Source organism: Mesorhizobium sp. P2_F5 (assembly GCF_056403715.1).
On the sequence record NZ_JBFUEY010000029.1, the window covers coordinates 1 to 56,815 of the forward strand.

General features: G+C 61.1%; 45 protein-coding genes. 19 read left to right on the forward strand and 26 right to left on the reverse strand.

The genetic code is table 11. The features are described 5' to 3' along the window. Window positions 1-327 precede the first annotated feature (327 nt). From secG to AC1DYO_RS28405, 4 genes are all read left to right on the forward strand, one after another. Window positions 328-822, forward strand: coding sequence for a preprotein translocase subunit SecG (gene secG, locus AC1DYO_RS28390; protein WP_477267709.1), 495 nt, complete (start codon window positions 328-330; stop codon window positions 820-822). Between the two features lie 202 nt (window positions 823-1,024). Further along, window positions 1,025-2,143, forward strand: a complete 1,119-nt coding sequence (locus AC1DYO_RS28395) for a L,D-transpeptidase (RefSeq protein ID WP_477267743.1) — start codon at window positions 1,025-1,027, stop codon at window positions 2,141-2,143. Between the two features lie 155 nt (window positions 2,144-2,298). After that, window positions 2,299-3,936: a CTP synthase gene (locus AC1DYO_RS28400; RefSeq protein ID WP_112561656.1), complete on the forward strand. Its 1,638-nt coding sequence runs from the start codon at window positions 2,299-2,301 to the stop codon at window positions 3,934-3,936. 24 nt (window positions 3,937-3,960) lie between these two features. Beyond that, complete coding sequence (locus AC1DYO_RS28405) at window positions 3,961-4,500, forward strand: DUF1697 domain-containing protein (RefSeq protein WP_477267710.1); 540 nt, start codon at window positions 3,961-3,963, stop codon at window positions 4,498-4,500. Between the two features lie 101 nt (window positions 4,501-4,601). Here AC1DYO_RS28405 and AC1DYO_RS28410 read toward each other — a convergent pair whose 3' ends face one another. The 5 genes from AC1DYO_RS28410 to AC1DYO_RS28430 form a co-directional block, all read right to left on the reverse strand. After that, complete coding sequence (locus tag AC1DYO_RS28410; protein ID WP_477267711.1) at window positions 4,602-6,059, reverse strand: NCS1 family nucleobase:cation symporter-1; 1,458 nt, start codon at window positions 6,057-6,059, stop codon at window positions 4,602-4,604. 200 nt (window positions 6,060-6,259) lie between these two features. Next, window positions 6,260-7,030, reverse strand: a complete 771-nt coding sequence (gene otsB, locus AC1DYO_RS28415; protein ID WP_477267712.1) for a trehalose-phosphatase — start codon at window positions 7,028-7,030, stop codon at window positions 6,260-6,262. Further along, on the reverse strand, window positions 7,027-8,811 hold the full coding sequence (locus AC1DYO_RS28420) for an alpha,alpha-trehalose-phosphate synthase (UDP-forming) (RefSeq protein ID WP_477267713.1): 1,785 nt from the start codon (window positions 8,809-8,811) through the stop codon (window positions 7,027-7,029). The genes otsB and AC1DYO_RS28420 overlap by 4 nt, the downstream gene beginning before the upstream one ends. Window positions 8,812-8,945: 134 nt before the next feature. Beyond that, window positions 8,946-11,108: an amylo-alpha-1,6-glucosidase gene (locus AC1DYO_RS28425; protein WP_477267714.1), complete on the reverse strand. Its 2,163-nt coding sequence runs from the start codon at window positions 11,106-11,108 to the stop codon at window positions 8,946-8,948. A gap of 43 nt (window positions 11,109-11,151) precedes the next feature. After that, entirely contained in the window at window positions 11,152-12,213 is a 1,062-nt protein-coding gene (locus AC1DYO_RS28430) for a glycosyltransferase family 4 protein (protein ID WP_477267715.1), read from the reverse strand. Between AC1DYO_RS28430 and AC1DYO_RS28435 the strand changes: the two genes are divergently transcribed. Continuing rightward, window positions 12,212-12,709, forward strand: coding sequence for a DUF982 domain-containing protein (locus AC1DYO_RS28435; RefSeq protein ID WP_477267716.1), 498 nt, complete (start codon window positions 12,212-12,214; stop codon window positions 12,707-12,709). The genes AC1DYO_RS28430 and AC1DYO_RS28435 overlap by 2 nt on opposite strands. 178 nt (window positions 12,710-12,887) lie before the next feature. Beyond that, window positions 12,888-13,046, forward strand: coding sequence for a hypothetical protein (locus AC1DYO_RS28440; RefSeq protein ID WP_181057026.1), 159 nt, complete (start codon window positions 12,888-12,890; stop codon window positions 13,044-13,046). A gap of 41 nt (window positions 13,047-13,087) precedes the next feature. Here the strand turns inward: AC1DYO_RS28440 and AC1DYO_RS28445 are convergent, their stop codons facing one another. Together AC1DYO_RS28445 and AC1DYO_RS28450 are read right to left on the reverse strand one after the other, a co-directional pair. Next, window positions 13,088-14,134 (reverse strand): LacI family DNA-binding transcriptional regulator, encoded by a 1,047-nt coding sequence (locus tag AC1DYO_RS28445; protein WP_477267717.1) that lies wholly within the window; start codon window positions 14,132-14,134, stop codon window positions 13,088-13,090. 81 nt (window positions 14,135-14,215) lie between these two features. After that, complete coding sequence (locus AC1DYO_RS28450) at window positions 14,216-15,430, reverse strand: hypothetical protein (protein ID WP_477267718.1); 1,215 nt, start codon at window positions 15,428-15,430, stop codon at window positions 14,216-14,218. Between the two features lie 140 nt (window positions 15,431-15,570). Here AC1DYO_RS28450 and AC1DYO_RS28455 point away from each other — a divergent pair, with 140 nt between their 5' ends. The 7 genes from AC1DYO_RS28455 to grrM all read left to right on the forward strand — a co-directional run bounded on the left by AC1DYO_RS28455 (window position 15,571) and on the right by grrM (window position 23,645). Then, window positions 15,571-16,497 carry a carbohydrate ABC transporter permease gene (locus tag AC1DYO_RS28455; protein WP_477267719.1) on the forward strand — a complete coding sequence of 309 codons (927 nt, stop codon included), beginning with the start codon at window positions 15,571-15,573 and terminating at the stop codon, window positions 16,495-16,497. 67 nt (window positions 16,498-16,564) lie between these two features. Then, on the forward strand, window positions 16,565-17,386 hold the full coding sequence (locus tag AC1DYO_RS28460) for a carbohydrate ABC transporter permease (RefSeq protein WP_477267744.1): 822 nt from the start codon (window positions 16,565-16,567) through the stop codon (window positions 17,384-17,386). A gap of 43 nt (window positions 17,387-17,429) precedes the next feature. Continuing rightward, window positions 17,430-18,512 carry an ABC transporter ATP-binding protein gene (locus tag AC1DYO_RS28465; protein WP_477267720.1) on the forward strand — a complete coding sequence of 361 codons (1,083 nt, stop codon included), beginning with the start codon at window positions 17,430-17,432 and terminating at the stop codon, window positions 18,510-18,512. 34 nt (window positions 18,513-18,546) lie between these two features. Continuing rightward, window positions 18,547-19,833 (forward strand): ABC transporter substrate-binding protein, encoded by a 1,287-nt coding sequence (locus AC1DYO_RS28470; protein WP_477267721.1) that lies wholly within the window; start codon window positions 18,547-18,549, stop codon window positions 19,831-19,833. A gap of 80 nt (window positions 19,834-19,913) precedes the next feature. Further along, entirely contained in the window at window positions 19,914-21,779 is a 1,866-nt protein-coding gene (locus tag AC1DYO_RS28475; RefSeq protein ID WP_477267722.1) for a DUF2264 domain-containing protein, read from the forward strand. A 329-nt stretch (window positions 21,780-22,108) separates the two neighbouring features. Then, on the forward strand, window positions 22,109-22,447 hold the full coding sequence (locus tag AC1DYO_RS28480) for a hypothetical protein (protein ID WP_477267723.1): 339 nt from the start codon (window positions 22,109-22,111) through the stop codon (window positions 22,445-22,447). A 37-nt stretch (window positions 22,448-22,484) separates the two neighbouring features. Continuing rightward, window positions 22,485-23,645, forward strand: a complete 1,161-nt coding sequence (gene grrM, locus AC1DYO_RS28485) for a cyclophane-forming radical SAM/SPASM peptide maturase GrrM/OscB (RefSeq protein ID WP_477267724.1) — start codon at window positions 22,485-22,487, stop codon at window positions 23,643-23,645. A 66-nt stretch (window positions 23,646-23,711) separates the two neighbouring features. Here the strand turns inward: grrM and AC1DYO_RS28490 are convergent, their stop codons facing one another. The 11 genes from AC1DYO_RS28490 to AC1DYO_RS28540 all read right to left on the reverse strand — a co-directional run bounded on the left by AC1DYO_RS28490 (window position 23,712) and on the right by AC1DYO_RS28540 (window position 39,165). Continuing rightward, entirely contained in the window at window positions 23,712-27,080 is a 3,369-nt protein-coding gene (locus tag AC1DYO_RS28490; RefSeq protein ID WP_477267725.1) for an nSTAND1 domain-containing NTPase, read from the reverse strand. Next, a complete protein-coding gene (locus tag AC1DYO_RS28495) occupies window positions 27,077-28,843 on the reverse strand; it encodes a hypothetical protein (protein ID WP_477267726.1) in 1,767 nt (588 codons plus the stop codon). The genes AC1DYO_RS28490 and AC1DYO_RS28495 overlap by 4 nt, the downstream gene beginning before the upstream one ends. Window positions 28,844-28,847: 4 nt before the next feature. Next, the gene (locus tag AC1DYO_RS28500) at window positions 28,848-29,996 is read right to left on the reverse strand and encodes a trypsin-like serine peptidase (RefSeq protein ID WP_477267727.1); all 1,149 of its coding nucleotides are present in this window, start codon (window positions 29,994-29,996) and stop codon (window positions 28,848-28,850) included. A 1,318-nt stretch (window positions 29,997-31,314) separates the two neighbouring features. Next, window positions 31,315-31,587: a helix-turn-helix domain-containing protein gene (locus AC1DYO_RS28505; RefSeq protein WP_436249329.1), complete on the reverse strand. Its 273-nt coding sequence runs from the start codon at window positions 31,585-31,587 to the stop codon at window positions 31,315-31,317. A 110-nt stretch (window positions 31,588-31,697) separates the two neighbouring features. Continuing rightward, window positions 31,698-32,234 carry an NADH-quinone oxidoreductase subunit B family protein gene (locus AC1DYO_RS28510; protein ID WP_436249330.1) on the reverse strand — a complete coding sequence of 179 codons (537 nt, stop codon included), beginning with the start codon at window positions 32,232-32,234 and terminating at the stop codon, window positions 31,698-31,700. Window positions 32,235-32,246: 12 nt separating this feature from the next. Beyond that, window positions 32,247-33,761: a hydrogenase large subunit gene (locus AC1DYO_RS28515; RefSeq protein WP_436249980.1), complete on the reverse strand. Its 1,515-nt coding sequence runs from the start codon at window positions 33,759-33,761 to the stop codon at window positions 32,247-32,249. Window positions 33,762-33,781: 20 nt separating this feature from the next. Continuing rightward, on the reverse strand, window positions 33,782-35,233 hold the full coding sequence (locus AC1DYO_RS28520) for a hydrogenase 4 subunit F (RefSeq protein ID WP_477267728.1): 1,452 nt from the start codon (window positions 35,231-35,233) through the stop codon (window positions 33,782-33,784). Beyond that, window positions 35,230-35,892: a hypothetical protein gene (locus tag AC1DYO_RS28525; protein WP_006200993.1), complete on the reverse strand. Its 663-nt coding sequence runs from the start codon at window positions 35,890-35,892 to the stop codon at window positions 35,230-35,232. Before AC1DYO_RS28525 ends, AC1DYO_RS28520 begins: the two co-directional genes overlap by 4 nt. Beyond that, the gene (locus AC1DYO_RS28530) at window positions 35,892-36,848 is read right to left on the reverse strand and encodes a respiratory chain complex I subunit 1 family protein (RefSeq protein ID WP_477267729.1); all 957 of its coding nucleotides are present in this window, start codon (window positions 36,846-36,848) and stop codon (window positions 35,892-35,894) included. Before AC1DYO_RS28530 ends, AC1DYO_RS28525 begins: the two co-directional genes overlap by 1 nt. After that, window positions 36,839-38,857 (reverse strand): hydrogenase 4 subunit B, encoded by a 2,019-nt coding sequence (hyfB, locus tag AC1DYO_RS28535; protein ID WP_477267730.1) that lies wholly within the window; start codon window positions 38,855-38,857, stop codon window positions 36,839-36,841. The genes AC1DYO_RS28530 and hyfB overlap by 10 nt, the downstream gene beginning before the upstream one ends. Beyond that, window positions 38,854-39,165, reverse strand: a complete 312-nt coding sequence (locus tag AC1DYO_RS28540) for a helix-turn-helix domain-containing protein (RefSeq protein WP_477267731.1) — start codon at window positions 39,163-39,165, stop codon at window positions 38,854-38,856. The genes hyfB and AC1DYO_RS28540 overlap by 4 nt, the downstream gene beginning before the upstream one ends. 253 nt (window positions 39,166-39,418) lie before the next feature. Here AC1DYO_RS28540 and AC1DYO_RS28545 point away from each other — a divergent pair, with 253 nt between their 5' ends. The 6 genes from AC1DYO_RS28545 to AC1DYO_RS28570 all read left to right on the forward strand — a co-directional run bounded on the left by AC1DYO_RS28545 (window position 39,419) and on the right by AC1DYO_RS28570 (window position 49,435). Beyond that, entirely contained in the window at window positions 39,419-40,156 is a 738-nt protein-coding gene (locus AC1DYO_RS28545) for a spermidine synthase (RefSeq protein ID WP_477267732.1), read from the forward strand. Window positions 40,157-40,503: 347 nt separating this feature from the next. Beyond that, window positions 40,504-41,340: a universal stress protein gene (locus AC1DYO_RS28550; protein ID WP_477267733.1), complete on the forward strand. Its 837-nt coding sequence runs from the start codon at window positions 40,504-40,506 to the stop codon at window positions 41,338-41,340. A gap of 11 nt (window positions 41,341-41,351) precedes the next feature. Beyond that, window positions 41,352-42,959: an MBL fold metallo-hydrolase gene (locus tag AC1DYO_RS28555; RefSeq protein ID WP_477267734.1), complete on the forward strand. Its 1,608-nt coding sequence runs from the start codon at window positions 41,352-41,354 to the stop codon at window positions 42,957-42,959. Window positions 42,960-43,019: 60 nt separating this feature from the next. After that, window positions 43,020-45,581 carry a cation-translocating P-type ATPase gene (locus tag AC1DYO_RS28560; RefSeq protein ID WP_477267735.1) on the forward strand — a complete coding sequence of 854 codons (2,562 nt, stop codon included), beginning with the start codon at window positions 43,020-43,022 and terminating at the stop codon, window positions 45,579-45,581. Between the two features lie 173 nt (window positions 45,582-45,754). Next, window positions 45,755-48,178: a phosphoketolase family protein gene (locus AC1DYO_RS28565; RefSeq protein WP_477267736.1), complete on the forward strand. Its 2,424-nt coding sequence runs from the start codon at window positions 45,755-45,757 to the stop codon at window positions 48,176-48,178. 51 nt (window positions 48,179-48,229) lie between these two features. Continuing rightward, the gene (locus AC1DYO_RS28570; RefSeq protein WP_477267737.1) at window positions 48,230-49,435 is read left to right on the forward strand and encodes an acetate/propionate family kinase; all 1,206 of its coding nucleotides are present in this window, start codon (window positions 48,230-48,232) and stop codon (window positions 49,433-49,435) included. Here AC1DYO_RS28570 and AC1DYO_RS28575 read toward each other — a convergent pair whose 3' ends face one another. The 8 genes from AC1DYO_RS28575 to AC1DYO_RS28610 all read right to left on the reverse strand — a co-directional run bounded on the left by AC1DYO_RS28575 (window position 49,436) and on the right by AC1DYO_RS28610 (window position 56,799). Then, on the reverse strand, window positions 49,436-49,951 hold the full coding sequence (locus AC1DYO_RS28575; RefSeq protein WP_477267745.1) for an N-acetyltransferase family protein: 516 nt from the start codon (window positions 49,949-49,951) through the stop codon (window positions 49,436-49,438). A gap of 70 nt (window positions 49,952-50,021) precedes the next feature. Further along, window positions 50,022-50,669 (reverse strand): helix-turn-helix domain-containing protein, encoded by a 648-nt coding sequence (locus AC1DYO_RS28580; RefSeq protein WP_477267738.1) that lies wholly within the window; start codon window positions 50,667-50,669, stop codon window positions 50,022-50,024. Window positions 50,670-51,239: 570 nt separating this feature from the next. Further along, window positions 51,240-51,416 (reverse strand): hypothetical protein, encoded by a 177-nt coding sequence (locus AC1DYO_RS28585; protein WP_023829819.1) that lies wholly within the window; start codon window positions 51,414-51,416, stop codon window positions 51,240-51,242. A 59-nt stretch (window positions 51,417-51,475) separates the two neighbouring features. After that, entirely contained in the window at window positions 51,476-52,366 is an 891-nt protein-coding gene (locus AC1DYO_RS28590; protein ID WP_477267739.1) for a universal stress protein, read from the reverse strand. Window positions 52,367-52,497: 131 nt separating this feature from the next. Next, a complete protein-coding gene (gene arcC / locus AC1DYO_RS28595) occupies window positions 52,498-53,418 on the reverse strand; it encodes a carbamate kinase (protein WP_477267740.1) in 921 nt (306 codons plus the stop codon). Between the two features lies 1 nt (window position 53,419). Then, complete coding sequence (gene argF / locus AC1DYO_RS28600; RefSeq protein WP_477267741.1) at window positions 53,420-54,421, reverse strand: ornithine carbamoyltransferase; 1,002 nt, start codon at window positions 54,419-54,421, stop codon at window positions 53,420-53,422. Between the two features lie 17 nt (window positions 54,422-54,438). Beyond that, window positions 54,439-55,653: an arginine deiminase gene (locus AC1DYO_RS28605; protein WP_477267742.1), complete on the reverse strand. Its 1,215-nt coding sequence runs from the start codon at window positions 55,651-55,653 to the stop codon at window positions 54,439-54,441. A 12-nt stretch (window positions 55,654-55,665) separates the two neighbouring features. Next, a complete protein-coding gene (locus AC1DYO_RS28610; protein WP_477267746.1) occupies window positions 55,666-56,799 on the reverse strand; it encodes an amino acid permease in 1,134 nt (377 codons plus the stop codon). Between the last annotated feature and the right edge of the window lie 16 nt (window positions 56,800-56,815).

Genomic DNA, 56,815 nt, shown 5'->3' on the forward strand with positions numbered 1-56,815 from the left:
CAAGCTGGCAGGAGCACAAAGATCGATGACACCGGCCTGATCATTGTGACACAACCGCGGCTCGATCGGACGCACTCTGTCATCCACGCCAGAATCCCTGCCGACCCAGATCGCCTCGGCGGGTCCCATTACAGAGTCAGGCTCCTAGCCGGCGTTCCGTCGTCGACTTGATCAAAAGCCGCGCTGCGGCCGAAATCGTTGCAAAGTGCGCATTGCTTCCCATATTCCGGCCACGGGCTTGGAAATGCCGTTAAAGCATTGTATGGAGCCGCCTCCAAATCACCGGCCCTGATCGCCAGGGAGCGGCAGGGCTTGCCAGGATAAAATATGGAAACCGTACTGATCGTCATCCACCTCATGGTCGTGCTCGCCCTTGTCGGCGTGGTGCTGCTGCAGCGCTCCGAAGGCGGTGGTCTCGGCATTGGCGGCGGTTCCGGCTTCATGACCGCGCGCGGCGCCGCCAATGCGCTGACGCGGGCGACGGCGATCCTGGCCGCGGCTTTCTTCGTCACCTCCCTGACACTCTCGATCGTTGCCCGCTACGGCGAAAAGCCGATCGACATTCTCGACCGCGTACCGGCCGACAGCGGCAACGGCGTGCTCAACCAGTTGCCCGGCACGACGGCGCCGACGCCACCTGCCGGCACCACCGTACCGGCTGCGCCTTCGGGCAATGGCGCCGCCACGACGCCTCCGGCGACCACTCCCGCCACCACAGCCCCGGCGACTGCTCCGGTCCCAGCTCCGGCGACCGATTCGGCAACGCCGCCGGCTGCCAACGGCGTCACCTTGCCGGTCACGCCGCAGGTTCCGAACCAGTAGTCGGATAGGGTCAGATGCCGCGATCTGTTGTTGTTTCAACACAGTCGCGGCAAATGGCGCATGATCACGAAGATTCGACCACGCGTTCCGCTTGAGGCCCATCCGGCACTTCGATTATAGATTGCGCGCGGCACTTTCTGCGCCCTTGGGGGGCGCCGGGCGACGCCGTGGGCAACAAGCATTGAACGATCGGATCTTCGCCATGCAGCTTCGCAGCTTCATTTTCATGGGGTTTTGTGCCGTACTCGGCATGAGCTCCGCGGCCTTCGCCGGCACTCCGGCAGTGACTTCACCGCAGGCGGTTGGCAAAACCGCTGTCATCAACGTCGCCGCCAAAAGCGATGCGGCGCAGTTGAAGCTTCTCAAGAAGAAGAAAAACCCGAGCTCGGATGATCTGGCTCAGATCAGCAAGCTCGAAGACAAGATCGCGGCCGACAAGGCGGCTGCCGGCGCCAAGGCGCTCGAGGCCCGCAAGCTGGCCATGCGCGATGCGGCGAAAGCCAAGGCCGACGCCCAGCGCCAGGCATTCCTGGCCAGCAAGGGCAAGCCGGTCGCGGTCGCCGACGCCAAGCCGGGCAAGAAGACCACCAAAATCATCGTGCCAGTTGATCCGATTGCGCCGATCGAGCCGATCGAGTCGGCCGAACCGCTTCCGGCCGAAGCGATGAACGTCGCGCTGACCGGCAACAATGGCGAATTGCGCAGCGAGGCCCCTGGCCAGAAGCCGCAGAGCGGCGGGCTTTTCGCCGGCCTGTTCGGCGGCACATCTTCTGCCTCCTCGATTGCCTATCTCCCCGAAACGCGGGCGCTCGACCAGGCTCTGGAGAAGCGGCAAGCCAAGAAGCAGTTCAAGGTGAAGCCTGAGTTCGTGCCGCAGGAAGTCGAATTCTCCGGCTACAGCGCCGGCACGATCGTCATCGATACCAGCGCGCGCCGCCTCTACCTCGTTGAATCGGCTTTCACCGCCCGCCGCTACGCCATTGCCGTCGGCCGCGAAGGCCTGCAGTTCAAGGGCACGGTTGCCGTTGGCGACAAGCAGGAATGGCCGCGCTGGATCCCGACGCTCGACATGCAGAAGCGCGAGCCCAAGCACTATGGCCAGTACAAGGACGGCATGCCTGGCGGTGGTCAGAACCCGCTCGGCGCCCGCGCCATCTATCTCTATGACGGCAAGAAGGATACGCATCTGCGCATCCACGGCACCATCGCGCCGCAGTCGATCGGAACCAGCGCCTCCAATGGCTGCTTCCGCATGATCAACGAGCACGTCATGGACCTCTACAGCCGCGTCAGGGTTGGCACCAAGGTCGTCATCATCTGACGTCCTCCTAATCCTGCCGAAGGGGCCGGCTTCCGCCGGCCCTTTTGTTTTGACTAAGAACAACAGTCTCGAACCTCGGGACTATCGCGCCTTCTTTGGAAAAAGCCTCGGCGGCGGTTTTTTCTCTGGCGGAATCAATTCGGCCGCGTTAAGCGATGACTCCCATGGCGCGATATGTATTCATCACAGGCGGCGTGGTTTCCTCACTTGGAAAAGGCATTGCCGCAGCGGCCCTTGGGGCTCTCTTGCAGGCGCGAGGCTATCGCGCACGCATCAAAAAGCTCGACCCCTACCTCAATGTCGATCCCGGAACGATGTCGCCTTACCAGCATGGCGAGGTCTTCGTCACCGATGACGGCGCCGAGACCGATCTCGATCTTGGCCACTATGAGCGCTTCACCGGCCGCTCGGCCAATCAGCAAGACAACATCACCACCGGCCGCATCTATAAGAACATCATCGAGCGCGAGCGGCGCGGCGACTATCTCGGCGCCACCGTGCAGGTCATTCCGCACGTCACCGACGAGATCAAGCATTTCGTCCTCGACGGCAATGACGACTATGATTTCGTGCTGTGCGAGATCGGCGGCACGGTCGGCGACATCGAGGCGATGCCGTTCCTGGAAGCCATCCGCCAGCTCGGCAACGACCTGCCGCGCAACAACGCCGTCTATGTGCATCTCACCTTGATGCCTTACATCCCGACGGCCGGCGAGTTGAAGACCAAGCCGACCCAGCATTCGGTCAAGGAACTGCGCGGCATCGGCATTGCGCCCGACATCCTGCTCGTGCGCGCCGATCGCGCCATCCCCAAGGAAGAGCGCAGAAAACTGTCGCTGTTCTGCAATGTGCGCGAGAGTGCGGTCATCCAGGCGCTCGACGTGCCGCACATCTATGACGTGCCGATGGCCTACCACAAGGAAGGCCTTGATTCGGAAGTGCTGGCCGCCTTCGGCATCGATCCGGCGCCGAAGCCGCGCATGGAGCCCTGGCAGGCGGTGTCCAACCGCATCCACAATCCGGAAGGCGAGGTCACCATTGCCGTCGTCGGCAAATATACCGGCCTCAAGGACGCCTACAAATCGCTGATCGAGGCGCTGTCGCATGGCGGCATGGCCAACCGCGTCAAGGTCAAGCTCGACTGGATCGAAAGCGAGATCTTCGAGAAGGAAGACCCGACGCCGTGGCTGGAAAAGGTGCATGGCATCCTGGTTCCGGGCGGCTTCGGCGAGCGTGGCTCGGAAGGCAAGATCCTGGCGGCCAAATTCGCGCGTGAGCGCAAGGTGCCGTATTTCGGCATCTGCTTCGGCATGCAGATGGCCTGCATCGAGGCGGCGCGCTCGCTGGCCGGCGTCGAGCATGCCTCGTCGACCGAATTCGGCCCGACCGACGAGCCGGTCGTCGGCCTGATGACCGAATGGCTGAAAGGCAACATGCTGGAGAAGCGCCGGGAGACCGGCGACCTCGGCGGCACCATGCGGCTCGGCGCCTATCAGGCCGAGCTCACCAAGGGCTCGAAGATCGCCGAGATCTACGGCGACACCCAGATTTCCGAGCGCCACCGCCACCGCTACGAGGTCAATGTCGACTACAAGGAGCGGCTGGAAGATTGCGGCCTGGTGTTTGCCGGCATGTCGCCCGACGGCGTGCTGCCGGAAACGGTCGAATATCCTGACCATCCCTGGTTCATCGGCGTGCAATATCATCCGGAGTTGAAGAGCCGGCCGCTTGAGCCGCATCCACTGTTCGCCAGTTTCATCTCGGCTGCGGTGGACCAGTCGCGGCTGGTCTAGGCTGCCGGCGGGGGTTCGCAGCTGATGCAAACCTATGTCGCGCTGCTCTACAGCATCATCCTCGGCGAAGGCCGCCGGGTCGTCATGGCCGACCTCAAGGCGATGGCCGAAAGCCTCGGGCTGAACAATCCCCGCACACTGGTCGCGACCGGCAATCTGGTCTTCGAGGCGCGGGCGAGCGATATCGCCAAGCTGGAACAGCGGCTCGAAACGGCCTTCGAAAAAACCTTCGGCCGCCATGTCGTCATCATCGTGCGCACTGCCGAGGACTGGCTGAAGCTCGCCGCCGGCAATCCGTTCCCGGCCGAGTCGGCTGAAACCGGCGATCAGGTGGCGGTGCGCATCATGCGCAAGCCTGCGCCTGCCGATGCAGCCGCGGCGCTCCAGGCCTATGCCGCCGAAGACGAGAAGGCGGCTTCGGTCGGCGGTGACATCTGGGTCGTCTTTTCGCGCGAGCGGCCAAGCTCGCGGCTGTTAGCGGCAATGAACCACAAGCGCATGGGCATCGGCACCGCGCGCAACTGGAACACGGTGCGCAAGCTGGCTGAGATGGTGGAGCAGTAGGCAGTAGGCAGTAGGCAGTAGGCAGTAGGCAGTAGGCAGTAGGCAGTAGGCAGTAGGCAGTAGGTCTCTATTCCCTGGCACCTACTGCCTACTCCCTCATTTCATGCCTTTGCCGTCTTCGCCCCAGCGCCGAGCGCCATGGTGCGCAGCACGTAGTAGATGGCGCCTGCGATCGCGACGCCGAAGAACCAGCCATAGACGCCCCACCAGGACGGCAGCCAGTTGGTGAAGTTGGGCAGGATCGACGAGAAGATTGCGCCGATGCCGGCGGCGATGAAGGCGTTGACGTGCCAGCCGCCCTGGAAGCGGAACTCGCCGTCCTCGCGATACAGCGCCTCGACATCGACCTCGCCTTTGCGGATCAGATAGTAGTCGACCATCATCACGCCGAAGATCGGCCCCATCGTCGCGCCGATGATGTTGACGAAGGAGGCGGCGCTGCCATCCCATGGCGCGAAGGGGTAGAGCACCAGCGCGATCAGCGCCGCGATGTAGCCGCCCTTCTTGAAGTCGATCTGGCGCGGGAAGACGTTGGAGAAGTCGAAGGCTGGCGAGACGAAGTTCGCCACCACGTTGATTCCGAGCGTCGCCACGGCGAAGGTTAGCGCGGCAAGTGCTGCCAGGAACCAGCTGTCGAACTTGGCCGAGATCTGGTCGGGGTGCAGCAGCACTTCGTGATAGACGTCGTAGGCGGCGATGGTGGTGACGCCGGCGACCAGCGAGAACAGGATGAGGTTGACCGGCAGACCCCAGATGTTGCCCTTGCGCAGCGACGCTTGGTCCGGCGCATAGCGGGCGAAATCGCAGAAATTGAGATAGAGCGCCGAGAAATAGGTGACCCAGATGGCGGCGACCGCAAACAGCGCCGTCCATGAGCCAGGCGTGCCCGGCACGCCGGCGTCCTTGGTCTTCTCCAGCAATACGTCCATCGGAATGTCGCTGGTGAAGGCGAAGGTTCCGGCTTTGACGCAGAGATAGATCGCCAGGATCAGCATCATCACCCACACCGCCGGACCAGCCCAATCCTGGAAGCGGCGCACTGTTTCCATGCCGCGCTGGATGATCAAGAGCTGCAGCGCCCAGATGACGACGAAGCAGATCACTTCCAGGCCGCTATGGCCGAGGAAATGCGTGTTGGCGTTGAAATCGGCGAACCATTGCGAACGGATCAACAGCGCCACGATCGCGCCGGAGGCGGCCGCCGTCTGCGCGCCGTACCAGAAGCAGGCGACGATGGCGCGCACCAGGGCCGGAATGTTGGCGCCCCAGATGCCGAAGGAGGCGCGCGCCAGAACGGGGTAGGGCACGCCGGTCTTCACGCCGGCATAGCCGACCATGTTCATCAGCACGTAGATGATCAGTGAGCCGATGCCGATGGCAATGATGAAATTGACGAAGCCGCCGCAAAACAGGAACAGGCTGGCAGCGAGGTAATAGCCCCACAGGCTGTGAACGTCCGACGTCCAGACGTTGAAGATCGAGAATGGCCCCCAGTTCCGCACCTTCGCCGGAGCGAGGTCCTCATTGTAAAGGCCAGGCGATGCGCCTTGTATTGTCACGGTGAATTCCTCCCCTTTTGCCGAACGCACCTCCATGCGTTGGCTGCGCAGGTTAGGCCTGACGCAGGGGAACCGGCAAGCAATCCATTTGCCGGCTTTGGCCTGAAAGATATTCAACGAGAATCGCGCTTATCGATCGGCCTTTGTCGGAGACGGGGCGCAATCGCGGCGGCCTTGATTCGAGCCGCTGGCGACCGCGATCAGGATGCTTTGCGGGCGAGGGCCGGTGACGCGTCAAAATTGGCGGCAAGCCAAGCTATGGCGCGGGTGACGTCATCGAGCCGGTATTGAGCGAGGGTAGAGCCGCGCGGCCTGACCCGGATCGAGATGCCGCCGGCTTCGTTGATCGCCTCGAAACCGTTTTCGTCAGCGGTATCGTCGCCGAGGAAAACCGGCCGCCTCCCGGCAAAGGGCTGGATGGCCATGAAGCGCCGCACGGCAGCGCCCTTGGCCGCCTCGAGCGGCATGAGTTCGACACCGGCATTGCCTGGAATGACCCGGTATCCCTTGGGAAGTTCGGCCAATGCCTGCTCGACAAGCTGGGTGGCCCTGGCTAGCAGATGCGGCGTCGCCCGCGTATGGATGGCGAGGATCGGACCCTTGCGCTCGATATGAACCAGGCCGTCATCCAGCTCGGCTTCGATGGCGTCGGCCAGGGCAGCAATATCGGCGGGCGCATCCGCGGCGACGACCGGACCGTCCGGCGTCAGCCGGTGTTGCAGCCCATAGAGGCCGGCAACACGCAGTTTCAGCGGATGAAACAGGCGGTCGGCGACGTCAACCGAGCGGCCGGTGATGAAGGCAACGGCGCCGTCCAGCCGTTCGTCGATGGCGCCGAGCAGAGTGCGCAATTCGTTGCTGACGGAAACGGCGTCGGGATGAGCGGCGTGTTCCAGCAAGGTGCCGTCAATGTCGAGGAAAAGTGCCCATTGTCCTGCAGGCAGGTTGGGTGCGGTTGGCAGGCTTGTCATGACGCCACCTTGTGCTTGCGCTCGGCTAGCGAGACGATGTTGGTGTCGGTGTTTGCAGGCCACTCGCCGGCTCCTGTCGCTCGGTCGAGATCGCTGCGTTTGCGCAGCCGCGCCGCGTCCAGCAGCATGCTGCCGGCCCACCGATAGACATTGTTGTCGCGCACGTTCTCGCGCATGCGTCGCATGCGCTCGCGCTGTTCTTCCGCCGGCATGGTCAGGGCCTGCAGCAGCGCCTCGCTCATCATCGCCGCGTCGTAAGGGTTGACGATCAGCGCCTCCAGCAATTCGCGCGACGCGCCGGCGAAGGTGCTGAGCAAAAGCGTGCCCTGCTCGTCGTCGCGCGCGGCGACAAATTCCTTGGCGACGAGGTTCATGCCGTCATGCAGGCTGGTGACCATGCAGATGTCGGCAGCGCGATAGATTTCGTAGACTTGTTGCTGCGAGTGATGCTCGGCCACCATGATGACCGGCTTGTAGCCGTCACTGCTGCCATAGCGCAGGTTGAGGTCGTCGGCATGGCGCATGCATTCGTCATGCAGTTGCTGGTAGGCCGGCAGCGTGCCGCGGCTGGGCGCTGCGATCTGCAGGAAGACCAACTTGCCGATCCATTCGGGGTGCCGTGTGAACAGTTCGTCCAGCGCATGGAACCGGTCGAGAATGCCCTTGGTGTAGTCCAGCCGTTCGACGCCGATGCACAGCTTGACGTCCGGCCGCAAGCCGAACCTGTCACGCAGGCGGGTGCGGCATTCCTCGACCGTGGGCAGCTTCGCCAGAAGTTCGGCGGGCCATTCGATGGAGATCGGATAGGCGTGCACCAGCGTCGTCTGCCCGCCATAGGAGATCGCCGCATCGGCGCGTTCGATACGGCTTTCCAAGAAGCGATCGACGCTTTCGGTAAAATTGTTGGCGTGGAACTGGGTGTGGAAGCCGATGATCGAGCTGCCGAGCAGCCCCTCCAGGATGCGTTCACGCCAGGGGCAGATGCTGAAGACTTCGGAGTTCGGCCACGGGATATGCCAGAAGGTGATGATGATCGCCTCCGGCAGGCGCTCCCGGATCATGCGTGGCAGCAGCGCGAAATGGTAATCCTGAACCAGCACGATCGGCCGCTCGTTGCGCGCCTCTGCCACCACCGTATCGGCGAATTTGCGGTTGACGGCCTCGTAGGCCTCCCAGTCCGAGGCACGGAAGATCGGCCGGGTGAAGGCGATATGGCAGAGCGGCCACAGGCCTTCATTGGCAAAACCGAGATAGTAGCCCTGATATTCGTCCTCGCTCAACCACACACGGCGCAGCGTGTAGGACGGATTGTTCGGCGGCACCGGCACCCGGTCGTTGCCGTCGACGGTGAGACGATCCGCGCTGCCGCCGCCATAGGCGATCCAGGTGCCGCCGCAGGCGCGGGTGATGGGCTCCAGCGCCGACACCAGACCGCTGGCCGGCACGACAAGCTCGACGCCATTGTCCTTGACGTTATGGATGTAAGGCTCGCGGTTGGAGACGACGATGACCTGCGCATCCGGCAGGTCGTCGGCGAGGATCTTGCGCAAGGTTTCGGGTGACCATGTCACAAGGGCTGCGTCGACGGACTGGCCGTTCTTTTCGAACTCGCGCATGACCTTGCGCGCCGCTTCTTCCGCCGCCACATCCTCGCTCACCGTTCGAGCGACTGGTGGATGGCTGCCGCGCTGCCGGGATATCGAAAACAAAACGGCAAGGGCGGATAGACCGAGGCTTGCCAGGATCACGATCCAGAGCATGTCGACGCCATAATTTATCATTGAAGTGCCAATCTCCGCCTTCGGCGGTCAGTCTTCTTCGTTGAATTTGAACACGCTCGCCGGCGGCTGGCCGCCGGCAGCTGTCATTTTGCAACGCACAAAACTGCGATCGGTTCCCGCGAAAATGATCCAGCTCAGCTTCGCACGATCAGCGGAACCAGTCCTTCATGGCGGTCGGCGAGAAAGGCGACGACGCGGTCGCCGACGCGCTGGAAAGTCAGATCGACTTTCTTTTCGCCGACACCCAGATGCCTGAGCGTCAGCGTGTCGATGCCGATCGGCAGCCTCGGCCGCGTGACGTGGATTTCGCCGTTCCAGCCGTCGATTTCCAGGCCGAGGCAGGCCTGCATCAGCATGAAGGCCGAGCCGGCCGACCATGCTTGCGGCAGGCAGGCGACGGGATAGGCGATCGGCGCTTCACCGACCGAGCGGGTAAAGCCGCAAAACAGTTCCGGTAGCCGCATATTGAAATGCACGGCCGATTCGAACGTGCCGCTCATCAGCCGCACCACGCTGTCGCGCTCACCGAAACGCGCCAGGCCGGCGCCGCACAGAGCAGTGTCATGCGGCCATATCGAGCCGTTGTGATACGACATCGGGTTGAACAGCACCGCATCGTCGGCAAGCGTCCTCACTCCCCAGCCGGACTGGAAGGACGCCGATAGCAGCTGGTCGGCGACCATCTGCGCCCGCGCCGGGTCGGGCAGCCCGACATAGAGCAGATGCCCGGCATTGGACGTGCGCACCTTGCAAGGTTCGCCGGCCCCATCGATGGCGAGCGCATAGAAGCCGAGATCCTCCAGCCAGAAATCGCGCTCGACGGCGATCCGCATTTCTTCGGCGCGGTTTTCCCAGTGCTCGGCCTGCGCGAATTCTCCGCGGCGGCGAGCAAGTACAGCCAGCCCCCTGAAGGCGGCAAAGACATAGCCCTGCACTTCGACCAGTGCGATCGGTCCCTTGGGGATGCGCCCGTCGGCGTGGAAGACAGAGTCGAAACTGTCCTTCCAGCCCTGGTTGGCGAGGCCGGATTCGGCGGCGCGCTGATAGGTGACGAAGCCTGTCGCGCGGCTGGCTTCCTCGGTCCACTCGGCGGCGGCGCACAGCGACGGCCACAAGCTGGCGATGAAGTCCATGTCGCCGGTGCGCTCGGCATAGGCGCAGGCGAGATGGATGTAGAGCGGCGTCGTGTCGACGCCGCCATAGTAACGGCCGAAGGGCAGCTCTTGCAGCGCCACCATCTCGCCCTTGCGCGTCTCGTGCATGATCTTGCCGGGCTGCGAGTCGCTGAATGGCGATGTCTCTGTCGCCTGGTGCTGGGCGAGGAAGGTGAGCACGCCGCGCGCCAGGCCGGGATTGAGCCACAGCATCTGCAGCGCCGAGATCACGCCGTCGCGGCCGAACGCGGTCGAGAACCAGGGAATGCCGGCATAGGGGTACGGGCCGGTCGACAACTCGGTGGTCAGCAAGGCCACGTCGGCGCGGGCGCGTTCCACCCAGTCGTTGAAGACACGGCCCGAACTGTGCACCGTCGCGCCATGACGGCGCTTGGCCCGCATGCCGAAGCGAGCGCGTGCCGCCGCTGCCCGAAAACGGTCGCGATCAGGCGGCTCAGCCAATTCCGAACCGACCTCGACATAAAGCACCTTGCTGCTGCGCTTGGTCACCGCGATGAGGAAATCCGCACGTTCGGCGCTCAACTGGTCCGGCGCCTGCGAGAACGAGATCGCCGACACGCGCGCCAGTCCGTCCAGCCCGTCGTAACGCAAGAGCACGGACGCGGGCTCGATTTCGGCCGCATGCGCCATACCGCGCTTCGGCCGGGTCGAGCCACGCACCTCGAACATGTCGCGAAAATCGGCGGCGAAGTGCAGCGAAATGCGGATCGCCGAGTGCTCCTGGCTGTAGTTGGACAGGGTGATGCGTTCGAACAGCCGATCTTGCCACAGCAGCCTGACGCGCTCGATATGGATTGCGCCCTGCGGGATGTCGCGGCCGCCGACGCTTTGCATCGGCAGGTTGGTCAGATTGCTGGTGAACAGCACGTTGTCCTGGCTGAGCGAGGCGCCGAGCAGCGATGTCTGCCGCCCGCCGACGGTCAGCCGGAACTCCGACAGCACCCGTGTGTCGTCGCGGAAGAAACCGTCGCCGGCGCCCCTGATATCGCCATAGGCATCGGCCACCGCAAAACAGTCGCCTTGTTTCAGGGCGAACAGCCGGTGCGGCTCGCGCGGCGCTGTTTCGTCGAGGGAGGCAAGGGCCACGGCAGGGTCGAGCTTGCGCTCGTCAAGTTGGGTCATCAGTCACAAATCTCTGTTTTGGCTTCGGAACATCCGCCGTCGCTCAAGACGCTTTCGCTTCCGCTGGAATGCCGATCAGGCGCGCATAGGCAGTGAGATAGTCGCGGGCCATCCTGTCGGCGGAGAACCGCTTTTCGAAAACGGCGCGCACCTTGCGCCGGTCGAGCCACAGCAAGGCCGGTACCGAGGCGACTGCGGCGTCGAGCGAATCGACGATAAAGCCGGTAACGCCCTGGTCGATGACTTCCGGCAGCGCACCGCAGTTCCAGCCGATGGTTGGCGTACCGCACGCCATCGCCTCGATCGCGGCGAGGCCGAACGGCTCGGGCCAGTCGATCGGAAACAAGAGCCCGGCGGCATTGCCGAGGAATTCGGTCTTCTCGTCTTCCGCGATCTCGCCGACATAGTCGATGCGGTCGCCGTCGATCAGCGGCTCGATCGTCTCGTGGAAATAGGCGCGATCATCATCGCCGATCTTGGCCGCCAGCTTGAGCTTCATGCCGGAACGCAAGGCGATCTCGATGGCGCGGTCCGGCCGCTTGTCGCGCGACAGCCGGCCGAGAAAAGCGAGATATGGTTCGTCCGGCGACGGCTCGAATGTCGGCGGATAGAGCCCGGTCGGCAGGCCGTGGTGGATGGTCGCCAGCCAATTGGCATTGGCGAGCCCGCTTCTCTGGCTGCGCGAGATCGAGATCAAGGGAAAGCGTGGGAAGCGCTCATAGGCCGGCGCCAGATCGACATAATCGAGCCGGCCATGCGGCGTCGTCACCGTCTTATCCGGCATGGTCTCGAAGAACGAGAAATGCAGGAAATGGCTGAGGTGAAAATGAATGATATCAAAGTCGTGGGCTCGATTCCTCACATCAGCCAGCATCGCAAGGTGCGCTGCTGTCTCTGACTTGAGCGGTCGCGGATCGAGGCGCAGCGCGCGTTCGCGTCCGGGTATCAGTCTGGCCGAGGTGTGGCTGTCGCCGCTGGCAAACAGCGTCACCTCGTGGCCGAGTTCGACCAGCCCTTCGGTGAGATAGGAAACGATCCGCTCGGTGCCGCCATAGAGCCTTGGCGGCACGGATTCGTGCAAAGGGGCGACGTGGGCTATACGCATGGTTTGGACTGTCCCTCAAAAGGCGAACACGGGAGCGAAATGCTTCAGCGGGCGTAACGTTCCGGATAAAAGCCGGCCGTCGACGATCCCAAGCCGGCCCGCGCGAATTTTTTTGCAAGAAGCGGGAACCAACTCGCTGTTCGCGAATTTAGTAAGGTTGGTTCGCACTGCGGCCGACCAGGGAGAGAACAAGATGGACCGCTTGCATTTCTTTACGCCGGTGCGCATTGCGCGCGGGCAGGGACACCCCGTCGAGGAAGTCGATAGCGTTGCCGAAGCGATGGTCTTTCTGCAGAAATGGCCGTCGGGACGGCGTGGGCCCGTGTATCAGTGTGCCCTGAATTGCTGCTCCGCGGCCCTGTCCGGCCGGATGTCGCCTGAGGAGGCAAGGAAGGCCTTCACCGGCTTTGCCCGTATCACCCGCCTGCTCGACGACGACATGGCGCTGCCAATGGGCGGCGAAAGCATAGCCGAAGTTTATGCGCTGAGGCGCTAGGCGCCGGTTCAGCCATTTCTAATTGAACTCCTGCGCCGTAGTGGCTCGGGCGCCGTTTTTTTGCACCAGAGTATGCCCGCGTGGCCCTTCACCTAATGGGCTACACTGTGCTTTCATGCTGCGCATGACCGGTGGTTGACGACCAATCCACGGACGGTCCGCACGTGGAGGATAGACATTGCCGAGACTGATCCTGGGAACACTCGGCGCTATCGTCATCGCCCTCATCTGGGCGGTCCTTGCCAGTTTGATGGGCGCGCCATCGATCGTGATCACGGTCGGCGCAGTCGCCATCGGAGCCGGCGTCTACACCTACATCGACAGGCGCTCGAATTGAGCCGTTCCTCGTCTATCGGGTGGCTATACCCACAGATGCCCTCACCGGGCCGTTTTTCGCACCGGGCCGACGGTGGCGCGTTCGACCAATTGCACACCGATGTTGACGCGCACAATGTTTGCGCCCGGATCCGCGATGCGTTTCATCAGCATCTGTATGCCGGCACGGCCCAGTTCGAGCCGGTCGATGCGAATGGTCGTCAGCGGTGGGCGGCTATGAAGGGCGACCGCGATATCGTCGAGGCCGATGACGGAATAATCCTCGGGAACCGAGAACCCACTGCTTTGCAGCGCCTGCATGACGCCCAGCGCGACGATGTCGGTGCTGCAGAAAAAGGCAGTTGCATCGGCCAGGCTGCCATCCTGCAGCGCTTGGCGAACAACCTGCTGTGTCTGCGATTCCTGGACGCCGAATCTGGACAGGTCCAGGACATGGCGCTGCGGATCGAACCGGATGCCGGCTTCCTCGAGCGCAACTCTGAAACCCTCGAGCCGGCGGCGCAAGGACAGGCGATGTGGCAGGGCGACATGAACGATCTCGCGATGCCCAGCGCTCAACAGGCGCTGCGTCGCCAGCCAACCCGCTGACCAGTTGTCGGGCAGGACACTGTTCAGGCGCATCGTGCGGTCCATGCCGTTGATCAGAACGGCAGGCAGTTTGCTGGCGATGATCCTTTCCAGCGCTTCCGGCTGGTCGAGGCCGATCGCGACGATCGCCCCGGTCTTGCCGGCCTGCAGCAGCTCCTCCACCTCGGCCACCACCGAATCGAGGGAAATCAGGCGCACGTCGATCTTCAGCGAATGGGCGGCCGCCTCGTCCAGGGCGCCACGGATGACGTCCTCGTAGAACTGCGAACGCGAATAGAATTCCGCCGGCATCAGCATTGCGACGCTGTCGACCCCTGCCTTGTGCAGCGACCGCGCCGTCTTGCCCTGGTAGCCGTAACGCTCGGCTATATCGAGGATCTTGCGCCGGCTCTCCTCGCCAACGCCGCTCCTGTTGTTGAGAACCTTCGAAACCGAAGCCACCGAAACGCCAGCCGCATCGGCAATGTCGCGAAGGGTAGGGGCGTTGGCTTCGTCGTCCATCAGGAATGTTGCTTCCGATGCTGGGTTTGCTGATTTCCTGATCGTCGTACAGGCAGGTTACTGTGTATTGCCATTGATTCTCTACCAAAAGAACTGGGTATGCCCAAGCGAACGCATCAAGGCTTCGACGAAATAGTAGTCGCCGTAAGGAAGCATGTTGTCTGAAAAGCCGGCAGTGACATGCGCGGCGCCATGCGCGAGCATGCCCTGCGCTTCCGCATCTTCGGTGAGATCGCAACTGTCGAGCAGTCCGGCAAGCAGGCGCGCCCCAAAAGCGCGCCAGCGCGCGGCCTCTTCCGGCTCACACTGGTGGGCAAGCATATACACGCCGGCGGCCATGATCGCGCCGGCGGAACTGTCGCGCGGCGCGTTGGCGGCATCGGGCACCGAGTAGTCCCAGACCGGGACGCCGTCGGTTTCCATCAAGGCCTCCGCCTTGGCGGCAAGGCGGCGGGCAGCGTCCAGGTACAGCAGGTTGCCGGTGGCGGTGGCGCATTGCGCGAAGCCATGGATCAGCCAGGCCTGACCGCGCGACCAGCAGGAATCGTCGGCATAGCCCTGGTGCGTCTCACCCCGCAGCGGCTTGCCGCTGGCGGTATCGAAAACGAAGGTGTGGAAGCTGGTGTCGTCGGCGCGGATCACATGTTTCAGCGTGGTTGCCGCGTGTCCCTCGGCGACATCGTAAAAGTCCATGCGCCCGGTCTCGCCATGCGCCCAGTGGAGCAGCGCGAGGTTTTGCATCGTGTCGGCAATGATGCGGCCATTGGCAAATTCGGCCCGCGTCCCGCCATGAATGGACCGCGCGTTCCAGGCCTGGATGTAGCGACCCTCAGGTCGATATCTCCCCAGCAAGGCTGTCGCGGCCTCGATCGCCATCCGATGGGCTTCCCGATCACCGGTCATCAGCCAATCGGAGACGCAGCCCAAGGAGAACTGAAAGCCCAGATCATGATCCTGCGCGTTGTGGTTGGCCAGAATGCCCCGGAACACAGGGCGGCGGGCACGGGCAGCGTTCAGGAAAACCGGATCACCCGTCAGTTGCAGCGCCAGCCACAATTGCCCGGCCTGGAAACTGATCACCCAATCGTAAGGGCCGCAATAGCTCCATGTGTTGTCGGTGAGGCCGATCTTGGGATTGCGCAGGCCGATGATGGGCATCGTGGCGCGCAGCCGCTCGATGCAGCGGGCCAGCGCCTGCTGACGGCGGTCGCGCTGGGGGTCCGGATCGGTGACCTCGACGGCCTGGAAATAGCTGCTTCGTTCGACGCCCATGTTGCTGACCTTGTTCGACTGCACGCCATTTCGCACGTTGACGAAATTTCTGTCAATAGAGAAACTTTCTCTTGACGGCAAAAGTTTCGAATCCTAATTTGCCCAGCATCGGAGGCGTCCGGTTTGGAAAATCGCCGTTCGTGAACCGCAGGGAGAGGGATGGCATGTCGGCAGTCGCCGCATTCGAAGTGAAGGCGCCTCGCGACCGCTCTGGTCTGCGAGAGCAGCTGGCCGGCTATGGTTTCCTCGCGCCATGGCTGATCGGCTTCTTCGCCTTGACCCTCGGGCCGGCATTGGCCTCGCTTTATTTCTCCATGACCGACTACAGTGGCATGTCGGCGCCGAACTGGGTCGGCGTCGACAATTACCTCCGCATCGCCACCGACGATCCGCGCTTCTGGACGGCGATGAACGTCACCTTCACCTTCGTCCTGTTGTCGGTGCCGCTAAAACTGCTGTTCGCGCTGGCGGTAGCGGTTGCGCTGAATAAGGGACTGCGCGGCCTGTCGCTGTTTCGCGCCATTTTCTATCTGCCGTCGCTCGTCGGCGGCAGCGTCGCAATCGCGGTGCTCTGGCGGCAAGTCTTCGCCGGCGACGGCCTGCTCAATCAGGCGCTGAATGGTCTCTTCGGTTACGAGGGACCGAGCTGGATATCCAATCCATCCTATTCGCTTTACACGATCGTTCTGCTGGCGGTCTGGCAGTTCGGCTCGTCGATGATCATCTTTCTCGCGGGCTTACGCCAAATCCCGCAAGACATGTACGAGGCGGCGAGTATCGACGGCGCCAGCCGCAGCCGGCAGTTCTTCAAGATAACGCTGCCGCTGTTGACGCCGGTCATCTTCTTCAACGCCGTGATCCTGACCATCGATGCGTTCAAGGCATTCACCTCGGCCTTCGTGATCAGCGACGGCACCGGCGGGCCGATCGACTCGACGCTCTTCTACACGCTCTACCTCTATCAGGAGGCGTTCATCAATTTCCGCTTCGGCTACGCGTCGGCGCTCGCCTGGGTACTGGTGCTCATCATCGCCTTCTTCACGGCGATGTCGTTTCTGACCGCCAGATATTGGGTGCACTATGACGGCTGACGCGGTCTCTTCATCGGCCGCGATCGGGGAAGCAGCGGTAGCCGAAACGGGGCAGGGTTCCTCGGCCATGGTGCGTGCGCTGCTCTACGCGCTGCTCATCGCGGTGAGCTTCATCATGCTCTATCCGATGCTGTGGATGGTCGCGAGTTCGTTCAAGCCGGACAACGAGATCTTCACCTCGACCTCGCTCATCCCGCAAGACTTCTCGATTGATGCATACCGGCGCGGCTGGAGCGGCCTGAGCGTCGGTTTCGGACAGATGTTCCTGAACTCGCTGGTCATCTCGGTTCTGGTCGTGATCGGTAACCTGTTCTCCTGCTCGATGGCCGCCTATGCCTTCACGCGGCTCCGCTTCAAGGGGCGCGGCTTCTGGTTCGCCTTGATGCTCGGCACGCTGATGATGCCGCAGCATGCCTTGCTGATCCCGCAATATGTGATGTTCCTGAAGCTTGGCTGGGTGAACACGATCCTGCCTTTGGTCGTGCCGAAGTTCCTCGCCATCGACGCATTCTTCATCTTCCTGATGGTGCAGTTCTTTCGCGGCATTCCGCGCGAACTGGATGAAGCCGCAATCATGGACGGCGCCGGGCCGCTGCGCATCTTCCTGAAGGTGATCCTGCCGCTTTCGATGCCGGTGCTTGCGACCGCCGCGGTGTTCTCCTTCATCTGGACCTGGGACGATTTCTTCGCCCCGCTGATCTATCTGAACGACATCCAGAACTACACCGCGCAGCTCGGGCTTCGCACCTTCGTCGACGCCACCGCGCAGTCGGACTGGGGCGCGTTGCTCGCAATGTCGACGCTGACGGTGCTGCCGATCTTCATCCTGTTCATTCTGTTCCAGCGATTGCTGATCGAAGGCATCGCGACGACGGGCATGAAGCGATGACCGGCAGCCTGGCAAGACGAGCCTTTCAACGAGGTGACATGACATGACCACGCTGTCCCTGAGCAAGGTCCAGAAACGCTTCGGCGCCGCCGAGATCATCCGCGGCGTCGACCTCCAGATTGGCAGCGGCGAGTTCGTCGTCTTTGTGGGGCCATCCGGATGCGGCAAATCCACGCTTTTGCGCATGATTGCCGGTCTTGAGCCGATCTCCGGCGGCGAACTGTCGATCGGCGGCAAGCGCATGAACGAGAAGGCGGCTGCCGAGCGCGGCATCGCCATGGTGTTCCAGTCCTATGCGCTCTATCCGCATATGAGCGTCTACAAGAACATGTCGTTCGGGCTCGAGACGGCGCGCATGCCGAGGGCCGAGATCGACAAGCGCGTGCGCAAGGCGGCCGACATTCTGCAGATATCGCAATTGCTCGACCGCAAGCCCAAGCAGCTTTCCGGCGGCCAGCGCCAGCGCGTCGCGATCGGCCGCGCCATCGTACGCGACCCGAAGATCTTCCTGTTCGATGAACCGCTTTCCAACCTCGACGCCGAGTTGCGGGTTCAGACACGCGTCGAAATCGCCAGGCTGCACGCCGACATCGGCGCGACGATGATTTACGTCACGCACGACCAGGTCGAGGCGATGACGCTGGCCGACCGCATCGTCGTGCTGCGTGCCGGCGTCATCGAGCAGCAGGGCACGCCGCTCGAAATCTACAACCGGCCGGTCAATCGTTTCGTCGCAGGCTTCATCGGTTCGCCGAAGATGAATTTCCTTGACGTTCGGGCGGGCGCGACGGGCAGCGATGGTCTGGCTGTCGATCTGGCCGCGTCGACAGTGGTGGTACCGGTCACGGGTACGCCCGCTCCAGGTGACATGCTCAGCCTCGGCGTGCGGCCGGAGCACATACGCATTGGCGAAAGCAGAGGAGTGAGACTCGGCACGCTGACGGTCGTCCATGTCGAGCATCTCGGCGGCCAGACGATCGCCTATGGTCGGCTGGCTGACAAGCAATCGATGACGGTCGCACTTGAAGGCCAACAACGAATTGCCGCCGGCGATGTGGTGGACGTCTGCACCGGGTCCGAACACTGCCATCTCTTCGACGGCGAAGGTCGCCGCGTCGACAGCTGAAACAACCAAGATCCATTCTTTCAGGGAGGAAAGCATGCTCAACAGACGCGAACTTCTGCGCAACGGACTGCTGTTTGGCGGTGCCGCCGCAATGTCTCAGACGCCAATCCTGAAAGCGCTGGCGCAGGATGCGACCATGCGCCTCTATTGGTGGGGCGCGCCCGCCCGGGCGGAGCGCACGCTCGGCGTCGCCAAACTGTTCGAAGCCGCTCATGCCGGCGTAAAGATCAATGGCGAGGTCGGCGGGGCCGACTATTGGCCGAAGCTGACGACGATGATCGCCGGTGGCAACGCTCCCGACATATTCCAGTTGGAGCCGGGCCGTTTCGCCGACTACAGCCGTCGCGGCACGAACCTGCCGCTGAACGATTATCTCGGCAAGGTCATTCGCACCGACAAATTGGACAAGGGTGTGCTCGATCTGGGTACGGTCGATGGCAAGGTCACCGGGATGCCGCTCTCGCTGAACGCCTTTGCGCTCCTCTATGACAGCGAAGCCTTCAAGCAGGCCGGCATTGCGCCGCCATCGGCGAAAACCACCTGGGATGATTTCGCCAAGACCTGCGTCGAACTGACCAAGGCCATCGGCAAGAAGAACGTGTGGGCCGTCGGCAACGCCTGCCGCTACAACTATGCCTTCAACGCGTTTCTGGTGCAGCGCGGCAAGAAGCTGTTCAACGAGGACGGCAAGATCGGCTTCGATGCGAATGACGCCAAGGACTGGTATGGCTACTGGGACAGCCTGGCCAAGAATGGCGGCTGCGTGCCTGCCGAGATCCAGGCGCTGGACAAGCTGCTGGTTGATTCCAACCCGCTGTCGACCGGCAATGCGGTGATGGCGATCGCCTTTTCCAACCAGTTGCCCGCCTATCAGGCCGTCACCAAAAACCCACTCGAAATCACCTCATTGCCTATTCTGTCAGAGACGGCGCCGTCGGGCCTGTTTTACCGGCCGGGTCTGCACTGGTCGATTGCCAGCACCGCAAAGAACCCGGATATCGCTGCCCAGTTCATCGACTTCTTCGTCAACGACATCGAAGCCGGCAAGGTGCTGGGCGTCGAGCGCGGTGTTCCCGTCAATCTCGACGTGCGCAATGTCGTCACCCCCACAATCGATGCGGTCGCCAGGAAGACGGTGGACTACATCGCGGCCATCGCCGGCCGCGTCGGGCCTTATCCGCCGCCGGTACCGCTGGGCGCTTCGGAGTTCGAGGAGCGCGCCTTCCGTCCGATCGCCGACAAACTCGCATTCGGCCAGTTGACGCCGGCCGACGCCGCCGACCAATTGGTCGCCGAGGCCGGACGCATCCTCAAGGGCTAGGGGTTCTTGGCCCCTGACCGGCGCGGCGCGCTACCTCCCAGTTGGCGCCGCACCAACTTTTTTGGCACAGCAGGCAGCTCATGCGTGACGATATCTACCCCGATTCCTTGTTCCGACCATGGGCGGGCAATCCACTCGAGACCCGGACCGACGTCGAAGCGGCGCTGAAGGCCCTCGCACTCCCCGTCGAAAAATGCCGCTCCAAAGGCGGTGCGCGCATACGCATCGAGGCGACGGCGGCTCATTTCGGTCAGGCGGCGGCTGACCTTGAAGGCTATTCCCGCCTGCTCTGGGGCCTGGTTCCGGCGCAGGTCGGAGGCGCCGACTGGATCGATTGGTCGCCGATCGCGCGCGGCCTTGCGGCGGGGACTGACCCCGGCCATCCCGAATACTGGGGCACGCCCGGCGACCGCGACCAGCGGCTTGTTGAACTTGCGGCGATCGGTTTTGCCCTGCGGCTCGTTGCCGACAAGATCTGGGAGCCGCTCGACGCGAATGCCCGCGCCAATGTGGCGGTCTATCTCCGCCGCGGCCACGAATGTGTGTTTGGCGGGAACAACTGGAAGTTCTTTCGCCTGCTGATCGGCATGGGGCTCAATGCGGTCGGCGCCGACCACGATCGCGGCCTGGACGAACAATACATCGCCGAGCTCGAGGCCCTGTACCTCGGCGACGGCTGGTACAGCGACGGCGACACGCGACGCGCCGATCACTACATTCCGTTCGCATTCCACTTTTACGGCCTCATCCTCGCCGTGCTCGACGGCAGCGGCCACACGCATGCCTACCGTCAGCGCGCCAGGTTGATCGCCAACGATATGACCCGCTGGTTTGCCGACGACGGCCCGGCGCTCGTCTTCGGCCGTTCCATGACATATCGTTTTGCGATCGCCGGCTTCTTCGGCGCTCTCGCCTTCGCCGATGAAGAGGTGCTGCCGTGGGGCGACCTCAAGGGCTTCTATCTGCGCAATCTGCGTTGGTGGGCGAAACAGCCGATGGCCGCCCGGGATGGCATCCTCCCCGTCGGATACGGCTATCCGAACCTGCTGATGTGCGAGCCATACAATTCGCCGCAATCACCCTACTGGGCGTTGAAGGCGTTCCTGCCGTTGGCCTTGCCTGCCGAGCATCCATTCTGGGCGGCGAGGGAACGGAACTGCCCCGAACGGCAAGGTGTCTCCGTCCAGATCCACGCCGGGATGATCATCGCCAATCCGCCCGGCGATGCGATCGCGCTATCAAGTGGCCAGCAAGTGGGGCCAAGCGATACATGGGCCCGTTTCGGTTCGCAAAAATACTCGAAGTTCGCCTACTCGGCGCGCTACGGGTTCAGCATCGAGAGCGATCAAACCCGTTTTGCCGATGCAGTTCTCGACAACATGATCGGCTTCAGCGACGACGGCCTCCATTTCCGGATCCGCGAGGACAATGAGGAGGCAATGGTTGCCGACGGTGTGCTGTTCTCGCGCTGGCGGCCCTATCGGGACGTCAAGGTCGAGACCTGGCTGTATTGGCTGGGCAATTTCCACGTGCGCGTCCACCGTATCGAGACGCCGCGTGACCTGCGCACGACGGAAGGCGGTTTCGCCATTCCGCGCATGGACGGGTCGGCCGGTGCATTTGAAGCGTTGAACGGTTCGGCAATCCTTGAGACCCCTTCGGATCTCTCCGCCCTGATCGACCTTTCACCATCGCTCCGGCGCGCCGGGAAGGTGCTCATGGCCCAGCCCAACACCAACCTCGTTGCGCCCAAAACCTGCGTCCCGCAGTTGACGATCAAAATTCGGGCGGGCCGCAGCGTATTGAGCTGCGCGGTGATCGCGCTCGGCAACCCCACCGCCGCGCGCGCGGCACTTCAGGCCTTGCCGCCGAAACCCGATCCGCGCGCTCTTCATGCACTCGTCGCGGCTAAGGGGAAACCGGTCACGCTGATGAGACGCAATTAGGTGGTCTGGGCGCTGAGGCGTTGAACCAGGGAGGCCATCCTGATCACGGTCGCGCGGTCGCCGTCGGCGTCTACAGCTACCTCGACAAAGCTTCGAGCTAATCCGCGCCGCGTTCGCCGCCGATGCCAACCTCGCGTGGCTTGTTCAGTTTTGTCGCTCGCAAGCAGCTATGGCTTCCACGGCTGGCAGCCAGACCTCGCACACGATCGCAAGGGGCACGCGCGGCAGAAGTCATGAATCGGCATCGGATATGTGTGGTGCCTTCCGCCGAATTGCTCTACCTTCGATGGAATAAGGAGCTATACTAGTTGGACCGAACTTGCTCGTGAGTGAGTACCCGCTGGAGCATCGAAGAAGTGAATAGCGCACGTAGTCTTCCTCTTCTGATCGCGCTCGCCGCGATATCTGGCCAAGGCAGCACATCGGCCAGTGCGAACCAGACCGCTCCGTCTCCTTCAATTGAGCGGCTCGAAACAATTCGGGCTCGTTATCTCGAGGCGATTGGTCACGAAACGTCGTCAAAGGACAACGCCACAACTCATCTTGCGCAATTCTCGAATTTTCCCAATTTCCCGAATTTCCCGAATTTCCCGAACTTTGCCAACTTTCCCAACTTTCCCAACTTTCCCAACTTCCCTAACTGGTTCAATGGCTGGAGCAACTTTTGAAAGCCGGTGCCTAACTGGCGCCACGCGTCTGCTGATCATGCAGCCGACGGCGTTCTGTAACGTCGATTGCGATTATTGCTACCTTCCGCTCCGGAACGATCGCCGAATCATGAGTCACGACATTGTCGCTGCGGCTGCGCGCTTCGTGTTTGAGGGAGGGTTGAATGCGCCAGATTTCACCGTCGTGTGGCATGCCGGCGAGCCCCTTGTCGTTTCAAGGTCCTGGTATCGCGAAGCCTTTACGAGGATCGCGGCGGTGGCCCCTCCAGGTCTGACCGTTCCGCACGCTATTCAGACCAATGGCATGTTGATCGATGACGCCTGGTGCGATCTTTTCCTGGATCACGGCGTACGAGTCGGAGTAAGCATTGACGGTCCGGCCTTCCTGCATGATGCACGCCGCCGCACGCGCTCGGGCAAGGGCACCCACGCCGCGGCGCTCCGTGGGCTGCGCAAGCTCATGCAACGTGGTGTATCGAGTCGTGTCATCTGCGTCATTACAGATGCAACCTTGCCGCATGCGCGTGAACTAATCGCTTTTTTTCACGATGAGGGGGTTAGTGATCTCGGCTTCAATATCGAGGAGGTCGAGGGTGCGAATGCCTCATCAAGTTTGGCCCGGCCAGGTGTGATCGAGGACTTCCGCGCGTTCTTCGAGGCCGTGCTGGAATCAGCAGAGAGCGCTAACCCACCCTTGCGAATTCGTGAGTACCGGAACATGCTGGCCATGCTCAAGCATCCGGCCTTCGGCCACCTGAACGCAAATTCCCAGAACATGCCTTTCGCCATGCTGACCGTCGCAACGGGAGGAGAATTATTCACCTTCTCGCCGGAACTCGCCGGGCTGTCGAATCAAGGTTACGACGACTATGTTATCGGCCGTCTGCCGCAGTCCCGGCTTGAGGACGTGCTCGCGGAGCCAGCGTTTCGCAGCATGCTGCACGACATATGGCAGGGTATCGCGCTTTGCCAGGAAAGCTGTGCCTATTTCAAGGTCTGCCTGGGCGGCTCGCCGGTCAACAAGATGTCGGAATGCGGGAGTTTTGTGGCGACTGAAACGCTCGCCTGCAAGCTGGCCAATCAAGTGATGGCGGACGTGTCCCTTGAACGGCTTGATGGCCAGATTCCAGAGATCAAACCAGAATCGAAGTTTCAAATCCAATTTGGCCCGACGGTTTTGAAAGACCATGGTCCGTAATAGAGGTCCGTAATAGAGAACAGTCCCGTTAACCTCTCGAAGCAACCCTCACAAATCGATATCGCTCTATTTTGCCTCTACGCTACCCACTTTGCAGTGCAAGTTTTTACAGGGGGAGCTCCAGTTTATTTTACTTAAGTCAGCACCGTTCCAACTATTTTTCTGGATTTCCGCCAATTTCGAGTCGTCTAGCAGGTACCGCCAAAATTGTCCCGCATCGTCCTTAAGTATCAAGTAGCCATTTGAAGTAATCATTCCACCCCTGATCTGTGTCGATGAAAATTCCCGAATTTCAGCGCGAACTATCTGTTCGCGAGTCTTGTCAGCAAAGCGTAATTGAAAAGAAGTAGCGCAAACAACCCCTTTTTCGTTGCAATTTGGATTTCCTTCAATCTTCTTATCGGAGGTCACAACGACGTTATAATTGTCTCCAGCATACGTCAGTGGGCCAATTATACAGCTAGGTTCACCTAATTGTTTGACGCAATCGCTGACATCTCGCGGCGCGGCTTCCTGGAAATCATCTACCCCCGCAGTCGTTATACAACTGGGTTCACCTGATTGTTTGGCGCAATCGCTGACGTCTGGTGGCGCGGCTTCCTGGAAATCACCTACCCCCGCAGCCGTCCACAGCGTGAAAGATTTCTTTTTGTCGCTTGTTAGGATTTGAAAGCCAACCCAGTGCCCGTCCTGAACGAAACTGATTCGATTAGGAGTTTGATCTCGCACCGCGGACAATGTGTCAGAGAACATTTTGAAGAGATCGGGGTAAATGTCCGTGCTACGATCACCGTCGACGAAAAACCGGTTCGTCCCAACGGTTACGAACTGGCTGGCGTCGTGAGTCAATGATTTGGGCACAGTTTTCACCTCGATGGCTCTAATGGCGGGCCACTGAGCGACAGGCGTGCCGTTATTCAAGGCGACCATCCATTCTAGTTGCCATCTTCCGTCTGGCGACGTGCAGACCACAGATCCGGGCTGCCACTCTTCTCCATTTCGACCTTGAAGATTCGAGTCCAGTGGGCGGAAAGTCTCGCCCGCGACTTGGATGCTTGGCTGCCAGAATCTCCTGTTGCCTTGCGCAAACGGAGCCCAAGCAACCGTCCCGTCAGTTGAGATTCGAAGTGGTTTTTCTCTGGCCGGATCTATGCAGGGCGCATCCTCAGGACTAAACTCAGTGTTTCCTGTCATTGAGGGTCGAAGCCAGATCTTGCCGCCGAGATCCAATCGCCACTTCCCTTCAATGTCGAAAAGCGCCTCCGTTAGAGGTTTGCGAAACTCTGGCTGCAGGCCCGAGTCTTTCTTATTTTTCTCCAAGACAATCATAAATGCAGCAAAGCTCTCGATTCTACTTCTATCTAACTCATTTCTGTATTTTGGATTGTTAGTAGGTAGCCTTATCGTGTCACTAGCAATACTTTGAAGATTAAATGTCATCCTAACATTGTCCAGGACCTTCTCTCTCTCTAACGTTGCTTGGTGTCTATGGTTGTTGTCGCGAAGGGCGAAACCTGAGATCGCTACGCCCGCTAACGCCACAACTATCAACACCAGGCGATACCGATTAAGTGGATTGTTTCTAAATCGTTCGGCGTCTTTGGCCCGATCTTCGATGCGCGCCACTTCATCGGCTCGGTCCCGCCCGGGGGCCACATCTTTGACACCGCCCTGCTCGCGCGCGATATTGTCATTGTCGTGAAGAGCATCGCCTGCCCATGCCCGGCTGAAGGTAGCGTGCGGACCAAAGACATTGCTGAGGAACTCGTCGGCCGTCTCCGTTCCGATTTTGTCGGAGGCCTCCTTCAGATCGGTTGCGGAGAAGAAGTTGTTGAGCCGGCGCCTGATCGATGAAAGAATCCCCTTCTTCTTGGCTTGAGCGGGCCGTATTTGGTCGTCGATTGACCGCAGTCGGGTCGTAAGCGACTTGGCTTGGTCAACCCAAAGGGCGTACGTGTCCCAGTTTCGAACCAGCGCTTCGTGGTTGATATCAAAGGATTGACCGTCAGTGGTCTTCTTGGCGTTGATCAGTGTAGCAGCCACGAACTTTGCCAACCCGTCCTCCAGTCCCGTCTCGATGGACTTGCGACGCCCTGGTTGCCGCTCAACCAGGGCGCTCGAGTTGAGCATCTTCTCGATGGTTGCAAACCGGCGACGAACGATCCCCTGTTCGTCGAGGACGGCGAGATTGGAAAATGCGGCTTGCATCAGCTGGCGTGCCTCCCCCGTGCCAATTCTTGCAGATTTGCTCGCCACGGCCACGGCATCGTCGAGAACCCGTCCAGCGTTTTCGTTCAGACAGCCCGCGAGCCGCCTTTCCAAGCTCCAACCCGGCACTGCCTTGAGGTCTCCAGGCTCGATCGAGAAGGAAGCCCTGTCCGCGCTGCGCTCGGTCGCTTTAGCCCATAGCAGCGGCAACAGGTGCTGCAGCAGTGGAAGACGATCCGATTCATGCTGAACCGCGGCGACGTCGTTGAAGGCTTTCAGGAGTTCGCCCAACGTCTCTTCGGCAAACGGCCCGCGGCCGGATGGCCCCGGTTCCAAATCCGCCGCGCGCAGCACCGCGCGGGCCGGCTCGACTATGATGTTCCTGATCTCGAAATCGGCCACCAGGTCGATGAGATAGGTCGAGCCGTTCATCGCCTCGGCCACGCCCGGAATCTCGCTGCAACGATGCAGCCACTCGTTTCGCATCGTGGCGATCAAGAATAAATTGTCCGGGCGAAACGTCTGGATGCTGGTCACCAGCGACATGACCATGTCCAATCCCGAATCTTTGGTCCCGGCCGGAAGCGAAAAGACCTCCTCGAACTGATCGATCAGGATCAGCAGATTGGCCTTTCCGGAGCGTGGTCCGGCAGCGAGCGTCTCATCGAGCGTAACGATTGATTGCTCGGCAAATTCGAACAGCGATCCGATGTCGAATATCTGATCGCTGAACAGAAGTTCGCGGAGCTTTTCCTTGCACCGCACTTCGACATTCTCGTCGACCTGAAGGGCGGGAGAGATTTTCAGCGTCGCGCTGACGGCTTCGAGGCGCCTGAGCCTTTCCGTGTCGACTGCCGTTGGCGGCTGGACCTGAGGGCCCGGTTCCATGGCGGTGGCCACGGGAGCCGGAAGCGCCTTCAGCAACGGCTGGAAGAGTTGGGAAAAGATCGCCTCGAACAGTTCCTCGCTCGGATTGGTCCGGGGCCGGAACTCGATCGGGTACCAGGCGCCGCTGCGTTTGGGTATGGGCGCGGTGCTGTTGAGCTTGGGAAGCAGGCCGGCGCGAACGAGGGAGGATTTTCCACTTCCAGACCCGCCAAGCACGACAAGCAGATTGCGATCGGCGAGAATATCGCGCAGCTGGCGCGCCTGGACTTCCCGGCCGAAGAACAGCGAGGCCTCGTCCTGCGTGAAACTGCGCAAACCGGGATAAGGGTTCTCTATCACTGTTTTGGCTTGCCTTTGACCAATTGCTGCACCAGTGCGCTCAAGGCGCTCTTGTCGGCGGCGTCCGCGTTAAAGTCGCTACTATCGCCCTTGGCGACACGAAGCGGGTTCCAATCGCGTAATATATTGCCCTTATCCGCGAGGTCTTTCTGGAACAGCGCGGCGCCCTGGGTCAAAATGGCGATGCGGATGACCTCAGGGCCACTAGCCTCGAGGCGCCTCTGGTCAAGTGTCCAGTTGATCTTGTCGCGGAACTGATCAAGACGAGACTTCAGCTTCTCACGCAGGTCGATGCCAGCAGTGATCGGAAGGTCGTCTACCGCGACGATAGTCAGCTGGTCGTCGCCGAAATTAGGCAGTTCCCTGAATGCCCTCAAGCGAACGAATGCCTTTCGGTCCTGCACGGACAGACTTTCGGTAATCGTATCGCGCAGCATGCGGATGAGGGCGGGCGGGCGTTGTTCGCCCAGCGCCTCATGAAAAACCACGGCATCCGGCGCCATAAAGCGCTCCAGCCATTTGACCAGCTTCTCCGGCTGGGCGATACGCGTCTCGATATTGTCAAGGTCGTCGCTGGCATCATTGCCAAGCTTCCAAGGAGGACCCTGCGGACGCCACAGCACACTGCGGCAACCCGAAAGAAGGTCGATCACTGCTTCATTGGAGGCGAATACCGATCGAAGGGATCTTTCCAAATCCAGGGTGACTTGCGCGGTGTTCGTTTCCGCTGTGCCGACCGTGCGGATGAAAATCGGGTCCTTGGCGAGAAGGCCGCTCGGCTTCAGGCCTGCGTTTCGCCAGCCATCTTCCCAATAGTTGTATCCAATCCCGCTCCTCTTCAGCGCGGCGATGAGATCCTGAACCGACGTTGCTGTCTCTGAAGGTGGTAGACCCTCTGGTTCGCCCAACACGATGACCGGAACAGCCGATTGGCGCCCAGCCATAGCCGCTACCGAATTCGGGTTATCTTGGCCATTCGCCTGCGCATACTTACTCGTCAAATCGTAGCCGATGGCCTTGACGCGAAATTCAACCTCGGCCTCGCGAGAAGAGCCGCCGAAAAAAATGGGGTTTCCGTCCGTGTCGCCAAAAAACGATTCGGCTTCGACGACATCCCGCGAACTGACGGTTCGAAGTCTTTCTTGCACCCATTGAAAGGCGCCACGAGTCAGTGAAACAAGCACCACCCTGCGTGGCGGCGAGAGTTTGTCCAATGCCAGTTCGACCATGCTCAACGGCGGGTCTGTCACACCCTTCTGCGTGCCAAAATTGGCCAGCAACGCGACGATAACGGGGTTGTTGTCGATGTCGGCGGGTGTTAGAGGGCCGGTTTCCCAGGACCCGGTAATTTCCCAGCCCTCCATGACGTCCTGGAGATATTTCTTAACTTCAGGAGCGAACCGCGCATCCATTTTGCCGTTGGCCAACAGCAGTTTCCGGATGGGCGGCGGTGGTGGAGGATAGGGAGGTAGAGACTTTATGCTAAGTTCATCGAGGATTCTATTGATCGTGCTATCGAGTTCGTCGTTGTCCGGATATTCCAGTTTAAATTCATTCAACGCCGTGTAGATTTGTTGCCCATTTAAATATTGAAGGAAATTAATTACTTTTGTGGCAAATAAGCCGTTGGCCGGCGTTATAGCATCGAGGGACACTCCGACTCTCAAGAAGACGAAATTTGCGAACTGTTGATCTGGGAGCGCCCCCGAGAAATTCGTAACGATGAGCGGCTGGAGTCTTGCGATTTGCGCGTTTGTGAGCATTTGACTACTCCTGCAACATCTCTGTGATGCCGCCACTCTTTAAATCTGACACGATATGGCTGAGCGGGACTGCGGTGTTGTAGGGCTGCTGCTCTAGTTTTGTATCGGAGCGTGTGCCGTTATGCAGCGCGGTTGCCGCAAGATACGCATCCAGCACCAGCGACCCAGAGGAACCCGGTTGCGTTGCCGCGGTATGCTTGGTCCGGCTGCCTGTCTGGTTCGGACCCAGCACTGTGCCGATGGCAAACTGAAGTTCGCCTCGCATGGGATGCTGCAGCACCATCAACGCATTGTTGGTCACTGGTTGCGGCATTGATTCGAGAAGCTGGATATGTCCTCGGGTCTCTCCTGGCATTGCTCCCGCAACAGGATCATTGCCGACCTTTTCGGCCAGCCTGACAAGCGCGTAGTCGAGCTCGTTCATGGCGGGTTCGCCCTGGCCGCCGAGAATCTCTATGCCTCCTGGCGGACTGGACCGCAGCACGGGCGATGCACCCGCGACATTCGCGGAACAGACCCGACCCCCGGCATCTTCCGCAGCCGCGCGATCAATCAGATCGAAACGGAAACGCAACTCACCGGCGAGACGTGACTTCGAGGCGGCGGGCGCCTCCTCCACGCGCTTGACGACGTGCCAATTCGTCAGGACCAGATCCGGCCCGACCAAGAATCCCGTGCCGACGCCTGGGGGATTGAGATCGGCGTAGTCGATGCGGCAAATGCTACGGAGACGCCTGTTCAGGGCCTGCAGATTTAGCGTTGTCCCTTTACCCGGCAGAATTTGCTGAAGCTCGGCTTGGACCTTGGCAGTCAGGTTTCCACCGCCCGCCGCTAGATCCTGCAGCTGTCGTGCTGACGCTGTAGAAAGACTGTCTCGCAGGACCTCCTGCAGCTCTTCCGAGTCAGGTTGATCCTGCTGAAGGGCGCCAATCAGGCCTGGAAGCCAGCCTTGGTTGTTCGCCGCCCGAAGCAGATCCGTAACCTGCAAGTTGAAAGGTGCGTTAACGATGACGTAGTTATAAACCGTCCGGTTGGGAAAATAGCTGGTAACGGCGCCGTCAAGTAAGGCCAGCGAGCCGGTAGACCCACCGTATGTACTAACGACGGCGTCATTGATCTTTCGGAGATCCGGCCCGCTTAACCGCAGTTTCACAGGACGCTCCCATCATTTTTCCGTTTCTCGTGCGGCTGCGCCCACAATCCGGCATCGCCGCCACGGGCGCCTCCGGTAATCGCGATGGTGAATGTGTTTCCATAGGGCACCGAAATTGTTCGCGCCGGGATGGAAAGGCGATTGCCACAAAACGATCGACGAACGGAGATACACATTTCGCCCCCGCGAAAACTGCTGACCATGCACACATTCGTGAGAAAATAGTACTATGAGATAGTAGCAAAGGCGAGTGGGATTTTGATGCTGCAATCGTGCTGGTTTGGTTCAAGTACCATGTGGAGAAAGTTGTTGAGGTTGGATGTAGCCGTCGTGCTATCAGATTCATCACGTATTTTGATAATATCGAAAAATTGAACGTTAATCTGGTTAAATTCTTGTCGCGGAGTGGCGCATGCGACCTTCCGAAGCAACGGCGCCAAAAAAAGCATTTCTATGGTCTGGAATTTCCATGCCTGGGCGTCGAATAGCGTGATGCCAGGGGTTGGCCAAAAGGAAAGGGTTGCTTTCCGGTGACCCCTTGAGGTTCATCGGCCGTTCCGACTGCAGCAAGCCTCGATAGCCTTGGTTACGAGACAGTCAAGGGCGTTGAGCACTTTCGCCTTCCGGTCCTGTCAGGTTTCACGCGTGCATAACAGTGTAAAGGTAGCTCTCTCAAATAAGCCACGGCGCTTGGTGGACGTAGACCACTTCCAAGACACCGTATCTGCTCGGCGAAGCCCGTGCACCGAGGGATCGAAACGCAACGAAAAGTGTCGTATTCAGATGTAAATTCGCCTGATCTTGGCATGGGCTACGATTTGAAGTTAAGAAATGCAGACATATCAAGTACATAGACTGGCTATTGCACCCATGATGGATGGGGTAGATAGATAAGTAATATCAGATAGTTGCGGGATGCCGTGTGCAAAAATCGCACACGAAAGTTCTGCTTCTCTTCCTTTTTCGTTCCCACGACGGAGCGGCCGAGAGCCCTATTCGGACGCTCTTTTGCCGACGAGATTGACCGTTCCATTGCGGACGTTCGCTGCGATGTCCGTGACCCTTATTGTCCGATGCGGCGTCCAATTTGCCTAGGGTTCATGGAAGCTTTTCGAACTTTCTGCCTTGCGCCTCCAGCCGAATTGCGCGCGCTTATGAAAGAAGTTGGCGGGTCTGGATCCGCAGTGGTGCAAACTTGATCGCAGCGCTTATTCGGGGGTTCGTGTCGGAAGAGCGCCTTTCCCGACGTTCAGATGATCTGCGTTATCTTGCGGGTAAGCCGCTCAGTCGTTGCCGATCTCAGGGGCCGCTGAGACGATCAATGCGTTCGTCCCGTTAAGCCAACAGGGTGCGCAAAGCGTACTCCCTTGCCGCCGCCGTCACTGCGTTCATGATCTCCAATCACCTCGACCCCCGCTGCCCTGAATGCGCTGATGACTTTCATCAGTGTGTCGGCGACATCCCGCACATCACCCGCACAGGCTTCCATGCGTTGAATGGTCGACAACGAAACTCCTGCACGTTCAGCCAGGGTCTTCTGGTCAATTCCAAGCAGCGCCCGGGCTGCGCGCATCTGCGAGGCGGTAATCATCCTTGAATCTCCGGATCTGCGAATTTCCCCTCGCGCAAGCATTGATCGATAGACGGTCGCCGTCCGATGCCTTGGATGGAAGGCTGGTCCAAAAGTGACAGCATCGACATTCAACCAGGGAGCACCAGTCGTTGCATTCCCCCCTCGATCAAGGCGAGCAGGCCCTTCAGAATTTCGATTGGGGGCGGCGGGCAGCCTGGAATATGCAGATCGACAGGCAGCACCTCCGACACGCCGCCCACGACGGCATAGCTGCCGGCGAAACAGCCGCCGTTCCTGGCGCAGTCGCCGAGTGCGACTACCCATTTGGGGTTGGGTGTCGCATCCCAGGTCCTCTTCAATGCCTCGCGCATGTTCTTAGTGACCGGCCCTGTGACAAGCAGCACATCGGCATGGCGCGGCGACGCGACGAAACGGAATCCAAAGCGCTCGATGTCGTAGAAAGCGTTGTTGAGCGCGTGCATTTCGAGTTCACAACCGTTGCAGGAACCGGCGTCGACCGCCCGGATCGACAGGCTACGTCCCAGCCGTTTGCGAGCGGCACCATCAAGGGCGTTGGCGAGTTCGTCGATCGCGGCTTCGCGTGCCAAGGGTGGGCGCTCGGTGAGCGGGGGTCGTATCAGGCTTTCGAAGAGAAGCTTGCGCATGATGGCGTGCCTTTAGAGATCATGGCCGGAATAGGAGCAGTTGAACGACTTGTTGCAGAGCGGAAAGTCGGCAACGATGTTGCCTTCGATCGCCGCTTCAAGAAGCGGCCATTGAAACCATGACGGGTCACGCAAGTGGCAGCGCTCGACCAGGCCGCCTTCGCCAATGCGCAGCCAGGCGAGGATGTCGCCGCGGAATCCTTCGACCAGCGCCATACCTTCACGCGGGCCGTTCGTAGGGGGGACATTGGCGCGCGCCGCGGGGCCACCCGGCAGCCGTTGCAGGATTTGTTCGACCAGCGACAAGCTCTGCTGGACTTCGCGAATGCGGATCCAGACGCGGGCATTCACGTCTCCCTCCTCAAGGACAGGTACGTCGAAAGTGAGTTCGTCGTAAGGGGGGTAGCCGGGACTGCGCCGCGCATCGAAGTGACGGCCGGAGGCGCGGCCGACATAGCCGCCGGCTGCATATTGCCGGGCAAGCTCCACCTTGAGTCGGCCGGTTCCGACGGTGCGGTCCTGCAGCGAGGCGGTGTTGTCGTAGAGTTCAATCAGGCGAGGAAAGCGTTGCCTGATCTCCGCGATCACCGACCGAACCGCGCGCTCTCCCTCTTCGCGCAGGTTGCTTGCCACCCCTCCAGGCACGATGCAATCGCGCATCAAACGATGGCCGAAGGCGGCATCGCTGGCGCGCAGAACGCGTTCGCGCAGCACGCCGCAATGGGCGTGCATCAGTGCGAAGGCCGCGTCATTGCAGATGGCGCCGATATCGCCGAGATGGTTGGCAAGCCGCTCCAGCTCGGCCATCAGTGCCCGCAGCCAGAGGGCACGCGGCGGGACCTCGACACCGAGCGCCGCTTCGACCGCGCGGGCAAAGGCAAGCGAATAGGCCACTGTGCTGTCGCCAGAGGTCCTGCCTGCCAGTCCGGCGGCGCGATCGACGGGCGAACCCGCCATCAGGCCTTCTATGCCCTTGTGAACATAGCCGAGACGCTCTTCCAGCCGCACCACCGTTTCGCCGCTTGCGGTGAATCGGAAATGCCCAGGCTCGATGATGCCGGCATGCACGGGTCCGACCGGAATCTGGTGGAGGCCATCGCCTTCCGCGCCAAGGAAGCGGTAGGAAGACGCCGCGGCTGGAGGCTGTGGCCGCGTCGCCAGGGGATGGCTGCCCCCCCAATGGCCATGGTCAAGCCAGCGACGGGTATCGGGAAGCCCCTGCGGCAGCAACCCGAAAAGGTCAGCGGCAGCACGCTCAAGCCGCAAAGCGGGCGGATGCCGCTGGCCGACCGATGGGTAGCGGCCGCCAGGGCATTGCAGACTAATGACGCCGATGTCGCGAACCTCGTCGAGAAGCGCCATGTGGACGGTGTTCGGCTCCCCCCAGAGGCCGAGCAGGCTCCAGCGGCCCTCAGCGAGTTGCTCGACGGCAAGGCTCCAGATTTTCGGGGCCACCACGGCGCGCCTCGAAGGCGCGTGATGTTCGACAGGACGGCCGGCCTCGATGAGGTCGACCAGCGCCGGCATGCTTCTTTTGCTCATCCGCTTCATCCCAGAATGGCCGCGACATGCTGGAACCACGTGACCAGGGGCGATGGCAGATATACGCCGGCGCCAAATACCAACGCCAGATGGGAATACATCGGCACGTAGGATGCCTCGACGGGCGCGGTGCCGCCGCGCGGCTCGCCGAAGGCGACGCCGGTCAGCCGCAGCAGCAGGGCGCCGAAGGCGAGCAGAAGCCCGAACACCAACGGGATCGCCAGAAGCGGTTGCCTGGCAAAAGTCGAACTCACGACCAGGAATTCGCTCATGAAGATGCCGAGCGGCGGCAGGCCGGCGATGGCGACGACACCGATGACCAGCGCCCAGCCAAGCCCGGGATGGCTTTCCGTCAGCCCTCTTATGTCGGCGATCTTTTGCGTCCCCTTGACCTGCGCGATGTGGCCGACCGCAAAGAAGATCGCCGACTTGGTCAGGCTGTGCATGACCATATGCAGCAGGCCGGCAAAGTTCGCGAGCGGACCACCCATGCCGAAAGCAAAGACGATGATGCCCATATGTTCGATCGAAGAGTAGGCGAACAGGCGTTTGATGTCGCGGCGGCGGTAGAGCATGAAGGCGGCGAAGATGAGGGAGGTGAGCCCCATCGTGACCATCAACGGTCCCGGGGGTATCGCCTGCGGGCTTGCGGCCAGCAACAGCTTGAAGCGCAGCACGGCGTAGAGCGCGACATTCAGCAGCAAGCCCGACAGCACCGCGGAAATCGGCGTTGGGCCTTCCGCATGCGCGTCGGGCAGCCAGGCATGCAAGGGGGCAAGGCCGACCTTGGTGCCGTAGCCGAGCAGCAGAAAGACGAAGGCGACATTGAGCAAAGCCGGGTCGAAGCGGGCGGCATGTTCGATCAGCACTGTCCAGACCATGGCATTCGTACCCTCGCCGACGACCGGTTGGGCGGCCATGTAGACGAGGATGGTGCCGAAGAGGGCGAGCGCAATGCCGACACTACCCAGGATGAAATATTTCCAGGCCGCCTCCAGCGCTTCATGGGTGCGATAGATGCCGACCATGAGCACGGTGGTCAGCGTGGCAAGCTCCACCGCCACCCACATCAGACCGATGTTGTTCGACACGAATGCCAGGTTCATGCCGAACATCATGACCTGGTACATGGCGTGGTAAAATCGCAAGTTCGTTGCGGTCAGCCGGCCGGTGTCCAACTCGTGCGCAATGTAGGAGGCGCTGAACACACTGGTGGTGAAACCGACGAATGTGTTGAGCACGATGAAAACGATGTTGAGATCGTCGACCAGCAGATACTGCCCCGGCTGCGGCCGGTCGGTGACAAGAAGCGACAGCGCGGCAAGCAAGGTCAGGAAGCTGGCGACGACATTCAGGCGTGCCGTCACCCGATAGTTCGGTAGCACGGCCATGAGTGCCGCAGCCGCTGGCGGTATCAGCAAAATGGCGGCCACCGCATCGAAGGAAACCCCAGTCAACGGCGTTCTCCCCGGTAGTCGTCGAGCGCACCAACATCCACCGAGTCGAACCTTTCGCGGATGCGGAACAGGAAGACGCCGATGACGATGAAGGCGATCAGGATCGAGAAGGCGACGCTGATCTCGACGACCAGCGGCATGCCCTTGGCGCCCGTGGCGGCCAGCACCAGGCCGTTCTCGAGCGACATGAAGCCGACAACCTGGCTGACGGCATTTCGGCGGGTGACCATCACCAGCAGCCCCAGCAGAATGATTGACAGCGCGAAGGCCAGATCCTCGCGCGCCAGCGGATCGGCCTCAGGGGTGACCCGCAACATTAGGACCATGGAGAGCGTCACCAGACCAATTCCCGCCAGCATGGTCGGACCGATGCCGACTGCGGTCTCGATGTCGCGATGGATGCCGAGCCGCTGAATGATGCGATGAAGCCCGACGGGAATGACGATCGCCTTGAACACGAGGGCGATCGCGGCGGTCACGTAGAGATGATGGGCGTCCTGGATGTAGGCCTGCCAGGCCACGGACAGAGCGAGGACGACCGCATGCAATGCAAACACGTTGATCAGTGCAAAGAGGCGATCCTGATACAACATCATGAAACTGACCAGCACCAGGCCGCCGGCAAGCAGATGAGCGATGTCGAAGGTGAGACCGTTCATCAAAGGCTCCGTGAGACGAACAGCAAGAGTGTGCCGAGCAGGGCCAGCATGAGCGCTGCTCCCAGGAAATCCGGAACGCGGAAGACGCGCATCTTGGCGATGGCGGTTTCGAATACGGCAAGGAGAATGCCGCAGACAGCAAGCTTGCCGACATAGGCGACGACGCCCAGACCGTAGGACGCCGGCCCGGCCTGGGCAGTCACCAGTCCCCAGGGAACGAAGACGCAGGAAATCAGCGAGACATAGAGCAGCAGCTTGAGGAATGCGGCGAACTCGATCATCGCCAGATGGCGGCCGGAATACTCCAGGATCATCGCCTCATGGACCATCGTCAGTTCTAAGTGGGTCGCCGGATTGTCGACGGGTATGCGGGCGTTTTCGGCGATCGCCACCATTACGAGGGCGATGAGCGACATGCCGAGCGATACCCGCAGACCAACCTCGGGTGAACTCATGAAGGTGGCGACCGTGGAAAGTTGTGTCGCGCCGGCGACGAGCGCCAGGCTGAACACGATCAGAAGCATGGCGGGCTCGGCCAGCGAAGCGATCATGACCTCGCGGCTTGCACCGATGCCGCCGAAACTGGTGCCGACATCCATCCCTGCCAGAGCCAGGAAGAAGCGTGCGCTGCCAAGCAGCGCGACGATGGCTATCAGATCGGCGGTCCAGCTGAAGGTGAGGCCGGTTGCGAATGTCGGGATGAGCGCGGCAGCGACCCAGGTGGCGGCGAAGATCAGGTAGGGTATGACGCGAAACAGCCAGGATGCGTTGTCCGCCAGGACGACTTCCTTGCGCATAAGCCGCAACAGATCGCGGTAGGGCTGGATCAGGGGAGGTCCCTGGCGCCGCAGCAGTCTCGCCTTCACCTTGCGCACGAAGCCGGTCAGCAGCGGTGCAAGCAAAAGCACCAGCATCATCTGTGCGCCCTGGACAGCCAACTGAAGGATCAGGGCCATAGCGCGAGCACCGTGAGCAAGATGACGAGATAGAGGAAAACGAGAGTCAGATAGCGTCGAATGGTCAGGAACTGCAGGCGGTTCAGCCTCAGGGTTGCAAAATCGATGGCGCCAGCGATCGGCTGATAAAAAGCCTCCCAGACCACATCGTGCATTTCGACAGTCAAACGCGCCGGGCCAGTCGCGCCGGGCGGTGGCATCTCTACCGTTTCCTTGGCCCGGAACGCGAATGTGCCGAAGACGCGGCGAATGGGCTGCGCGAAGCTGACTGCCGTGTATTGCGCGGCCGGCGTAACGTCCGGGAAACCACAGCCCCAGGCGGGGGCCCGGCGGAGCGCATGCGAGGCGAAGCGGTGGATCACGACTGCCGCGAGCGATGCGGAAGCAGCGATGAAAAGGAACACCAGCAGGCCATTGTAGGAGCTGCGGCTCTCGGCGATCGGTACGATCGACAGCCAGGGTTGCGCCATCTGCACCGGCATGCGGTTGCCGATGAGCGAAAGCGTTACCGGTGAAAGACCGTCTATGACGAGGCCCGGCAGAATGCCGGCAAGCAGGCAAAGTGCCGCGAGGATGAACATTGCCGCGAGCGAATAGCGATCGACCTCGTGCGCACGCTCCACCACGGCGGTCCGGGGCCGGCCGAGAAATGTAATTCCGAACGCCTTCACGAAACATGCCGCCGCCAGCGCCGCCGACAATGCCAGCAGGCCACCAACGGCAGGCACCATAACCCTCAGACCCCACTGCGGCAGGTCAGGGCTCTGCAAGATGGCCTGGAAGGCCAGCCATTCGGAGACGAAGCCGTTGAAGGGCGGAAGCGCGGAGATCGAAACACAGCCGACCAGAAAGACAAAACTGGTCAGCGGCATCCGATGGATAAGACCGCCCAGCTTCTCCATGCTCCTTTCGCCGGTCGCCGTGAGGACGGCGCCGGCACCGAAAAACAGCAGGCTCTTGAAGAAAGAATGGTTGAGAACGTGGAACAGTGCGGCGGTGAGCGCCAGTGCCGCAGCCGACGGCATCGCGTTCGCCTTGAAGGCAAGCGCGAGGCCGAGGCTTATGAAGATGACGCCGATGTTTTCGATCGTGCTGTAGGCGAGGAGCCGCTTGAGATCCTTTTCCATCAATGCATAGAGGATGCCGAGAACCGCCGTCAGGCCGCCAAGGAAAAGCACGACGACGCCTGACCACCATGCCGGCTCGCTGAGCAGGTCGAAAATAACGCGTATGAAGCCATAGACGGCGACCTTGGTCATGACGCCGCTCATCAGGGCGGAGACATGGCTCGGCGCCGCCGGATGCGCGAGCGGCAGCCAGACATGGAGAGGGACGAGGCCAGCCTTGGAGCCGGCGCCGAGCAGCATGAGGGCGAGGACGGCGGCAGCGATGAACCGGCTTGGCTCGGCGGCCCGCATTGCGTCGAATGTATAGGTTCCAGCGGGTCCGGCGAGCAGACCGAAAGCCAGTAGCAGCGCCAGCGTGCCGAAGCTCGCCATCACCAGATAGATGTAACCGGCCCGCGTGTTGTCCTGGTCGCGATGGTGCGCCATGACGAGCGCCCACGAGGCGAGCGACATGAACTCCCAGGACAGCAGGAAGGTGAAGGCATCGTCCGCCAGCACGACGAGGTTCATGCCGGCGAGGAACGCCGGGAAGAACGGCAGCACCCGGTGCGGTGCGGCCTCATGGCGGCCGTAGCCCAGTCCGTAGAGGCTGGCGAGCGCACCGCCGAGGTTGACGACGACGAGAAAAAAGGTCGAGAGCGCATCCAGACGGAAGTGAGCACCGATCCATGGCAGTCCAAGTGGCAGCGTGATCGTTGAGACGCCGGCAGGATCGCCTGCCAGCGCGCTTGTGACGATCACGAACAGGGCGGCCGAGATGCCAAGCGTTGCGCCATAGACCAGACGTGTCGCCGAACCACGCCGGCTGACCGCGACAGCCCCTATGGCGGTTCCCAGAAGCGCGGCGACGCCCCACAAGGGAAGGGCAACGATCGGCGTCACGGCAGGCTCTCGCCGGAGCCGGTCTCCGCATCGTCGGCGCCGGAAATCCTGGCTGGGTTGAAGCCCACCTTGAGCCGCACCCCACGCCCGCCAGCCTGGCTGGTCGCACCTTCCCCGATCAACTCGATGCCGGCGGTCTCAAGCGCTGCGATCAATTTCATCAGGGAATCGACATTACCCCGGATCATCCACTCGCTGGCTTCCATGCGCTGAATTGTCGGCACCGAAAGGCCGGACAATTCGGCAAGTCTGCGCTGATCGATGCCGAGCAGCGCCCTGGCGGCGCGCAACTGCGGAGCAGTTATCACAAATCGCCCCTTTTTCAGCTTTGAGACATAAGCTCTACACGTTGCAGCATACATTGAAATGCGCTATAGTCAATAAATGATGTTTTAGATATCATCTTTAGGTGTCAGCCGTTCATGGCTGGCTATCCCAGGCAGACGGTGCAAACCGGGGCGCGTACCTTGAAGGACCTCAGCCCTCAGAAGCCGTCCTCAAGATCAAGACCATGCTTGGTTGAACCGCAGGATTTGGAACCCTGGCTACGATGGCTAAATCATGATCCGGATAGCAAAATATCACAGTGATTTCGGCAATATCGAAGTTCTTCGCGCGAAGGACACCGGCTCGTTCATCTATCGGCAGGGTGGCTGCTACCAAAGCGAGTGCGACCCAGATGGCGTAAGTGTGGTGCCTTACATACACGCGATCTTTGGCCTTCTCGCGCAAATGCAAGCATCGGATGTATTGATGATCGGTTGCGGCGGCGGCAGCCTGGGCACCATGTTGGACAGAGCCGGCGTGCACGTGACAATAGTTGACATCAATCCAAGCGCCTTCCGGATCGCTCACAAGTATTTCGGACTTCCTCGCGAGGTCGATTGTCATGTTGCTGACGGGCGCAATTTCCTGCGTGCCGACCGGCATCGCTACGACGCAATTGTCCTCGATGCGTATTCTGGAAGACGCATTCCAGATCACCTATGCGCCGAGACATTTTTCGGCCTTGTTCAGACACGCCTGAAAAATGCTTCCGGCTGTTTGTTCGCCAATGTTCATGCGGGCCATGACCTTGATCTGATGCCCGATCGCGTCGCCGCAAAATTGAACAATGTCTGGGCTGACGTAAGGCTGCTAGATGTTCGCGGCATGTCGGATCGCAACGCGATTGTCATGGCCGGCAAGGTGCGCAATCTCGTACAACCAGCCTTGCACATGCCACCTTCGATCGGAGCGGATGAGATCGCGCGAGACCTAAGTCTATTGGCGTTCAGGCCTTGGCTTTTGCGCCGCTGAAAAGCATGACGGCTGGGGATCATCTGATGCGACAACCAGAAGGCTTCCCGCGTGGCGTCAAATGGGTGCGGGTTTAGAGTGGTAGCGGAAGAGCGCTACCGCCTTCCCCCCGCTCATTGAACCGCCAGTTCAGGCTCCGTTCCTACGCCTGAGCGATTTTTGCCATCTAACTACGGGGTCAGAAACTCGAACCCCTGCGAACTCCCCGAGATCGATAAAGCTGCGAATTACGAACTCGCTATGGAGGGGTCGCATTTGCGCTGGGTCAAAGCTGGTCGCGTCCATTGTGACTACAAGATGTTGCGAACGATGGCCATTCGGCCTTTGCAGCAATGGAGGCGATTCTGATGCAACTGATGGCATCTCTGTCCTTGGCGACCTACCCAGACGCGAACTCCGCGAAAATCGCGGCGAACGCGGTCGCTGTCGTCAAGAAGATCGACGCGGCGCTGCACGCCGTTGCCATCGACGTCGACATTCCCGACGTTTCGAACGCGCTCTCAAATTATTTGCTGGACCTTCCCTACAAGATACAAGAGGCCGAGGCGACCAGTCACAAGCGCGGTAAAGTTCTGCTCGAGGCAATTAACCAAGAGGCCGCCCGCGCCGGTGTGACCCTCAGCACGCAGGAGTTGGCTGCACCACCGGCCTTGATGGGCGATGTTGCCGCGAAGCACTCCCGCTATTTCGATGTCTGTCTGGTCGGCTGGGCGCCGGACAATCAGACGGCGCGGATGCTAGCCGAGGCGATATTGTTCGGCTCGGGTCGACCGACCCTGCTTCTTCCCGACTCCACGGACGTCGGGGTGCTTGGACATGTCGTTATCGCCTGGGACGGCAGCAGAGTGGCCGCACGGGCAGTTGCCGACGCGCGAGCGTTTCTTGAACGTGCCTCGATGGTCACCGTTGTGACCGTGACCGACGAAAAGCCGCTTCCGGGACAAGGCATCGGCGAACGCCTTGCGCTGGGCCTGAGGACGCGTGGTCTGGTGGCCGAGGCTGTCTCTATCCAGGCAAGGGACAGTTCAATCGGAACGGCGCTTCAGGAACATGCCCTGAAGATCGGCGGCAACCTGCTTGTCATGGGCGGATACGGCCACTCCCGCGTCAGGGACTTCGTGCTTGGCGGCGCCACCGAAGGCATTCTCGCGGATTTGCGCCTGCCTGTCCTGCTGTCGCATTAGGTCGTGGCGAGATGAGAGGCGACACGGATCCTGTCCTGCGTTTCCATGGCGCAGCCCATGGCGTCACCGGCTCATGTTATGAGATCGAGACACCGCGTTCCCGCATCCTCATCGACTGTGGCCTGTTCCAGGGGTCGAAGTCCGAACGCGAATTGAACTACGGTGTGTTCCCGTTTCCCCCGGACGCGATTGACGCTGTCATCCTGACGCATGCGCACATCGATCACAGCGGCCTTCTGCCGAAACTGGTCAAACAGGGCTTTTCTGGTCCCATCCATACGACCCGCGCCTCCATCGATCTTTGCTCGGTCATGCTGCCGGATTCGGCGCACATCCAGGAAATGGAGGTCGAGCACCTGAACCGTCGCAACGCGCAACGCGGTCGCCCGCCCGTCGAGCCGATCTACAGTCAGCAGGATGCTGCCGCGTGCATGACCTTATTCCGGGCTTTGGAATATGGCGAATGGACCACGATCGCCGAAGGCCTTCGCGCCCGCTTCTGGAACGCTGGCCACCTGCTAGGTTCGGCATCGGTTGAGCTCGAGATCGACCGACACGATGCGCCGTTGCGCATCATGTTTTCGGGCGACATCGGTCCAGGCCACAAGCTGCTTCAGACCGATCCCGAGGGGCCGGCAGGCGTCGACTATCTGATCTGCGAATCGACCTATGGCGACCGCGACCGGCCGGACGTTTCGCCCGAACAGCGGCGATCCCAACTCGGTGATATCGTGCGTGACGCCGCCGCGGCCGGCGGCCCGCTCATCATTCCGTCTTTCGCTGTCGAGAGGACACAAGAACTGCTGGTCGATCTGCATTTGCTCATGAAAGTGGGGGAGGTGCCGTCAGCCCCGGTCTTCGTCGATTCGCCGCTGGCAACACGCGCCAGTGCGATTTTTGAGCGCCATGCCAACGAGATCGAACATGGTGACGTGCTACGCCAGGCCCTCAACTCGAAGGAGCTGCGCTTCACCGAGACGGTGGAACAGAGCAAGGCGATCAACCGCCTCACCGGCTTCTTCGTGGTGATCGCCGCCAGCGGCATGTGCGATGCGGGGCGTATCCGCCATCATCTCAAGGCCAATCTCTGGCGCCGGAACGCCACGGTGCTGATGGCCGGATATCAGGCCCAAGGGTCGCTTGGCAGGATCCTGCTCGACGGCGCGCAGCGTGTGCGCATCCAGGGTGAGGAAGTCGAGGTCAAGGCGCGTATCAGCCTGTTCGACCTCTATTCCGGCCACGCCGACGCCAGTGAACTGGTCGCCTGGCTCAAGGCCCGAACTCCAGTGAAGCAGCAGGTGTTCCTGACGCATGGAGAGGAAGCTGGACTCGGCGGCCTGCGCGTAAGGCTTGCGGGACTGATACCCGACGACAAGATCATCATCCCGAGGCTAGACGATGCTTTCCAATTGACCCCCGGTCGCAGTTTGCCGGTCGAGGTCAACGAGCCCCGCCGTCTGAAGCCGGAAAAGATTGCCCGCCTCGACTGGCACAATGACCTTTCGAAGCTTCTCCTTGACGTAAACGAAGCGGTCAGCGCCGCGGCCGACGAACGGAGCCGAGCAGCGGTGATCAGGCGCATGCGCAGGGCGCTCGACACCGGCGACAGCAGCATCTGAGCAAGTGACGGAGCCTGACGGCGCACCCAAACAGTGCGCTGGTGATGGAAGAAAGCCAAAATGTCTCGAGCCACCTCATCGACCATTGCCTTGACCGGCCTCAGCGAAGCCGAGGCACAGGCTAGGCTTGTCACCGAAGGGTTCAACGAGTTGCCCAGATCCAACCGTCGGACGCCCTTGCGAATTGCTATCGAGGTCGTGCGCGAGCCGATGCTTGCCCTGCTGTTGGGTGGAGGCTGCGTTTACCTGCTTCTTGGCGATCTTCAGGAAGCGTTGATACTGCTCGCATTTGCCACCTTGTCGGTGGGGATTACCATCGTTCAGGAGGCGCGAACGGAGCGTGTTCTCGAGGCGTTGCGTGACCTGACAAGTCCGCGCGCCCTGGTAATACGCGATGGCGAACGCAGGCGGATTGCGGGTCGCGAGGTGGTGCGCGGCGATACGGTCGTGCTGGGCGAGGGGGATCGGATTCCGGCCGATATCTTGCTCATCCAGAGTCGGGATATCCAGACCGATGAGTCCTTGCTGACAGGAGAATCCGTGCCGGTGCGAAAGATTGCAGCCAGCGAAAGCGATCTGCCAGCCGAACGCCGGCCAGGGGGCGATGACTTGCCTTTAGCTTTTTCTGGATCACTCGTCGTTCGCGGGTCAGGCATCGGCGAAGTTCTGGCAACCGGGCCGCTCAGCCAAATCGGTGCGATCGGGCAATCGCTTAGCACAATGGAGACCGAAGCACCCCGCCTGCAGCGACAGACAAAACGCCTTGTCGCCATCTTCGCGCTGGTCGGCGGCGCGGTCAGTGTTCTCGCGGTCGTGCTTTATGGCCTGCTGCGTGGCGGATGGCTCGATGCGGTGTTGGCCGGTATTGCGCTCGGCATGTCGATGCTGCCCGAGGAATTTCCCATGGTGCTGACAATCTTCATGGCCATGGGCGCATGGCGCATCTCGCAGGCGCGCGTGCTCACGCGTCGTGCAGCAGCGATCGAGACGCTTGGCTCGGCAACGGTCCTTTGCACCGACAAGACCGGAACGCTGACCGAGAACCGCATGACAATTGCAGAACTGAGAACGCCCGATGGCAAACTGTTTCGCCTGCTGAACAACTCAAACACAGAGATGCCGGCGGCATTTGGGGAGTTGGTCGAGATCGGCATGCTAGCCAGTGCCGAGATTCCTTTTGATCCGATGGAAAGGGCATTTCACAAACTCGCGCAGGAGCGATTGCCCAAGCGCGCAGACAGCACCGATCGGAAGCTGGCCCGCGCCTACGGGTTGCGCCCTGAACTGTTGGCAATGTCGAATGCCTGGCAGTCGTCAACTGGAGGCGCCGACTGCCTGATTGCCGCCAAAGGGTCGCCGGAGGCCATCGCGGCACTCTGTCGTCTACCTGCGGATCGTGTCGCTTCGGTCAAGGATGTTGTGGACGCCATGGCAACGGAAGGACTGCGCGTCCTAGGCGTGGCGCGTTCTTGTCATGCTGGCGATCAGCTGCCGGACAAACAGACTGGTTTCGATTTTAAGTTCATGGGCCTCGTCGGACTTGCCGATCCCCTGCGTTCAGGGGTTCCGGACGCGGTGAGCAATTGCCGCTCCGCCGGAATAAGAGTGATCATGATTACCGGGGATTATCCCGCGACCGCGAGAGCAATCGCCAGTCAGGCCGGGCTCGATTTCAACGATGTCGTCAGCGGTGAAGAGCTCAAGACACTGGATGACGCAGCCCTGGCGGCGCGCGTGAAAACCGCGGCGGTGTTCGCGCGGATCATGCCCGAGCAGAAATTGGCAATCGTCAGAGCCTTGAAGGCCAACGGCGAGATTGTCGCCATGACGGGCGACGGCGTCAACGATGCTCCGTCGCTGAAAGCCGCAAACATTGGCATTGCCATGGGCGGTCGCGGCACGGATGTCGCGCGGGAGGCGTCGTCCATCGTCCTCCTCGACGACGATTTCGGGTCGATAGTCAAAGCCATCCGGCTGGGCCGCCGCATCTACGACAACTTGCGCAAGGCAATGGGCTTCATTCTTGCCGTGCACGTGCCGATCGCCGGGCTGGCCCTGCTTCCATTGCTGTTTGGGCTTCCTATCCTGTTCGGGCCAATTCACATTGCCTTTCTGGAGATGGTGATCGATCCAGTCTGCTCATTGGTCTTTGAAGCAGAAACCGAGGAAGACGACACGATGAAGCGTCCGCCGCGGGATCCGGAAGCGGCGCTCTTCTCGCGCTCGTTGATCGCATGGAGCGTAGTGCAAGGACTGTTGGCATTCGTGCTTGTTGCGGGCATCTTCCTCTTCGCCTTGCACTGGGGAATGCCTGAAGACGAGATTCGAGCCCTGACGTTCTTCTCGCTGGTGCTGACGATCGTTGGGCTGATTTTCGTCAACCGTACGTTCAGCGAGTTGCTGCTGACTGCTCTTTTCCGGCCAAATCGATCGCTTGCTTTTGTCGTCGTTGTGGTTGCAGCGGCGCTGGGCGGGACGCTTCTGTGGCCGCTCGCGAGTAATCTCTTCCAGTTCGGACCGCTGCACCTGGACGACCTCGCCGTGACGCTTGCGGCCGGGTTGGCAGTGCTGGTCTGCCTTGAGTTCCTGAAACATTTCTGGCGGGAGCGGCTGAAAACCTGATCATTGATGCAAGTCTGCCCGCGGTTCCGACCAGGGCGAACGCCCAGCTTGCGGAGTGCGCGCTTTGACGGTCGGGCCGAGCAGTGATGAACCGAAAGGCGAACGATGCGTTGGTGCCATGTCTGAGGCGCAATCCGCAGGCTTTCGCAAAATGAGCAACGGAGCCAAATCAGATGACCGAACATTCGGCAACATCAGGCAACACCAAACGGTTGTCCGAACAGGAGTTGCGCGACATTGACGCCTATTGGCGAGCTGCGAACTATCTGACGATCGGCCAGATCTACCTGCTCGACAATCCGTTGCTGCGTGGACCGTTGCGGTTGGAGCACGTCAAGCCGCGTCTCCTCGGCCATTGGGGAACGTCGCCTGGCCTGAGCTTCATCTATGCGCACCTCAATCGCGCGATCCGGCTCAGGGACGCAAATGTGATCTATGTCTGCGGCCCCGGCCATGGCGGCCCGGCAATGGTGGCGAATACCTATCTGGAGGGCACCTACAGCGAGCTCAATCCCGACATTGCGATGGACGAGCAGGGGATGCGCAAGCTGTTCCGGCAGTTTTCGTTTCCCGGCGGTATCCCGAGCCATGCAGCGCCGGATGTGCCCGGCTCGATCCATGAGGGCGGCGAGTTGGGCTATTCGCTTTCGCATGCCTATGGCGCGGCCTTTGACAATCCGGATCTCGTGGTCGCCTGCATCGTCGGTGACGGCGAGGCTGAAACGGGGCCACTGGCAGCCGCGTGGCATTCCAACAAATTCCTCAACCCCTCGCGCGACGGGGCGGTGCTGCCGATCCTGCATCTGAACGGCTACAAGATCGCCAATCCAACCATTCTGGCCCGCATTCCCGAAGACGAATTGCGCGCGCTGTTTGCCGGCTACGGCTATGAGCCGCTGTTCGTGGAAGGCCACGAGCCTGCCCTGATGCATGAGCGCATGGCGAGCGTGCTCGACGATGCGCTAGACCGCATCCGCGCGATCCAGCAAGCCGCGCGCGCTGGCTCGGCGTCTCCGACGTCGCGACCAATATGGCCGATGATCGTGCTGCGCAGCCCCAAGGGCTGGACGGGACCGAAAGAGGTCGACGGTCTGAAGACAGAGGGCTTCTGGCGCTCGCACCAGGTTCCCTTGTCAGGCCTTGCGGAAAACCCCGCCCATCTCAAGCTGCTCGAGGAGTGGCTGAAAAGCTACCGGCCCGAGGAACTGTTCGACGCCGCCGGCGCTCCTGTCGCCGCGATTCGTGCCACGGCACCCCAGGCGACACGGCGCATGAGCGCCAACCCGCATGCCAATGGCGGCCAGCTGCGCAGGTCTCTCGAACTGCCCGGATTGCATGACCACGCCATTGCGGTCGAGCGCCCCGGTGGCGTCAAGGCCGAATCGACGCGGGTCATGGGCAGTTTCCTGCGTGATGTCATGCAGTTAAACGAGGCCTCGAAAAACTTCCGGATCGTCGGCCCGGACGAGACTGCTTCGAACCGCCTTCAGGACGTGTTTGAAGTGACCGAGCGTGGCTGGATGGAGAAGATCCTGCCCGAAGACGTTCATCTGGGGCGCGATGGCCGGGTTCTCGAAATCCTCTCCGAACACACCTGCCAAGGCTGGCTGGAAGGCTACCTGCTAACCGGGCGCCATGGTCTGTTTTCCTGCTACGAGGCGTTCATTCACATCGTCGATTCCATGTTCAATCAGCACGCGAAATGGCTGGATGCCTGCCGCGACATCCCGTGGCGGCGGCCGATCGCATCGCTGAACTATCTGTTGTCGAGCCATGTCTGGCATCAGGAACACAATGGTTTCAGCCATCAGGATCCCGGCTTCATTGACGTCGCCCTCAACAAGAAGGCCGACATCGTTCGTGTCTATCTCCCGCCGGACGCCAACACCTTGCTTTGCGTGACCGACCACGTGCTGCAGACCTGGAACCGCATCAACGTCATCGTCGCCGGAAAGCCGCCATCCTGGCAGTGGCTGTCGATGGACAGGGCAATCGTTCACTGCAGGGCAGGGATCGGCATCTGGGACTGGGCGTCAACAGACGATGGCGCCGAGCCCGACGTGGTGATGGCTTGCGCTGGCGACGTCCCGACGCTCGAAACGCTGGCCGCCGTACAGATCCTCAGGCATCAGGTTCCTGACCTCAGGATCAGGGTGGTCAATGTCGTCGACCTGATGACTCTCCAGCCAAAGGAATATCATCCGCACGGTCTTTCGGATCGTGAGTTCGATGCGCTGTTCACCACCGACAAGCCGGTCATCTTCGCCTATCACGGCTATCCCTGGACGATCCATCGCCTGACCTATCGTCGCACCAACCATGACAACATCCATGTGCGCGGCTACAACGAGGAGGGCACGACCACGACACCTTTCGATATGACGGTGCTGAACGGTCTCGACCGGTTTCATATCGTCCAAAGCGTCGTAGATTGGGTTCCGCGACTGAAAAGCATGCAGGTCGGCATCAAGCAGGCGATGGACAGCAAGCTGCTTGAACATCGAGCCTATATTCGCGCCCATGGGCAGGATATGCCGGAGATCCTTGAGTGGAAGTGGGGACAGGATGCCGATGCGGGGCCGAAGCGTCCGGATTGAACGTATGCCCGTTCGCAAGCGCATAGGGGCGGCAACATATCGGATGGCTTCATGACCGATGCGATCCTTGTCCTGAACGGTGGTTCTTCGAGCTTGAAGTTCGCCGTCTTCGAGCGACGAGGCGAGCTCCCGGTGCTGCTGCGCGGCAATGTCTCCTCTCTCGGTCAAAAACCGCGGCTGCGTGTCGAGGCCGCGGCCGGCAGGTCCAAGATCGACAAGAGCCTGGGCGAAGCACCGATTGCTATGGGCAAGGCGTTCGCGGCGGTTGCATCCGTGCTCGCCGAAAACGATCTCCTGCGCCGCATCGACAGGGTAGGGCACAGGATCGTTCACGGTGGGCGTGACTTCACCGAAGCGACGCTGCTCGACGAACGCACGCTCAAAGAATTGCGCCGGCTAGAGTCGCTGGCGCCCATCCACCAGCGGATCAATATCGAGATTGTCGCACTGGCTGCTGAACTCTTGCCACAGGCCCTCCAGATCGGGTGCTTTGACACAGCGTTTCATTCGACCAGGCCGGAGCTCGCCAAAATCTACGGGCTGCCGCGCGCGATGACTGTCGCGGGCATCGTCTCCTACGGCTTTCATGGGCTGTCCTACAGTCATATTGCTTCGAAACTGCGTGACCGATACGGCGCGCGCGCCGGCGGTCGGGCGATCGTCGCCCATCTCGGCAGCGGCGCAAGCCTGTGCGCCATGGATGCCGGACGAAGCATCGCCACGACGATGGGGTTTTCGACGCTCGACGGCCTGGTGATGAGCACGCGTTGCGGCGCACTTGACCCGGGGGTCATCCTTCACTTGCTGCAGGAACGGCGACTATCTGGGGACGAACTGGTCACGCTTCTTTACGAGCAATCCGGCCTGCTCGGTGTGTCTGGAATATCTGGGGATATGCGGACCCTGATCGGCTCAGACGACCCTGCCGCCGCCGAGGCTGTCGACCTCTTCGTTTATCGGATCGGACGTGAGATAGGATCGCTGGCATCTGCCATGGGAGGACTGGACACGCTGGTGTTCACTGCCGGCATTGGCGAAAACGCGCCGTTGGTCAGGGAAAGGATCGGCGCCGCCGCGGCCTGGCTTGGAGTCGGTCTCGACGACGAGCGAAACCGCGGAGGCGAGGAGATGGTCGGCGCTGCGAATTCCCGAGTCGATGTCCTTGTCATTCCAGCGGATGAAGAAAGCGCTGTGGCCACGGAGATGCTCATCTTTCGCTCTGCTGCGCCCGCACGGCCCGAGGAGGGAGCGCGGTAGCTAAGCGGCTGATCGCGCCCCCAGCTCCCGCCGAACCAGGACAAGCGTCGCATCGTCGGGATCGGTGGTGACGGTGAAACCCATGTCGCGCTCGACCTCGATCGCGGCACGGTTTTCACGGCTCTCGATCGACTCGATCGCTCTGAGGCCGAGTTCTTCGGCATATTTCGCAACATAAGCGAGCAGCTCCCAGCCAACGCCCAGATGCTTGCGATCCGCGCGAATACAGATCGCAACCTCGCCGTTTCGATCGGCTCGATCGCTTGCCAGCGTCGCAACCGCGATCAGCATCCCGTCGATCGAGAATGCTAGAAAATTGTGGATATGGGCGTCGTCTGAACGCGTCATCGCCACCAGCCGTTCATGCGAGACTTCCTTCACAGCGCCGAGAAAGCGGAAGCGCAGGTCGTCTGGGGTTACATGAGTGAAGAACTCGGCCAGCGTTGGCTCATCCTCAGGGCGCGCGCGGCGCACTTCGAAGCGAAAGCCGGTATGGGTGGTAAGTGTGTTGTCCATCGTCATCTGGTCCTTGAACTGGGGCCGGTTCTTCGGCGTCATTGTCGTCTCTTGCGCAGGCAGGCGCCTTTCATTCGCTCATGCAGTGGAGCGCGTCGTGCTTGACGATTTCGATGCTGCGCAGGTTGAGCAGCCGGATGACGCCCTTGTCCTTCAGCCGGGTGAAGACCCGCGATACGGTCTCGATGGTCAGGCCGAGATAGTCGCCGATGTCCATACGTGACATTGGCAACTCGACCTGCCGCAACCCGCCCTGCCGCTCTGCCATATCCACGAGGAAAGCGGCGACGCGTTCGATAGCGTTCTGGCGGCCGAGGACCAGGAGGTGTTCCTGCGCCCTTGTCAGGCCCTTGAGCGCCAGGGGCAGCAGCTGATGGGACATGTCTGCTCCAGCGCTGAAGCGGAAGGCGCGCACCCCGCTGGCGTTGATCGCTTCGGCAAAAAAATGATGCGTCGTGTCGGCTTCGAAACCGAAAGTCTCTCCGGCGAGGTGGAAGGCGCTGATCTGTCGGCGGCCGTCTGCGAGCAGGCGATAGATGCGCACGGCGCCGAATTCGACCTGGTAAAAAGCCCCCGCCTTCTCGCCTTGAGCATAAATCTCCGAACCGGCGGGAAAGAAGCTGACGGGCTGTTGCGTTTCCGAGTCAAATGCCGCTGGCAGGCCCGGCTGAGCAGAATGCGACGGCAATGAAATTCTGGAGGTGGTGTAGGCGTGCATGGCTGTGTTCCCGGTTGTTCCGTGACACAGCAATCGCGCGAATCCGCAGGTCGCGAAATTCGGTTTTATCCCTAAGGGAAACTACCTAGTCGCGCGGATTGTTGATCCATATCAAGTGCCCAGGCGCGCCGATCGCTTAAGTCCTCTTTCGCTTTGGGTGATAGCAATAGGGAGTCGTTTCGAAATCTTGCATCGGAACGGCTGGGTGGGCAGCGATGTATCTTCCGCAATTCATGGTCGGAATGTTTTTGACGTCGGGTATCGTGGGTCTGTGGGCCTACGCGGCAACGGGTTCAGTCTGGAGCGCGGTAGGCTGGACGATTATCGACCTTGTAGTTCTGCAGGTCGCATACTTCGCCTTTGTCATACGCCTTGTTTACAAACGCACGACTGCAGAGGCTGCAGCAAATTCGGCACCGCCAAGCCACGTTCAGCCATTCCGCCGCGATGGCATGCACTCTTAGAGCCGCCAGACCGTGTGACTCATCCGCCAACGGCCTTCCCCAAATCCAGCCGCGGCTTCAAGAGATCAGGTCCGACAGTCGCGCCGCCATATGCTCTCGTCACGCGCTAGTTGCCGTCATCGAACGGGTAAAAGTGGACTACCTTGAGTGTGACCGGGATGTCGTGGCCCTCGATCAGAACCGTGGCCCACCGGTCCCCCAGATCGTCTTGCCAAGTTTCGGTAACGCGGCACCTTGCGGCCAGATCCATGCCAACCTCGACCTTGTCCGTTCTCTTTGCCATCATTGGACTCCCGTTCACTTTCGCCTCGGCTCTGCATATCGTTTCCTGCTCTCAGTAGATCAGTTCGAGAGCAGCCGGTTAATCGCCCCTTGCTTCAGCAAGGAGCGGGTCATACCGCCAAACGCCCATTCGCGGATACGGCTGTGGCCGTAGCCGCCCGCGACCACAAGGTCGGCACCCATGGCTCGGGCGACTTCGGACACGGCTTCGCAAGCGTCCGCTTGGCCCACGTCCAGAACCTCCGATCTTGCCTTGACGCCATGTCTCATCAGGAAGCGGAGCACGTCCCCGACACTCTCGCGTGCGCTCGTCATGTTCTGTTCCTCGATCGTCGCCACAAGGACATGTTGTGCACCGGTCAAAAAGGGCATTGCATCGGTGACCGCGCGCCTCGCCTCGCGGGTATCCTTCCAAGCCACCAGAACATTTTCGGACTTACGCGGTGCAACCTTGTCAGCCGCAAGCAACACGGGCCGTCCGGCCGACAGCACCAACGTTCCGACATCGACCATCCGGTGGCGGTCGCTGGGAACGCCCCGTGCGGGAGCCCCGGTCACGATGAGGTCGGCGGCGCGTGCATGCATCGCCAGCAGACGTGTTGGATCGCCGATCTCCTCGCGCCAGGAGGCATCTTGTCCACCGACGACACTGAGGAATTCTTCCTTCAGAGTCTTCAGGCGATCCTCGATATCCGTGCGGCGTTGCCGCATGATTTCGGCTGCCGCCACGCCGCCATCGTCGCCTGGAACAAACACATATGAATCGGCCGCCGCAAAACCGATCAGGGTAGCTTCGAAGCGTCGCGCCAACTCCAGCGCATAGGCCGTTCGCGGCGCTGCCGGGGAATCGACGTCGAGTTGAACCATGATGGTGTTAAAGGTCATTGCCGTGCCTCCGATGAGATTTATTGCAGGATCGCCGGAGGTGCGACCTTGCGCCTTGATGCGCATCAAAGCCTGCATAACTTGCCAATCCATCAGGCCACATCGTCATGGACCACCGCACCGCCGGCATGGTCCGAAGCGAAGCCTGTTACGGACACCACCCATGGCACTATGCGGTCACACGGCTTTGAAACGCATCAATCCACGCTCCAGCCGGCTTCAAACCAGGTACCACGTTCGCCACTGACAATTTCGACGGCGTCATCGAGCTTGCCGATAGCAGCAGGCTTGCCTGTCGCTTCAATGAATTCGATTGCAGCGGTGACCTTGGGTCCCATGGAGCCGGCCGGAAAATTCTTCCCGGATAGCTCCTTGGGGGTCACGCGCCGAAGCGGCCGAGCGGCTGCTGTTCCGTAGTCGACATAAACGGCGTCGACATCGGTCAACAGGAGCAGCATGTCAGCTTTCAACTGGCGGGCAAGCAGCGAGCTTGCCAGGTCCTTGTCGATGACTGCTTCGACGCCGCAAAGCGTGCCGTCGTCCCGGGCAATCACCGGAACACCGCCGCCGCCGGTGCAGATGACGATCACGCCGCGCTCGACCAGGAACGAGATTACAGACGCTTCCAGGATTTCCAGGGGCCTGGGTGAGGGCACGACTCGGCGCCATTTGTCGCCATCGGGCGCGATCTGCCAATTGCGCTCGCTGGCAAGCCTACGTGCGGTTGCCTCATCGTAGACCGGGCCGATAGGCTTCGTCGGGTGAGCGAAAGCGGGATCGTGCGGATCGACCTTCACCTGTGTCAGCAGGGTCGCGAAAAGCCTCTCCTTGAGGAGGTTGCCGAGCTCCTGTTCAAGGACATAGCCGATCATCCCTGCGCTTTCGGCGCCAAGCACGTCGAGTGGAAATGTGCGGCCATCCGAGGTTGTAGCTGCCTGCAGCGCCAGAAGTCCCACCTGCGGACCGTTTCCGTGAGTGACCACAATCGAATGCCCTCCGCCGACAAGTTGGGCCAGCACGGATGCAGCGCGCACGATGTTGGCGCGTTGGTTTCCGGCCGTCATCGGTTCTTCACGACGCAACAGTGCGTTTCCGCCGAGCGCAACAACGATAAGCATCTCAGTTGCCGATCGTGGCCACGAGCAGGGCCTTGATCGTGTGCATCCGGTTTTCGGCCTGGTCGAAGACGATGGACGCGGCGGATTCGAACACCTCGTCAGTGACTTCCATGCAGTCGATGCCGTATTCCTTCGCAACGAAGGCGCCGATCTCGGTATCGGTGTCGTGGAATGCCGGCAGGCAATGCATAAATTTGACGTGGGTGTTGCCGGCGGCGGCCATCACCTCGCTGGTGACCCGATAAGGCGTCAAAAGGCGAATGCGCTCGCCCCAGCCCGATTTGTCCTCGCCCATCGACATCCAGACGTCGGTGTAGATGAAATCAGCATCCTGGACGCAACTCGTCACGTCCTCGTCGAGCCGGAAGCGGCCGCCGCTGCGTTCCGCCAGGTCCCTGACATGAACGCAGAACTCCTCGTCCGGCCAGAGTTCTTTCGGCGAGGCGATGCGCATGTCGATGCCGACCTTGGCTGCTCCTAGTGCCAGGGAGAGCGCGACATTGTCCCGGCCCTCACCGACGAAGGTGACGGTCATGTCTGAAAGATGCTTGTGGGTGAATTCCCGCATGGTGATGAAATCAGCGAGGATCTGCGTCGGATGCGCCTCGTCGGTGAGGCCGTTGTAGACTGGCACGCCTGCATATGTAGCCAGCACTTCGGCCTGGTGCTGGCCAAAGCCGCGATATTCGATCCCATCATACATGCGGCCGAGTACGCGGGCTGTGTCCTTCATGGATTCCTTGTGGCCGATATGGCTGCCGGTGGGGCCGAAATAGGTGACGTGAGCGCCCTGGTCATAGGCCGCCACTTCGAACCCGGTGCGTGTGCGCGTCGAATCCTTTTCGAAGATCAGGGCGATGTTCTTTCTGACGAGACGCGGGATCTCGTGACCGGCGAGCTTGGCCGCCTTGAGGTCGGCGGCCAGCTTCAGAAGAAAGCGGATCTCGTCGGCGGTGAGATCGTCCAGGGTCAGGACGGACCGGCCATGAAGATTGATCGACATCGGGATTTCCTTTCGGGTCAAATCGGGTCGCGGACAATCGGACAGGTCATGCAGTGCCCGCCGCCGCGGCCTCGGCTGAGTTCGGCGCCTTCGACCGTGATCACTTCAATCCCGGCACGGCGCAGCAGCGTGTTGGTGTAGACGTTGCGGTCGTAGCCGATGACCACGCCGGGCTCGACCGCAACGACATTGTTGCCATCGTCCCATTGCTCGCGCTCGGCCTCGTAGCGGTCGCCGCCGGTGGTGATGATCCGCAGCAATTTCAGTCCAAGGGCTTCAGCAACCACCGTCGTGAACGGCTTTGTCTCATCGGTGACCTCGACGGCCGTCTCGCCATCGCCCGGCCGCAGCGAGAAGGTGCGCAACCGGTCGACCACCGGCGGGTACAGGGTGACAAGGTCGCGGTCGCAAAAGGTGAAGACGGTGTCGAGATGCATGAAGCTGCGGTCGCGGGGCATCAAGGCGGCAATCACGCGCGTGGCCTCACCAGCAGCGAACAGGTTGCGCGCGAGGTCGCCCACGGCCTGCGGCGTGGTGCGCTCTCCCATGCCGACGAGAACTGTTCCACCACCGATCGGCATCACATCGCCGCCTTCCAGGCTGGTGCCTGTTCCTAGATCCGGCGAAACAAAGGGAATGCCGCTGTCGCGAAAGCGGGGATGGAAACGGTAGACCGCTTCGACATTGGCCGCTTCGGGGCGCCGCGCTGCCCAGTACATGGAATTGACGGAGACCGAGCCGTAGATCCAGCAGGAACTGTCGCGGGTGAACAACTGATTCGGCAGCGGCGGTAGCACAAAATCCTGGGGGGCGAGCGTTCGCCCGGTCAGGCCTTTGGGCTCGAAGGGAAGCTCTGCCCTGGCAATGCCGCCTACAAGGTAAGACGACAGCTGCGCCGACGGCATATCGTCGAGCCATCCGCGCAGCTCGTCCACCATGTCGAGACCGACGACGCCAGGGTGGACCCGGCGGTCGAGAAGCCAGTCGCGAGCCTTGGCCAGGCTCATTGTCTCAGCCAGGAGCTCCCCGAAGGAATGGACCAGGACACCGCGTTCACGCAATGCATCGACAAAGACATCGTGTTCCTGGCGAGCCCGCTTGACCCACAGCACGTCGTCGAAGAGCAGCGCCTTGCAGTTTTCCGGTGTCAGCCTGCGCAGGCTCAGATCTGGACGATGGACCATCACCTCGCGCAGACGGCCGACTTCGGAATGAACACCCAGCTTTGTCATCGAACCAATCCTTCAAAGCGGGCTGACGGCACCGGTCCACATCTCGTAAACGGCGAGGATGGCGACGGCGACAAGGGCTGCGGCGAGCGCTGCTTCAACAGGATGGAACACGCGCTGACTGGTTTCGCGGCGTGCCCAGACGTAGAAGATGATGCCGGGCGCATAGAGGATCGCGCACATGAACAGGTAGGCAGGTCCGGCCGCATAGACGAGCCACAGTCCGTAGACCGTCGCCAGCAACCCCGCAAAAAGCGGACCGGCGCGCTGCTCGCCGCTCTCGTAGCTCTCGCCAGTCAGCGCGAGCTTGGCCGCGTAAGCCCCGGAAAAGATGTAAGGAACCAGGATTGCGGCCGACGCGATGTAAAACAGCGCCTGATAGGTGCTTTGCGCGAAGAGAGTGATCACCAGGAAGGCCTGGACGAGCAGGTTGGTGATCAGGAGCGAGATCGAGGGTACGCCTCGGTCGCTTTCGCCGCCGAAGAATTTCGGCATCGTCCCGTCCTTGGCGGCGACGTGCGGAATTTCGGCCGCAAGCAGTGTCCAGCTCAGGAAGGCGCCGATCACGGACACGACAAGCGCAATGTTGATCAGGATGGCGCCCCAAGGGCCGACAATCGCCTCCAGCACACCGGCCATCGATGGATTCTTCAGTGCGGCGAGTTCGGGCTGGTTGAGGATGCCGAGCGACAGCAGCGACACCAGGGCGTAGAGCGCGAGGCAGGTGAAGAAGCCGAGAACTGTCGCCGTGGCGATGTCCTTGCGGCGCTCGGCGCGGCCGGAAAAGACGCTGGCGCCTTCGATGCCGATGAACACCCACAGGGTCACCAGCATGGTGCTTTTCACCTGCGCGGTGATCGAGCCGAGACTGGTGTTGCCCAGACCGGTGAAGTCGAGCGACCAGACCTGCAGTTTGAAGGCGACGGCCACAACCCCGACGAACAGGACGATCGGAGCGATCTTTGCCACCGTGACGATGAGGTTCACGACAGCCGCCTGCCGGATGCCGGCGAGAACTAGGAGCCTGTCCCCGTATTTGGGTGTGGAATGAGCGGTCGGCGGCGGGCTGCGCCTAGACAGCTGGATTACGGCGTGATTCTTTGGGGCATGAGCAAGACGTTTCGCCCCTGGCTGATCGATCAGCCGCAGCTGTTTCCGGCCTCGG

Excerpts from the sequence above, each read along its gene's own strand:
- argF (WP_477267741.1), bottom strand. The coding sequence starts at position 54,421 with ATGTCGATCAATCTTCATGGCCGGTCCGTCCTGACCCTGGACGATCTC.
- AC1DYO_RS28550 (WP_477267733.1), top strand. The coding sequence starts at position 40,504 with ATGCAACTGATGGCATCTCTGTCCTTGGCGACCTACCCAGACGCGAAC.
- AC1DYO_RS28545 (WP_477267732.1), top strand. The coding sequence starts at position 39,419 with ATGATCCGGATAGCAAAATATCACAGTGATTTCGGCAATATCGAAGTT.
- AC1DYO_RS28460 (WP_477267744.1), top strand. The coding sequence starts at position 16,565 with ATGGTGCGTGCGCTGCTCTACGCGCTGCTCATCGCGGTGAGCTTCATC.
- AC1DYO_RS28395 (WP_477267743.1), top strand. The coding sequence starts at position 1,025 with ATGCAGCTTCGCAGCTTCATTTTCATGGGGTTTTGTGCCGTACTCGGC.
- AC1DYO_RS28470 (WP_477267721.1), top strand. The coding sequence starts at position 18,547 with ATGCTCAACAGACGCGAACTTCTGCGCAACGGACTGCTGTTTGGCGGT.
- AC1DYO_RS28455 (WP_477267719.1), top strand. The coding sequence starts at position 15,571 with ATGTCGGCAGTCGCCGCATTCGAAGTGAAGGCGCCTCGCGACCGCTCT.
- AC1DYO_RS28445 (WP_477267717.1), bottom strand. The coding sequence starts at position 14,134 with ATGGACGACGAAGCCAACGCCCCTACCCTTCGCGACATTGCCGATGCG.
- secG (WP_477267709.1), top strand. The coding sequence starts at position 328 with ATGGAAACCGTACTGATCGTCATCCACCTCATGGTCGTGCTCGCCCTT.
- AC1DYO_RS28575 (WP_477267745.1), bottom strand. The coding sequence starts at position 49,951 with ATGGACAACACACTTACCACCCATACCGGCTTTCGCTTCGAAGTGCGC.
- AC1DYO_RS28555 (WP_477267734.1), top strand. The coding sequence starts at position 41,352 with ATGAGAGGCGACACGGATCCTGTCCTGCGTTTCCATGGCGCAGCCCAT.
- AC1DYO_RS28400 (WP_112561656.1), top strand. The coding sequence starts at position 2,299 with ATGACTCCCATGGCGCGATATGTATTCATCACAGGCGGCGTGGTTTCC.
- AC1DYO_RS28605 (WP_477267742.1), bottom strand. The coding sequence starts at position 55,653 with ATGACAAAGCTGGGTGTTCATTCCGAAGTCGGCCGTCTGCGCGAGGTG.
- AC1DYO_RS28585 (WP_023829819.1), bottom strand. The coding sequence starts at position 51,416 with ATGGCAAAGAGAACGGACAAGGTCGAGGTTGGCATGGATCTGGCCGCA.
- AC1DYO_RS28560 (WP_477267735.1), top strand. The coding sequence starts at position 43,020 with ATGTCTCGAGCCACCTCATCGACCATTGCCTTGACCGGCCTCAGCGAA.
- AC1DYO_RS28430 (WP_477267715.1), bottom strand. The coding sequence starts at position 12,213 with ATGCGTATAGCCCACGTCGCCCCTTTGCACGAATCCGTGCCGCCAAGG.
- AC1DYO_RS28525 (WP_006200993.1), bottom strand. The coding sequence starts at position 35,892 with ATGAACGGTCTCACCTTCGACATCGCTCATCTGCTTGCCGGCGGCCTG.
- AC1DYO_RS28510 (WP_436249330.1), bottom strand. The coding sequence starts at position 32,234 with ATGCGCAAGCTTCTCTTCGAAAGCCTGATACGACCCCCGCTCACCGAG.
- AC1DYO_RS28465 (WP_477267720.1), top strand. The coding sequence starts at position 17,430 with ATGACCACGCTGTCCCTGAGCAAGGTCCAGAAACGCTTCGGCGCCGCC.
- otsB (WP_477267712.1), bottom strand. The coding sequence starts at position 7,030 with ATGACAAGCCTGCCAACCGCACCCAACCTGCCTGCAGGACAATGGGCA.
- AC1DYO_RS28425 (WP_477267714.1), bottom strand. The coding sequence starts at position 11,108 with ATGACCCAACTTGACGAGCGCAAGCTCGACCCTGCCGTGGCCCTTGCC.
- AC1DYO_RS28515 (WP_436249980.1), bottom strand. The coding sequence starts at position 33,761 with ATGCCGGCGCTGGTCGACCTCATCGAGGCCGGCCGTCCTGTCGAACAT.
- arcC (WP_477267740.1), bottom strand. The coding sequence starts at position 53,418 with ATGCTTATCGTTGTTGCGCTCGGCGGAAACGCACTGTTGCGTCGTGAA.
- AC1DYO_RS28530 (WP_477267729.1), bottom strand. The coding sequence starts at position 36,848 with ATGGCCCTGATCCTTCAGTTGGCTGTCCAGGGCGCACAGATGATGCTG.
- AC1DYO_RS28505 (WP_436249329.1), bottom strand. The coding sequence starts at position 31,587 with ATGATTACCGCCTCGCAGATGCGCGCAGCCCGGGCGCTGCTTGGAATT.
- AC1DYO_RS28590 (WP_477267739.1), bottom strand. The coding sequence starts at position 52,366 with ATGCGCATCAAGGCGCAAGGTCGCACCTCCGGCGATCCTGCAATAAAT.
- AC1DYO_RS28570 (WP_477267737.1), top strand. The coding sequence starts at position 48,230 with ATGACCGATGCGATCCTTGTCCTGAACGGTGGTTCTTCGAGCTTGAAG.
- AC1DYO_RS28435 (WP_477267716.1), top strand. The coding sequence starts at position 12,212 with ATGGTTTGGACTGTCCCTCAAAAGGCGAACACGGGAGCGAAATGCTTC.
- AC1DYO_RS28580 (WP_477267738.1), bottom strand. The coding sequence starts at position 50,669 with ATGCACGCCTACACCACCTCCAGAATTTCATTGCCGTCGCATTCTGCT.
- grrM (WP_477267724.1), top strand. The coding sequence starts at position 22,485 with ATGCAGCCGACGGCGTTCTGTAACGTCGATTGCGATTATTGCTACCTT.
- AC1DYO_RS28565 (WP_477267736.1), top strand. The coding sequence starts at position 45,755 with ATGACCGAACATTCGGCAACATCAGGCAACACCAAACGGTTGTCCGAA.
- AC1DYO_RS28420 (WP_477267713.1), bottom strand. The coding sequence starts at position 8,811 with ATGATAAATTATGGCGTCGACATGCTCTGGATCGTGATCCTGGCAAGC.
- AC1DYO_RS28475 (WP_477267722.1), top strand. The coding sequence starts at position 19,914 with ATGCGTGACGATATCTACCCCGATTCCTTGTTCCGACCATGGGCGGGC.
- AC1DYO_RS28405 (WP_477267710.1), top strand. The coding sequence starts at position 3,961 with ATGCAAACCTATGTCGCGCTGCTCTACAGCATCATCCTCGGCGAAGGC.
- AC1DYO_RS28495 (WP_477267726.1), bottom strand. The coding sequence starts at position 28,843 with ATGCTCACAAACGCGCAAATCGCAAGACTCCAGCCGCTCATCGTTACG.